The organism is Pedobacter sp. Leaf176, assembly GCF_001424305.1.
GTDB lineage: Bacteria > Bacteroidota > Bacteroidia > Sphingobacteriales > Sphingobacteriaceae > Pedobacter.
The window spans coordinates 346,029-403,699 of the sequence record NZ_LMPD01000006.1 but is presented as its reverse complement, the minus strand read 5'-3'; the positions used below and the strand labels follow the sequence as shown (position 1 = coordinate 403,699).

Annotated in this window: 42 protein-coding genes (2 of these 42 cut by a window edge); 19 read left to right on the top strand and 23 right to left on the bottom strand. The window is 39.2% G+C overall.

The annotated features are described in order from the left end of the window. The 3 genes from ASF92_RS17745 to ASF92_RS17735 form a co-directional block, all read right to left on the bottom strand. Positions 1-169: the 5' end (the start) of an MlaD family protein gene (locus tag ASF92_RS17745; protein WP_056096385.1), read on the bottom strand. It extends 785 nt beyond the left edge of the window; 169 of the gene's 954 nt are visible here — the first part of the coding sequence; its start codon is at positions 167-169; its stop codon lies beyond the left edge, outside the window. Positions 170-324: 155 nt separating this feature from the next. Then, the gene (locus ASF92_RS17740) at positions 325-1,098 is read right to left on the bottom strand and encodes an N-acetylmuramoyl-L-alanine amidase (RefSeq protein ID WP_056096382.1); all 774 of its coding nucleotides are present in this window, start codon (positions 1,096-1,098) and stop codon (positions 325-327) included. Positions 1,099-1,107: 9 nt separating this feature from the next. Continuing rightward, positions 1,108-2,016 carry an N-acetylmuramoyl-L-alanine amidase gene (locus ASF92_RS17735; protein WP_231729858.1) on the bottom strand — a complete coding sequence of 303 codons (909 nt, stop codon included), beginning with the start codon at positions 2,014-2,016 and terminating at the stop codon, positions 1,108-1,110. Positions 2,017-2,045: 29 nt separating this feature from the next. On the opposite strand from ASF92_RS17735, the gene ASF92_RS17730 reads away from it, so the two are divergent. From ASF92_RS17730 to trxA, 5 genes are all read left to right on the top strand, one after another. Then, positions 2,046-4,703, top strand: coding sequence for a putative LPS assembly protein LptD (locus ASF92_RS17730; protein ID WP_056096380.1), 2,658 nt, complete (start codon positions 2,046-2,048; stop codon positions 4,701-4,703). A gap of 1 nt (position 4,704) precedes the next feature. Further along, positions 4,705-5,958, top strand: a complete 1,254-nt coding sequence (locus ASF92_RS17725) for a competence/damage-inducible protein A (RefSeq protein WP_056096377.1) — start codon at positions 4,705-4,707, stop codon at positions 5,956-5,958. A gap of 46 nt (positions 5,959-6,004) precedes the next feature. Then, a complete protein-coding gene (locus tag ASF92_RS17720; RefSeq protein WP_056096375.1) occupies positions 6,005-7,357 on the top strand; it encodes a dihydrolipoamide acetyltransferase family protein in 1,353 nt (450 codons plus the stop codon). 59 nt (positions 7,358-7,416) lie between these two features. Then, a complete protein-coding gene (locus ASF92_RS17715; RefSeq protein ID WP_056096372.1) occupies positions 7,417-8,043 on the top strand; it encodes a hypothetical protein in 627 nt (208 codons plus the stop codon). Between the two features lie 69 nt (positions 8,044-8,112). Beyond that, a complete protein-coding gene (gene trxA, locus ASF92_RS17710) occupies positions 8,113-8,409 on the top strand; it encodes a thioredoxin (protein WP_056096367.1) in 297 nt (98 codons plus the stop codon). On the opposite strand, the gene pdeM is transcribed toward trxA, so the two are convergent. The 4 genes from pdeM to ASF92_RS17690 form a co-directional block, all read right to left on the bottom strand. Continuing rightward, positions 8,410-9,048 carry a ligase-associated DNA damage response endonuclease PdeM gene (pdeM, locus tag ASF92_RS17705; protein ID WP_056096363.1) on the bottom strand — a complete coding sequence of 213 codons (639 nt, stop codon included), beginning with the start codon at positions 9,046-9,048 and terminating at the stop codon, positions 8,410-8,412. It lies immediately after the preceding gene. An 82-nt stretch (positions 9,049-9,130) separates the two neighbouring features. Continuing rightward, complete coding sequence (locus tag ASF92_RS17700; RefSeq protein WP_056096360.1) at positions 9,131-11,608, bottom strand: ligase-associated DNA damage response DEXH box helicase; 2,478 nt, start codon at positions 11,606-11,608, stop codon at positions 9,131-9,133. Positions 11,609-11,680: 72 nt separating this feature from the next. Then, positions 11,681-13,279 (bottom strand): ATP-dependent DNA ligase, encoded by a 1,599-nt coding sequence (locus ASF92_RS17695; protein ID WP_056096357.1) that lies wholly within the window; start codon positions 13,277-13,279, stop codon positions 11,681-11,683. Next, entirely contained in the window at positions 13,276-14,331 is a 1,056-nt protein-coding gene (locus ASF92_RS17690) for a ligase-associated DNA damage response exonuclease (protein WP_056096354.1), read from the bottom strand. Before ASF92_RS17690 ends, ASF92_RS17695 begins: the two co-directional genes overlap by 4 nt. A gap of 154 nt (positions 14,332-14,485) precedes the next feature. Between ASF92_RS17690 and ASF92_RS17685 the strand changes: the two genes are divergently transcribed. Both ASF92_RS17685 and ASF92_RS17680 read left to right on the top strand, forming a co-directional pair. Further along, positions 14,486-15,097, top strand: a complete 612-nt coding sequence (locus tag ASF92_RS17685; protein WP_056096351.1) for a SatD family protein — start codon at positions 14,486-14,488, stop codon at positions 15,095-15,097. Further along, on the top strand, positions 15,097-15,807 hold the full coding sequence (locus ASF92_RS17680; RefSeq protein ID WP_056096348.1) for a DUF3307 domain-containing protein: 711 nt from the start codon (positions 15,097-15,099) through the stop codon (positions 15,805-15,807). Before ASF92_RS17685 ends, ASF92_RS17680 begins: the two co-directional genes overlap by 1 nt. Positions 15,808-16,041: 234 nt before the next feature. Here ASF92_RS17680 and ASF92_RS17675 read toward each other — a convergent pair whose 3' ends face one another. From ASF92_RS17675 to ASF92_RS17640, 8 genes are all read right to left on the bottom strand, one after another. Beyond that, positions 16,042-18,213, bottom strand: coding sequence for a S9 family peptidase (locus tag ASF92_RS17675; protein ID WP_056096345.1), 2,172 nt, complete (start codon positions 18,211-18,213; stop codon positions 16,042-16,044). A 94-nt stretch (positions 18,214-18,307) separates the two neighbouring features. Beyond that, entirely contained in the window at positions 18,308-18,964 is a 657-nt protein-coding gene (locus ASF92_RS17670) for a hypothetical protein (RefSeq protein WP_056096342.1), read from the bottom strand. A gap of 22 nt (positions 18,965-18,986) precedes the next feature. Continuing rightward, a complete protein-coding gene (locus tag ASF92_RS17665) occupies positions 18,987-19,763 on the bottom strand; it encodes an enoyl-CoA hydratase/isomerase family protein (protein WP_056096338.1) in 777 nt (258 codons plus the stop codon). A gap of 1 nt (position 19,764) precedes the next feature. Further along, complete coding sequence (locus tag ASF92_RS17660; protein WP_082489609.1) at positions 19,765-21,852, bottom strand: ComEC/Rec2 family competence protein; 2,088 nt, start codon at positions 21,850-21,852, stop codon at positions 19,765-19,767. A gap of 79 nt (positions 21,853-21,931) precedes the next feature. Next, positions 21,932-23,929: a helix-hairpin-helix domain-containing protein gene (locus ASF92_RS17655; protein ID WP_231729857.1), complete on the bottom strand. Its 1,998-nt coding sequence runs from the start codon at positions 23,927-23,929 to the stop codon at positions 21,932-21,934. A gap of 22 nt (positions 23,930-23,951) precedes the next feature. Further along, positions 23,952-24,752 carry a hypothetical protein gene (locus tag ASF92_RS17650; RefSeq protein ID WP_056096326.1) on the bottom strand — a complete coding sequence of 267 codons (801 nt, stop codon included), beginning with the start codon at positions 24,750-24,752 and terminating at the stop codon, positions 23,952-23,954. Positions 24,753-24,865: 113 nt separating this feature from the next. Further along, positions 24,866-26,959, bottom strand: coding sequence for a DPP IV N-terminal domain-containing protein (locus ASF92_RS17645; RefSeq protein ID WP_056096323.1), 2,094 nt, complete (start codon positions 26,957-26,959; stop codon positions 24,866-24,868). A gap of 111 nt (positions 26,960-27,070) precedes the next feature. Then, a complete protein-coding gene (locus ASF92_RS17640) occupies positions 27,071-27,406 on the bottom strand; it encodes a MerR family transcriptional regulator (RefSeq protein ID WP_056096320.1) in 336 nt (111 codons plus the stop codon). A 115-nt stretch (positions 27,407-27,521) separates the two neighbouring features. Here ASF92_RS17640 and alaS point away from each other — a divergent pair, with 115 nt between their 5' ends. Next, positions 27,522-30,137, top strand: a complete 2,616-nt coding sequence (gene alaS / locus ASF92_RS17635) for an alanine--tRNA ligase (RefSeq protein ID WP_056096317.1) — start codon at positions 27,522-27,524, stop codon at positions 30,135-30,137. A 214-nt stretch (positions 30,138-30,351) separates the two neighbouring features. On the opposite strand, the gene pbpC is transcribed toward alaS, so the two are convergent. The 4 genes from pbpC to ASF92_RS17615 all read right to left on the bottom strand — a co-directional run bounded on the left by pbpC (position 30,352) and on the right by ASF92_RS17615 (position 41,269). Next, positions 30,352-32,730: a penicillin-binding protein 1C gene (gene pbpC, locus ASF92_RS17630; protein ID WP_056096314.1), complete on the bottom strand. Its 2,379-nt coding sequence runs from the start codon at positions 32,728-32,730 to the stop codon at positions 30,352-30,354. 399 nt (positions 32,731-33,129) lie between these two features. Then, complete coding sequence (locus ASF92_RS17625; RefSeq protein WP_056096311.1) at positions 33,130-33,681, bottom strand: transposase; 552 nt, start codon at positions 33,679-33,681, stop codon at positions 33,130-33,132. A gap of 519 nt (positions 33,682-34,200) precedes the next feature. Further along, the gene (locus tag ASF92_RS17620; protein WP_056096308.1) at positions 34,201-39,798 is read right to left on the bottom strand and encodes an alpha-2-macroglobulin; all 5,598 of its coding nucleotides are present in this window, start codon (positions 39,796-39,798) and stop codon (positions 34,201-34,203) included. Positions 39,799-40,069: 271 nt separating this feature from the next. After that, positions 40,070-41,269 (bottom strand): redoxin domain-containing protein, encoded by a 1,200-nt coding sequence (locus ASF92_RS17615; RefSeq protein WP_056096304.1) that lies wholly within the window; start codon positions 41,267-41,269, stop codon positions 40,070-40,072. 120 nt (positions 41,270-41,389) lie between these two features. Between ASF92_RS17615 and ASF92_RS17610 the strand changes: the two genes are divergently transcribed. Next, entirely contained in the window at positions 41,390-42,892 is a 1,503-nt protein-coding gene (locus ASF92_RS17610; RefSeq protein ID WP_056096301.1) for a cell wall metabolism sensor histidine kinase WalK, read from the top strand. Further along, entirely contained in the window at positions 42,889-43,575 is a 687-nt protein-coding gene (locus tag ASF92_RS17605) for a response regulator transcription factor (protein ID WP_056096300.1), read from the top strand. The genes ASF92_RS17610 and ASF92_RS17605 overlap by 4 nt, the downstream gene beginning before the upstream one ends. Before the next feature lie 1,390 nt (positions 43,576-44,965). On the opposite strand, the gene ASF92_RS17600 is transcribed toward ASF92_RS17605, so the two are convergent. Further along, positions 44,966-45,241 (bottom strand): hypothetical protein, encoded by a 276-nt coding sequence (locus ASF92_RS17600; protein WP_157263960.1) that lies wholly within the window; start codon positions 45,239-45,241, stop codon positions 44,966-44,968. 175 nt (positions 45,242-45,416) lie between these two features. On the opposite strand from ASF92_RS17600, the gene ASF92_RS17595 reads away from it, so the two are divergent. Next, complete coding sequence (locus ASF92_RS17595; RefSeq protein ID WP_082489608.1) at positions 45,417-45,668, top strand: DUF3072 domain-containing protein; 252 nt, start codon at positions 45,417-45,419, stop codon at positions 45,666-45,668. A 577-nt stretch (positions 45,669-46,245) separates the two neighbouring features. Here the strand turns inward: ASF92_RS17595 and ASF92_RS17590 are convergent. The 3 genes from ASF92_RS17590 to ASF92_RS17580 are packed head-to-tail and all read right to left on the bottom strand — an operon-like array spanning position 46,246 to position 48,498. Continuing rightward, the gene (locus ASF92_RS17590) at positions 46,246-47,565 is read right to left on the bottom strand and encodes a serine hydrolase (protein WP_056096295.1); all 1,320 of its coding nucleotides are present in this window, start codon (positions 47,563-47,565) and stop codon (positions 46,246-46,248) included. 4 nt (positions 47,566-47,569) lie between these two features. After that, positions 47,570-48,166, bottom strand: a complete 597-nt coding sequence (locus ASF92_RS17585) for a hypothetical protein (protein ID WP_056096292.1) — start codon at positions 48,164-48,166, stop codon at positions 47,570-47,572. After that, a complete protein-coding gene (locus ASF92_RS17580) occupies positions 48,163-48,498 on the bottom strand; it encodes a PadR family transcriptional regulator (protein ID WP_056096289.1) in 336 nt (111 codons plus the stop codon). Before ASF92_RS17580 ends, ASF92_RS17585 begins: the two co-directional genes overlap by 4 nt. 555 nt (positions 48,499-49,053) lie before the next feature. On the opposite strand from ASF92_RS17580, the gene ASF92_RS17570 reads away from it, so the two are divergent. The 8 genes from ASF92_RS17570 to ASF92_RS17535 form a co-directional block, all read left to right on the top strand. Continuing rightward, positions 49,054-49,713 (top strand): class I SAM-dependent methyltransferase, encoded by a 660-nt coding sequence (locus ASF92_RS17570; protein WP_231729856.1) that lies wholly within the window; start codon positions 49,054-49,056, stop codon positions 49,711-49,713. Positions 49,714-50,023: 310 nt separating this feature from the next. Next, a complete protein-coding gene (locus ASF92_RS17565; protein ID WP_056096280.1) occupies positions 50,024-50,287 on the top strand; it encodes a hypothetical protein in 264 nt (87 codons plus the stop codon). A gap of 177 nt (positions 50,288-50,464) precedes the next feature. Next, positions 50,465-52,873 (top strand): TonB-dependent receptor, encoded by a 2,409-nt coding sequence (locus tag ASF92_RS17560; protein ID WP_056096277.1) that lies wholly within the window; start codon positions 50,465-50,467, stop codon positions 52,871-52,873. 26 nt (positions 52,874-52,899) lie between these two features. Beyond that, complete coding sequence (locus ASF92_RS17555) at positions 52,900-53,805, top strand: DUF4625 domain-containing protein (RefSeq protein WP_056096273.1); 906 nt, start codon at positions 52,900-52,902, stop codon at positions 53,803-53,805. 49 nt (positions 53,806-53,854) lie between these two features. Beyond that, positions 53,855-54,331 carry a DUF4625 domain-containing protein gene (locus tag ASF92_RS17550; RefSeq protein WP_056096270.1) on the top strand — a complete coding sequence of 159 codons (477 nt, stop codon included), beginning with the start codon at positions 53,855-53,857 and terminating at the stop codon, positions 54,329-54,331. A gap of 72 nt (positions 54,332-54,403) precedes the next feature. Further along, positions 54,404-55,642, top strand: coding sequence for a hypothetical protein (locus ASF92_RS17545; protein WP_082489607.1), 1,239 nt, complete (start codon positions 54,404-54,406; stop codon positions 55,640-55,642). Between the two features lie 558 nt (positions 55,643-56,200). After that, on the top strand, positions 56,201-56,923 hold the full coding sequence (locus tag ASF92_RS17540) for an SRPBCC family protein (RefSeq protein WP_056096264.1): 723 nt from the start codon (positions 56,201-56,203) through the stop codon (positions 56,921-56,923). A 27-nt stretch (positions 56,924-56,950) separates the two neighbouring features. Further along, positions 56,951-57,671: the 5' portion of a zinc-dependent alcohol dehydrogenase gene (locus ASF92_RS17535; protein ID WP_056096261.1), read on the top strand. It continues 455 nt past the right edge of the window; only the first 721 of its 1,176 coding nucleotides appear in the window; it begins with the start codon at positions 56,951-56,953; the stop codon falls past the right edge of the window.

Below are 57,671 nucleotides of genomic sequence, written 5' to 3'. Positions count from 1 at the left end.
TTAAAATGGGTTTAGATACCGTTAAACCGTCAACCCGTGTATACCTGGCAAATAACTTTGTTTCGCTTGAAAAAATAGAGTTACCTTTTAAAAAGTTATAACCAATAATCAACAAAGCAATGGCAAATGCAGCTAAAATGCCAACTTTGGTTTCGTTCTTAATCTTCATGAGTGTTTTCTTTAATGGCTACAGGCGCTAAATTAATCATTATTACCTGCTTGAGCGCTATTGTTGTTCGTCGGTGTTAAATATGTGAATGTGATAACAAATTTAATTATTCATTCTTTAATTTTATTTTAATCGTAAATCATTTATAATGCCAGTTATCTAACTTCTACATTTTTTTTGTATATTTTGATGGCTGCCAAAATAGAACCTGCGATTTCATTCTGTCCTTTCTCGGAGTTTATATATTTTTCTTCCTCCTTATTTGATATAAACCCCACTTCAGTTAAAACAGCAGGCATTCCACATCTTTGTAATACAAGTACACCTTGTTCCTTAACACCTCTGCTTAGGCGAGTATCTCGGCTGGTGTAACTGTTTTGAATTAGTTTTGCAAACTTAATGCTTTTATCGCGAAAGGCATTTTTTAATAGTGACAAAAGTATAAATGAAGTAGGATCATTGGGATCATAGCCTTCATATTTCTTCTTGTAGTTCTTCTCCAGTTTAATATCTGCGTTCTCACGAATAGCAGCATCCTGCTCTTTAAGCCGATGGGAACCTGCAACTAACGTTTCTACACCTTTGATATGCCTACTACCGGGAGGCATGGAATTGCAATGGACAGATATAAATAAATCTGCGTTCGCCTCGTTAGCAATTTCAGCTCTTCTGTATAAATCTACATCGACATCTTTTGTACGGGTGTAAATTACTTTAATGTCCGGAAGCTCTTCCTTCAATTTCGCACCTAGTTTTAAGGCTACTTTCAGGGAAATATCTTTTTCTGTAGAAAAACTACCTGAAGCACCGGGTTTTCTACCACCATGTCCGGCATCAATAACTATTGTTTTTATTTTATAACCTTGAGCTATAGCGACTTGACAAGATATAAGGCTTAAAAGAATTGCAGTTAAGATATTGTTACTCATCAGGACTAGTTAGAAAGATGTTTCTGCTAAACGTTTGTAATTCTTAATTGCTCTGATAATGCCGGTAACAATTTCATTCTGTCCTTCTTGCGAATTCATGTAATCTTCTTCTTCGGGGTTGCTCACAAACCCGATTTCGGTAAGTACGGCAGGCATGGAAGCTCTGGCTAACACCGCCAGGCTCTTTTCTTGTACACCTCTGTTAATTCTGCCAGCGTTGATGTATTCCTGCTGAAGCATAGAGGCAAATTTTAAACTTCTATCTCTATTGGTTTGCTTCATTATCGAAACCATAATATCATTTTCAGGCGTGTTGGCTATAAAACCTTCATAATTTTTCTGATAGTTATCCTCTAAAAACATTGATGCATTCTCACGTTTGATCACCTCATCCTGTTCATCCATTCTGCCCATACCTGATACAAAGGTTTCGGTTCCCCTGGTTGACGTACTTTTGGAAGCAATTGTTCTATAAACAGGAACTTTTCTGCCTTTGACTTTTTTGTAATAATCTACAACACGCGATACGCGAACCGGCATGTCGTTCAGGTGAATCGATATAAATAAGTCTGCTTTTGCATTATTGGCAATGTTGATCCGCTCATATAATGGGATAAAAACATCAGTTTGTCTGGTGTAAATTATTTTAATGTCTTTAATACTATCCTGTAATGCTTTTCCAAGATTTAATGCTGTTTTTAATGCAACGTCCTTTTCTTTGGAATAAACCCCATGCGTAGCACCATCTTTACCACCGTGACCGGCATCTATAACAATTGTTTTAATTTTATATTCTTGCGCATGTAGCTGATAATCAACTATATTTAGGAGTATTGTACAAATAATAAAGGGCAAAAGGTTTTTAAGATACATCAATGGTATATTTTTCACTAATTTTGAACGTTTTTGATTAAACATTTGTGCAAAAATAACATTCAAATACGAATTTGAAACTTCTAAGCAATTCTATTTTACTATTTTCTGTCATTTTATTAACACTAAACGTTAATAAAGCTAACGCATTTTCTGCATTTTCATTGCAGCAAGTAATACAACAAGACACTACAAAGAAGGATACTTCTAAAGTAAATAAAAATAATAACAGCAGCCTTGACCAAAAAGTGGAATACAAAGCAAGGGATTCCATTAGAATGAATAAAGCTGGAAATATTATCTACATGTATGGAAATGCACGGGTAACCTACGGCGATTTTGAATTAGATGCAGATTACATCAGGTATGACCAGAAGAATAATATAATTTTTGCGAGCGGCCGAACGGATCCGAAAACCAAAAGGTATGTAGGCAAGCCAATCTTTAAATCAGGTACTGAAGGTACTGCTATGGCGGATTCTCTTTATTATAATTCTGCTACTACAAGGGCGAAAGTTTTCGGTGTATTTTCAGAACAGGAGGGTGGGTTTTTCTCTGGTGGGCAGAGTAAAAAACAAGCAGACGATGAGGTACATATAAAAAATATGATGTACAGCACCTGTAACTTGCCACATCCGCATTTTGGTTTAATGATAAGCAAAGGGATTGCCACAGAAAAAACCATTATCACCGGACCTGTTTACATGAAGATTGAAGATGTTTCGACGCCTTTTGCCTTGCCATTTGCATTTTTTCCAAAACAAAACAAACGAACATCTGGTATCATGTTGCCTACACCCGGTGAAGATGCATCACGTGGTTTTTTCCTTCAGAATTTTGGATATTATCTGGGTCTAAATGACTATTGGGACGCTAAGTTTCTGGGAACGATTTATACAAATGGTTCTTATGAAACTTCTTTGCAAAGTAATTACACTAAAAGATATAAGTTTAATGGCGGGATAAATATCAATTATGCAAGTACCAGAAATGGTCTTCAGGGTCTGGAAGACGTCGGTAAAAACTTTAGAATAGGCTGGAACCACAGTCAAAATCCAAATGCAAGTCCTGGATCTACATTTACAGCAAGTGTTAATTTAAGTTCTGCTTCCTATTACAAAGCAACCGCTGCCAATTCTACTTATGATCAGCGCGCAATTGCCCAAAACAGTTCAAATAGTAGCATTGCCTACTCAAAAGTATTAGGCGGCGGCTTATTCAATTTTAGCACAGCATTGAGCGCGACTCAGGATTTTGGCTTGGGTACAATTGCTTTGCAGTTACCTACCATGAATCTAAATATGTCTACCATTAGTCCTTTCGATTCTAAAAACCGAACCGGCGAACAAAAATGGTATCAAAGAATTACCGTCGGTTATAGTTTGCAAGGTAACAATAACATCAATACAGCCGATAACATATTATTTAAACCTGAAGGGTTAAGGAAATTACAAACCGGCTTTAGTCATACGATTCCGATTGGAATGAATTTTACCCTACTAAAATATTTAACCTTCAGCATGGGCGGAACCTATAATGAAGTTTGGAATTTTCAAACCATCAATAAGCGGTTCACCACGTTTACTGATGGATCATATACTTCCAGAATGGATACCTTAAGTGGTTTTAAACGTGGTGGAAGTTATAATCTTTCGACAAGTATGTCAACCAAGGTTTATGGAAAAACGAAGGAATTTAAAAATCTGGGCAACATCAAGCAGTTGCGTCATGTGATGACGCCTAGTGTAAGTTTTACCTATTCGCCTGATTTTACGGATCCTTCGAGAGGGATATATAAAGAGGCTATAGATCAAAATGGAAGAAAGATAACAAACACAGGTACTGGTTTACCCTTAACCTATTCAATTTTTGAGGGTACCGCTTTTCCAGGTTCATTTTCAGGCAGGCAGGCCGCAATCGGCTTTACTTTAGATAATACGACAGAATTAAAAGTTAAGTCTAGCAAAGATACAACTGGAACCGGAGAGAGAAAGATTCCTATTATCCAAGGTTTAAGTTTTAGTGGGTCATATAATTTTTTAGCTACAAGAAGAAAGTTGTCTGATATAAGTTTTAGCGGACGTTCTCAATTTACGGATAAATTAGGGATATCATATAACGGGACATTTAATCCATATGTATTGCGCGATTCAATTAATAATGGTGTTTTCGTTCAAAAGTTGGAAGACACGAGGTATTTCTGGCAGGGTGGTCAATTTTTCCCAAGATTGCAAAACATTGGTTTCTCTTTTGATTATAATTTCAATGCAGATGCTTTAAAAAAGAAAAATGAAGCTTACGATAAAACGAAAGATCAAATTGAACAACAGGGAATGACACCATTGCAGTCGGAACAGCTAAATGCTATAAACCGGGATCCCAATGCATTTGTTGATTTTAATATTCCCTGGAACTTTGCTTTCTCTTACCGGTTTGATTATTCAAACATCTTAGGCGTGCAAACAGTTACCAATACTTTAAACTTTAACGGTGATTTTAACCTGACGCCAAAATGGAAATTTACCTTTAACTCCGGTTATGATTTTAAAAATCAAGGCTTGACTCCAATGACACTTGCAATTTATCGCGATTTGCATTGTTGGGATATGAGCGTAAACTGGATACCGTACGGTGCTTACAAGAGTTATTCAGTAACTATCAAAGTTAAAGCGTCAATTCTACAGGATTTAAAATTAAGTAAAAGACAGGGCTTTTACAGTACAGGATATTAATATGTTAGCCGAAATCATAACTATTGGCGATGAAATCCTCATTGGCCAAATCGTTGACACCAATTCAGCATGGATGGCACGTCAATTAAATTTAACTGGAATTTCAGTTAAACAGATTACCTCAGTTTCTGATGATGAAAATCACATTCTCCAAAGTTTGGCTGATGCAGAACAACGTGCTGATGTAATTTTAATTACAGGTGGTTTAGGCCCTACAAAAGATGATATAACCAAAAAAACATTGGCAAAGTATTTCAACATGAGCTTTCGCAGAGATGCAGGATCATTAGAAATGGTCAGGCAAATTTTCGAGAAATACAAGCGCCCACTATTGGATATTAATATGCAGCAAGCAGATGTACCGGACGGCTGCGAAGTCATTGTAAATAAAAATGGGACAGCTCCTTGTATGTGGTTTGAGCAAAATAATAAGATTTTTGTATCAATGCCCGGTGTGCCTTACGAGATGATGTATTTAATGGACGATGAAGTGTTGCCAAGAATTAAATCGCGGTTCAAATTACCATCGATCGTTCATAAGACCATTCTAACAGCAAATATTGGTGAATCGTTTTTAGCGAAGGAAATAGAAGAAATTGAAGATGGCTTGCCATCTCATATAAAACTTGCTTATTTACCTAAACTGGGTCAGGTGCGTTTACGTTTATCTGCCAGCGGTGAAAATGAAATGGCCGTGAATAAGGAAGTTGAGGCTTATGCACAACAAATTATAGCAAGGATTAAAAAGCATGTTGTAATTGATGAAGATATTCCGCTGGAGCAAGCCATTCTGAATATCATGAAAGCCAAAGGACTAACTTTATCTACTGCAGAGAGTTGTACGGGTGGCTATATCGCACATTTAATTACCCAGCATCCTGGTTGTTCTTCAGTTTATTGGGGCGGAGCAGTAGCTTACGCATATGAATTGAAAGAATCTATATTAGGTGTTAAGGAAAGTACTTTAACCAGGTTTGGAGCAGTAAGTGAAGAAACTGTTACTGAAATGGCTGAAGGCGCCATCAAGCATTTCAAGACAGATTATTCAATTGCAGTAAGTGGCATTGCCGGACCAGATGGAGGTACAGATGATAAACCAGTTGGCACGGTGTGGATAGCAATTTCATCTAAAAATAAAACGGTAGCTAAAGTGTTTGATTTCAGTAATAAACGCTTTCAAAATATAGAACGTTCCGCGGCATCAGCTTTGATGATGTTATTAAATCTACTTAGAGAAGACCTACACGACGAATAAAAACTGTATTTTTGTCGCGATACCAATATATAATACTGTAATTTATATGGCTCAATACGATCTATTGTTACCAAAAATGGGTGAGAGTGTTGCTGAAGCAACCGTAATAAAATGGGTAAAGCAAATTGGCGATTCCATTGAATTAGATGATACAATTTTAGAAATCGCAACTGATAAGGTTGATTCTGAAGTTCCTTCACCTGTCGCTGGAAAATTGGTGAAGCAATTATTCAAAGAAGATGAAGTTGCCCAGGTTGGAGATGTAATTGCCATCATCGAAACCGAAGGTGGAACCGATCCCCGAGAGATTACTCCATCTGCGCCGGTTGTTGAAGAAAAACCAGAAACCATTCCTGGTATAGAACAACTTCCGGAAGAAAAATCAGCTGCCGTTCAAACAGATTTTACATCATCAGAACGTTTCTATTCGCCATTGGTAAAAAGTATTGCTGCTCAGGAAAATATTTCTTTGGCCGAACTGGATTCAATTAAAGGTTCCGGAGCCGATGGTCGTTTAAATAAAGATGATTTATTAAATTACATTTCCGGCAAGGGCGGACAACAGGCAATTAAAACTCAAACTGTCGAGTTAATTCCTCCCGCTCCGCCAGCATACGAAGCTATAGCGAACAATCCAGTTGCAGCTACTCAAACTACAATAAATAAAACATCAACAACCAGCATTAGTGGGGGTGATGAAATTATTGAAATGGATAGAATGCGCAAGCTTATTGCCGATCATATGGTGATGAGTAAAACAACTTCTCCCCATGTAACTTCTTTTGTCGAGGCCGATGTAACCAATATGGTTTTATGGCGTAATAAAGTAAAAAATAGTTTCGAGAAACGTGAAAATGAAAAAATTACTTTTACTCCGATTTTTGTTGAGGCCGTTGCAAAAGCAATTAAAGATTTCCCAATGATTAATGTTTCGGTTAATGGAACTCAAATTATTAAGAAACGCGACATCAATATTGGTATGGCTGCTGCTTTACCAAGTGGAAATTTAATTGTTCCGGTTATAAAAAATGCCGACCAGCTTAATTTAGTTGGTTTAACCAAAGCAGTTAATGATTTAGCCGCCAGAGCAAGGATTTCCAAACTTAAGCCCGATGAAACCCAAGGTGGAACTTTTACACTGACTAATGTAGGCTCCTTCGGAAACGTAATGGGCACACCCATTATCAATCAGCCACAGGTTGCTATTTTAGCAGTAGGCGCTATAAAAAAGAAACCGGCAGTTTTAGAAACTGAACACGGAGATGTGATTGCCATACGCCACATGATGTTCCTTTCATTATCTTATGACCACAGAGTTGTAGATGGTTCCTTAGGAGGGATGTTTGTTCGTAGAGTCGCTGATTATTTAGAGAACTGGGACTTTAACAGAGAAATTTAGTCTTTCAAAATTAATTACATCAATCACCAAGCAGGAATAAAAAGTCTTAATTATATAGAATGTTAGATTCAGTTTTAAATTTAATAGTTAGCGATAATATATTGCATGCCAAATGGTTAAACACATTGTCTTTTATGGAGAATGCAGGTGCAAAGAAGATTTCGGCATCAGAACATAAGACGAATGTAAACCTTATAATTCTGAAACATGCTGCAGAGGAACATCGACATGCTTATTATTTAAAAAAACAAATTTCAAAAGTAAATGATGAATTATGCAAAACTTATACTAATGAAGAATTACTATGTCCTAACCATACAAAATACTATTTACATGCTTTAGATATAGCCGTTTGCAGATATCTAAAGGATAAATTTGACCTTTCCGGTTATGATTTAAAGTTCGCGGCTTACCTTTATGTTACTTATGCTATTGAAGTACGTGCTGATGAGCTTTATCCGGTTTATCAGACTATATTAGACGAGGTTAAAAGTAAGGTTAATGTGAAGTCTATTATTTTGGAGGAAGAAGGGCATTTAGAGGAAATGATTAATCAATTGGTTGGATTTTCCGACGACTGGGAAAGCCATGCGTTAGAAATAATTAAAATAGAAAAGGGTTTATTCGATAATTGGGTAGGTGCTTTGCATGCTGAATTAGAAAATTCCGCAAAACTGATTTTATAACTTGCACATCAATTTATAGAATCAACAAACTAAAATAAGGTTAGCTTGTTTTAAATAAAATTACATACTATGTCCAAGTTTTCAGAATTAATAAATGGAGATAAACCTGTTTTAGTAGATTTTTTTGCAGAATGGTGTGGTCCTTGCAAAATGATGAAACCGATTTTAGAAGAATTAAAATCACAGGTTGGTGATTCCGTTTCAATAGTCAAAGTTGACATAGATAAAAATCAAGGGGCTGCAGCAGCTTATTCCGTTCAAAGCGTACCAACTCTAATGCTATTTAAACAAGGCAAACAAGTATGGCGTCAAAGCGGCGTACTACAAGCCTTGCAGTTAAGGCAAATAATAGATTCTCATTCCTGATTAAACCTCTAGCACACTGTTAGGAGTAACTGCAAATATTTGTTCATTTGTTTTGGGATAAATATTATACAAGCCAGTAAACGTACTGAAAGCTGGCAAAACTGCATAGTCCCTACCAAAATAAAAGCAAGGAAATTTTAACCGTTGCTTTGCTCTCCCCACAATGGTTACACCTGGATGGACGTGACCGCTAATTGGATATAATTCTTCCTCTGTACATTTTGGTGCATCGTGAATGAAGCAAAAAGGACCGAGGCAAAAACTCGGTTCATGGATATCAATTTGCATGGATGCATAATCTGCATATGCTAATCTGTCGTGATTTCCTTTCACCAATAAGAAGTTCAATTCTCTAAATTGTTTTCTCCATCTTGCAAATTCGTCTATATCGGAGTTTAAACCATGATGAAACATGTCGCCGTTAATTAACAAAGTTTGTGGTTTGTATTTTTCAATGAGCAAATTTAATCTATGTAAATCATTTTGGGCAATGGTTGATGGCACCTGAACACCAGCTGAACGAAAATGTGCGGATTTGCCCAAATGCAAGTCGCTGATGGCTAACAGTTGGTGTTGCGGTAAATATAAAGCCCTTTCTTTATCTAAAATCAGTTCTTCTCCGTGGCTTGTAATGGTCATTATTTTCCTGCTGTGTCATCCTTAGTCTGTCGAAGCATTTACTATGTGTTTCGACATTCTCAACATGACAGTTGATTTTATGCTACTTAAATTTCTCTGATTCGGCTTTCATTCTGGCAATTCTTTGTTCCAATTCCTCCGAACTCATATTTTCCCTTAAACTATCAACCTTTATCGGAAATGATAAGGGCGTAAAACTTTTCGGGTTTGTAATTACAACTGCACTATTTTGAATTCGCTCTAAAGCGGCTGCCAGTCTGGGTTCTTCCAACTGCTGATAAAAAACTTCATCGTAAGCCTGGCGCAAAAGTAAATTATGTTTGTCGTAATCGCTAAAAACATTGAAAAATAAACCTGCGGATGACTGGAGATGTTTATTGGCAACATATTTTCCGGGATAGCCTTGAAAAACCAAACCAGAAATACAGGCGATATCACGAAATTTCCTGCGTGCCATTTCTGTTGAATTGATGCTCAAAGTAATGTCTTCAGTCAGGTTTTTTGGGGAGAAAACTTCGTAAGCTATCGATTCATCCATTGGAATTTCGGTTTCACTCAATAATTCAAACCCATAATCGTTCATCGCTATAGAAAAACTAATGGGTAAGAGTTTACTTAAACGATAGGCCACTAATGCTGCTAAGACTTCATGTACCAATCGGCCTTCAAATGGGTAGGCAAAAAGGTGGAAACCCTCCTTATTATTGATGAGTTCGATTAACAATTCATCATTTCGCGGTACCTGCGAACGTTTTTCCTGTAGCAGAAACAATGGATAAACCGAGTCCAGTTCTTCATCCTGATGTGTTTTATCCAGGGCCTCATTGTATTTTTTGCGCAATACCGAACCTAAGTTTGAAGATAGTGGTAATCGTCCTCCATTCCAGCTCGGCGAAATGGCATTATGTTGTTTGCTCACCCGAACGATTACCGTCATGTCTTTAACCTGAATAAATTCTAAAACACGACCGGCCAACCTAAAGTTATCGCCAGCTTTCAGGCGCGTAACGAAATATTCTTCCACCATGCCAATGTAGCCACCAGAAAGGAATTTGACTTTCAACATGGCATCACTCACAATGGTACCAATGTGTAAACGATGCCGCATAGCGAGCTGCCTGCTTTTTACTTTCCACAATCCATCGTCATCTTTTGTAACCTTTTTAAACTCATTGTAAGCACTTAAGCTATCTCCACCTGATGTAATAAATTGCATAACCCAGGTCCACTCTTCTGGTAAAATAAGTTTAAAGGCATGCGTATTTTTTACCTCTTCGTAAATTACCTTATCATCGAATCCATCGCCGATCGCCAACGTAACCAGGTATTGAATCAAGGTGTCGAAAACCATAATAAAAGGCTCACGACGCTCTATGTTGTTTGTTTTAGCAGCTTCTTTAATTGCAGCAGCCTCGACTAATTCTAGTGCATGAGTGGGCAGAAAGTATATTTTTGAAACCTCATGTGGCGAGTGCCCGGACCTGCCGGCACGTTGCAAAAAACGCGCAACACCCTTTGGAGAACCAACTTGCACTACCGTATCAACAGGTTTGAAATCTACACCCAAATCCAACGATGATGTTGCAATAACTGCTTTTAACTGGCCGGTATGCAGGGCATCTTCAATCCAGTTACGCAATTCAAAATCTATTGAGCCATGATGGATTGCAATTCTACCAGCTAAATCAGGTTCAATATTTAGTAAATGCTGGTACCACATTTCCGATTGCCCTCGTGTATTGATGAAGATTAGCGTGGTTTTACTTTTTTCGATGATTGGAAGCAGTTTATAGGCCAGTTTTAAACCCAAATGCCCGGCCCAGGGTAGCGTTTCAATATCATCAGGAAGAATAGATTTTATAATGATTTTTTTCTCTAAATCGGCTTTTATGATAACTCTTTTTGCTTCTTCGTTAGGTTCTAAAACATCAAGTGCCTCTTCAATATTGCCAATGGTTGCAGAAATTCCCCAGACCCTTAAAAATTGATTTTTCTCTGATTTTTGCAGGCCTTTAATTCTGGAAACAGCAAGCTCGACCAACACGCCACGTTTACTTCCTAACAGTTCGTGCCATTCATCAGCAACAATACATTTCAGGTTTTTAAACAAAGTTGATGACCCCTTTTGTGCCAGTAAAAGGTGTAAGCTTTCTGGTGTAATTAGTAAAATTTCCGGAATTGATTTTTTTTGCTGTACCTTTTCAGCCTGTGAAGTATCTCCGTTCCTAACCCCAACATGCCAATCTAATTCGAGTTCGGTTAATGTTTCCCGCATCGCTCTTGCAAGATCTTTTGCAAGGGATCGAAGTGGGGTAATCCAGATCAGTTGTAAACGGTCTTTTGCTTTTTTGTTACGCTCCTCTGAAGCATTTAACGCCTCGATGGCAACGGCCAAGAATAAAGAGAACGTTTTTCCGAAACCTGTTGGCGCATTTACCAATCCGCTGTAACCGTTCAGGTAATTTTGCCAGGCATCTTCCTGAAATTTAAATGGCTTGCGACCGTTGGCTTTAAGCCATTGCTTAATTTTTTTGTAGCCTTTGGTTTTCGTTTGGTCCATGTATAGTTATAATATTTGAGCAGTGGTAAAAACCTGGTATTCCTTTTATTCTAATTAAATGAAATACAGTTTTTAATCATTTATAAATGTTGATGCCAGCAACTGCCTCAAATCTTCAAGTGTATTAATTTCAGCTGCTTTTTTATCCTTTCGCCAGCGTAAAATACGAGGAAAACGGAGCGCCAAGCCTGCTTTGTGCCGCTTACTTTCTGCAATCCCTTCAAATGCAATTTCAAAAACCAATTCAGGCTTAACGGTTCGTACAGGTCCAAATTTTTCGATAGCATTTCTGGTGACGAACGAATTTACTTCTTTTATTTCCTTATCGGTTAAGCCAGAATAAGCTTTTGCTATGGTAACCAGATTTTCACCATCACGAACGGCAAAAGTGTAATCAGTAAAAAAATTTGCCCTGCGGCCACTTCCTTTCTGGGCATAAATCATAACGGCGTCAACCGTATATGGATTTATTTTCCATTTCCACCAATCGCCACGTTTACGGCCGCTGTGGTAATGAGAACTCAATTTCTTGAGCATAATTCCCTCACTATTGATGGAACGAGAAGTTTGCCTCAACTCTGCCAATTCTTCCCAGGTTTTGCATTTTACAACGGGTGATAAAATGACAGCACTTTCATCTAAACCGCCAATTAATTGCTCTAATATTTTTCTTCTTTCACTTAATGGTTGCTCACGGTAGTCATTTGCCTCAAATTCTAAAATATCATAAACAAAGAAACCAATCGGTGCATCTTCTAATTGCTTTTTGCTTATTGTTTTACGATTTAAACGTTGCTGTAAAGTGCTAAAGGATAAAACCTGTTTCTCTTGAACAGCTAGTATTTCGCCATCCAGAACTACACCATCGGGCAAAACATCAATTAAAAAATGAAGTTCGGGAAATTGTTCTGTTACCAGTTCTTCACCTCGCGACCAAATGAATAATTCACCGTTTCGCTTTACAATTTGTCCGCGGATACCATCCCATTTCCATTCGGCCTGCCATTCTGAAATATCACCGAGTTTTTCGGGTTCTTGTTCTAATGCATAAGCGAGGCAAAAAGGATATGGCCAGGAATTATCTGTATTGACATGTGTCCCATTAATTAGTTCTGTAAATGTAATTTCATACGGATTCCATTTGCCCATAATGCTGTGCATAATTTGGGCGCTATCTAAACTACTTTGTTTTGCTAGCGCATTTACGAGCATTTTATTTGAAACGCCGATTCTGAAGTTACCTGAAATGAGTTTGTTAAAAATGAAACGTTCCTGAGTTTCCAGCGTATTCCAAGCATTTAAAATAAAACTCTTTTTGGTCTCATCATCTTTTCCTTCTAAGTCATGTAAATCTTCAATCCATTTATGCAGCTGGAAATCTGATGTGTTTTCGGCAGGCGGCAGGAGCAAGGCGATGGTTTCACTTAAATCACCAACATTAGAGTAACTTTCAGAAAATAACCAATCAGGTGTTTGCGTAATTTCTATTGCCCAGTATTTTAATAAGGCTGATTTGATTGGTCTCCGGGGTTTTTTACCTGTAAATAAAGCGATCACCCAGATTTTATCCTTATCATCAGCATAGTTGAAATAATCAACCAGGGCTGCAATTTTATCGTTTGTTTTATTGCTTAATTCAAGCTGTTGAATAAGTTTGGCAAATCTTTTCATACTGACGTTTGGTTTTCGGTTTCAGTATTAAGATTTTCTGTATCTATTAAATCTACTTTGTTCTCTTCATCATCTTCCTGCCCGAATTTGGTCATCACTTCTTCCGATTCGATGCCCTCATCATTTAAAAAACGACTAAAAGCTGCTGTAAAGCCATGTGTAACATAAACTTTTTCTGCTCCGGTTGCGGTAATTGCATCCATTAAACCCGTCCAATCGGCATGGTCACTCAAAGCAAAACCAGCATCGGCACTTTGCCAGCGGCGGTGCGCCCGAACCTGCATCCAACCCGAGCAGATACCCGTTACCGGATGTGATAAATTTTTAATCCAACGACTATCACGCATAGCGGGAGGAACAATTACAATTCCCTTTTGTAATTCATCTTTAGTGGTTTCTGGTGTAATTCTGATGGTTTCTGGCAGGTTTACGCCAGCATTGATAATTACTTCATTAAGGTTTGCAATGCTATTGTGAACATAAATTGGAACATCGCCAGCTAAGTTTTTAATCAAACGTTGTGCCTTACCTAAACTATATGCAATGAGCACACTTGTTTTCTGTTGTGGGATATTATCACTCACCCAGCTTTTAATTTTATCAAAAACGATATCTTGTTTCTGCCACTTATAAACAGGCAAACCAAATGTGCTTTCTGAAACAAAGGAATGGCATTTTACAGGTTCAAAAACATCACTGATGCCATCATCTTCTATTTTGTAATCGCCAGATATGACACAGATTTCTCCTTTGTACTCCAATCTAACCTGAGCCGAACCAATAATATGACCTGCAGGATAGAATGAAATATTTACTCCATTGCGAACGGTACTCTCGCCATAATTAAGCGTTTCTACATCCAAATCTTCGCTTATTCTTCGCTTAATTATCGGTTTTGTGAGTGTATGACAAAGGTAATGTTTGTTTCCAAAACGTACATGGTCACTATGGCCATGTGTAGTCACAGCATAATCTACAGGCCACCAAGGGTCTACATAAAAATCGCCTTGCTTACAGTAAATGCCTCTTTTAGTAAATTCAATTAATGCCATATGTACTAAACAATAAATCTAATTTTAAGTTTTATAGCAATATCTGGTAAATAGCAGATAAATTGAAATATCTGGTAAATAGCAGATAAATTGAAATATCTGGTAAATAGCAGATAATTTTATTAAATTTGATTAAATAGTTCAATATTATATTATGATTTGTATTATAACAGGAGATATTGTAGGCTCCCGAAAGATTAAGGATAGCTGGTTGTTAAGTTTAAAAAACGCTTTGAAAGTAGTCTCAGGTCAGAATAATAAATGGGAGATATTTCGGGGTGATAGCTTTCAAGTAGAAATTGAACCAGAAAATGCCATTAAAACTGCAGCTTATATAAAGGCTTGTATAAGAATAAATAAGCCTGCAGATGTAAGAATGGGAATTGGCATTGGTGATGTAAAAAGTAAACGTAAAAAGCTTTCTGAATCGAGTGGAGATGCTTTTGTGAACTCGGGAACTGCTTTTGATAGTTTAAAACAAGCTAAGGTTAATTTGGCAATTAAAACTGACTCAGCTGATTTTGATGAAGAAATAAACGTTTTAATTAGGTTATCTTTAATTGCGATGGATAGTTGGGGAATAGTTGCCGCAGAAATGGTAAAATTGGCTTTAGAGAACGAGAATAGATTGCAAAGTGAGTTGGCCGTTCTTTCAGGGCGAACACAGCCTTTAGTAAGTGGGGCTTTAAAACGGGCCAATTATTCAGAGATAATGGAAATGGATAAACTGTATCGTAAAAAATTAAACCAAATGCTTTTGAAATAATGGAAATATATCTAATTAAACTTATTATCGCTCATTTAGTTGGAGATTTTTTTCTTCAGCCTAGCTCTTGGGTTAAGGATAAAGAAAGAAATAAATTAAAATCGGGAAAGTTATATCTGCATGTTTTGGTTCATGTAGTTCTGATATTTGTTGTTTTTTTAAGTTTTGACTTTTGGAAAATAGCTTTATTGGTTGGACTGCTGCATTTAATAATTGATGCTTTAAAATCGATATTTCAAACAAAGAAGAATGCCAGAATCTTATTTTTTGTTGACCAGGTTTTGCACTTGAGTTCGATTGTGTTGGTTTGGCATATTTTCTATAAAGGTTATTTAGATGTTAGCTTTATCAACGAGCAGAAAACATGGGCTTTGATTATTGGCGCGTTGTTTTTAACAATGCCAACATCGATTATAATGAAAGTAATCATTGCAAAGTGGTTGCCTGAAAGTGATGATGAAAGTCCGAAATCGCTGCAGAATGCAGGGAAGTATATTGGAATTTTAGAACGTGTATTAATTTTCGTTTTTATATTAACCAATCATTTTGAGGCCGTTGGTTTTCTATTGGCAGCCAAATCTATTTTCCGCTTTGGTGATTTAAAAGAATCTCATGATTTAAAATTAACGGAATATGTGTTAATTGGAACTTTGCTAAGTTTCGGAATTGCAATTATTATTTCGTTAATGATTACAGGTTTGGTTAAATAAATTTCCTGGTTATTTTTTTGGTATACGCTAAGCAAGATATGAATAGTGGTACATCACTGCCTTCCAGTCACTAATGAATGGAAATGCTTTTTGTATTTCTGATCAGAAAGATTGCAAAAGTGTTTTTCCTTCTCGCTACGATCAATTTGGGAGTAGGAAAGCAATGAAAAGATTAAATAAAAGCGGGGCTGTCGAAACCGACTCCCCGCTGAAATTGCTTTTAAATATTACATTCTATCTTGCTCCGGGAGGACAATTATCTTTCAAAAATTTGGTGTAAGTAAGCGATAAATGCTCGCTGGTTCCCTCACCCTCAGAAATACTGTGAGTACGGTTAGGATAGCTCATCAGTTGAAAAACCTTTCTGTTTTTAATCAATTCGTTAATTAACATTTCGGCATTTTGATAGTGAACGTTATCATCGCCGGTACCGTGAATATAGAGCAGGTTCCCTTTTAGGTTCTTAGCATGTGTAACCGGAGAACCTTTAATATAAGCCTCCTTGCTTGGAAAAGGAGTGCCCATATAACGCTCCTGATAAACATTATCGTAAGTTAATTGATTACCAACGGCCGCAATTGCAATTCCTGTTTTATATATCTCCGGGTATTGAAACATCAGATTCAAAGTTGAAGAACCACCACCACTCCAGCCCCAAACTGCCACACGGTCTTTATCCATAAATGAATTTGTGGATAATAATTTCTTCGCAGCCATCGCCTGGTCACGGATATTAATTACGCCAATGTTTTTATAAATGCCTTTGCGCCAGGCTGCGCCTTTAGGTACAGGTGCACCCCGATTATCCATAGAAATATAGATGTAACCATCTTTGGCCATATCGCCGGCATATAAACCATTTCTTCCTGCTCCATAAGTATCTGATGCCGTTGGAGAGGCCGGCTCACCATAAACATAAAATACGACCGGATATTTTTTATCAGGATTAAAATTGTCTGGCTTTTTCATCCATCCATCCATTTCAACACCATCTTCAGTAGTTACTTTAAAGAACTCTACTTTATTTTTTTGAGCCTCCTGTTTAGATAATTGTGTGGTAATGCTGCCATCCATGGTAAAAGGATTTCCCGTCGCAAAGTTCATCCATTCTGTAACCGGTCTAACCGTAGAACTGTTGTAAGTATGGCGGGCGAAAGCTGCATTTGGTGAAATATCATAACTGTGGGTGCCAGGAAGTAGGGTAGAAGGGCTAACCTGCTCCAGCTTGCCTTTGCCATCTAACTTGGTTTTATACAGATAACGTTGAGTAGCATTGGTAGGCGATGCAATAAAATATAAATAATTACCCTTATCGTCAATTAATTTTACATCAACCACATCATAATTTCCCTTAGTTACCAAGGTCACTTTTCTACCGTCGCGACTAATCCGGTATAAGTGGTTCCAACCATCTTTATCAGATGTAATTGTAAACTCTTTATTATCATTTAGCCACTTCCATTCATCCTGAGCATCTATCCAGGCTTTAGCTTTTTCAGTGTAAATTGCTTTTGCAGCGCCACTGCTCGCATCACAAATAAAAACAATACTTTCATTTTGCTCGCGGTTTAATTGCTGTAAAATGATTTCATTGCTGTTTGGTACCCACTGCATACGAGGAATGTAGTGTTGAATATTATCGCCAGGAACATTCAGCCAATTGGTTTTAGCTGTTGCTATGTCAACCACACCAACTTTGCAAGCTGAAGGGTTTTCGCCAACTTTTGGATATTCAACCGGAATGGTATAAGGATAAATGGAATCGGTATTATTTATCATCAGGAAATTTTTGATTTTTGTTGCATCAATTTGCCAGTAAGCAATTGATTTTCCATCCGGACTCCATCTGAAACCATCTCTGCAATCGAACTCTTCCTCGTAAACCCAATCGAAGGTCCCGTTAATCATTCGGTCGGTTCCATCAGTTGTTAAAGCCTTGGCGCCTGTTCCATCGATATTTTCAACATATAAATTGTGTTTACTTACATAAGCTACCTTAGTTCCATCTGGAGACAATTTAGCAAACATCAGTGACGACGCAGGTTTGTCTTTACCAATCTGGATTATCTTACTTGTATTTAAATCGGCTAACCAATAATCTCCACGGGTATCGTAACGCCAAACTTTTTTACTGTTGGTGTAAATCAGCGCTTTTGTACCATCAGCGGATAGCTGAAAACTACGAACAGCAATGGGCGCATTTTTCCCTGCAGGCGTCAACAAAGCTCTTGAAATAACAGTTTTACGTTCGCTTTTTGGCAGCGTTACAGAAACAATTTCACCGCCTGCAATCTGGTAATAAGCGTTGCCATCCTTTGCCCAGTTAATACTTTGCGCTTTTGCATCAACTAAGGAGCAAATGGCGATGCAGGTAATTGATAATTTGAGTAATAAATTTTTTATCATAGAAGTTTAGTCATAAAAAAGCTTTTTAACTTTCGGGCTAATTTAAATAAAAAGCCGGCAGTTAAAAAGCCTTTAATTAACAGATATCGGTTAATTATTCACCGCCACCCTGTTGTTGCAATGCCTTCATTTCAGCATAAGAAATCTCATCATATCCTGCAGGAACTTTAGTTACAGAAAGTTCACCAACTTTTCCTTCAGTAATGGACTTTAAGGTTACTGTTGCCATGGACGTTTCAACTAAAACAACAAATGCTTTAACTTCTTTGAAATCTGCTGTAGCAATTGTAACAGGAACATCTACATCTGTTGTTGCCCATAACTCGCCTGTACCACCTTTATCATCTTTGAATGTATATTTTTCTGCGTTATAACCTCCAACAGCTTTCTTTTCGCCAGTCGCTTTAAAGTCAGAATATTTTGGTTTTGCAGCATTAGATTCTTCCATGTCTGCTTTAGTCATTTTCGAAGCCAATTGCTTTTGAGCTACGGGAATATCAACTAAAAGCAGCCCGGTTCCCAATTTGCTATCCATGAAAACACCAATGGATGCCGGTCCAAAATTCATTTCCAGCTTGGAAACATCTCCATTAAATTTAACTTTTTGTTCTTCAGGTGCGTTAGGAATTTCAACTTTATATTTCACTCCATAAACCAAAGTTCCTTCAGTTATCTTTTTTTGTGCATGAGCAATAATGGCCGTACTTACCAGGATTAAAGCTACAACGCTTGTTTTGATTGATTTTAGCATGTTTATTTTTAGTTATATGTTTTTACCAGTTAATTTTTTCTTTGTTCAAAAACGATTCAATGCCTTTTTTAAAGTCATTGCTTTCCCTAACAAGGGCATTTATTTGAACTGCAATTTCTAAGCTTTTCTCTAATGTAGGATTGGTTGTTTGTGTAATTAATTGTTTGGTGATCATCAGAGAATTTCCAGAACACTCTTTACACAAACTTAAGGCAAATTCCTTAACTTTTTGATGAATTTCTGATGATTTTGTTACAAAATTTATTAGATTGTAATGAAGCGCCGTTTCAGCAGAAAATATATCGCCCTTAAGCAACAATTCTTTAGCAATGGTTTCATTAACTTTTTGTTTTAAGAAACATGAAACAATAGCTGGCACGAAACCTATTTTAACTTCTGTGTAGCCAAAATTACTTTCAGGGGTTGCAAAAACAAAATCACATATTGTAGCTAAACCACAGCCGCCTGCAATGGCATGGCCTTCAACCTGTGCAATAACTACCTTGGGCAAATAATAAACTGTCGTAAAAAGTTTCTTTAAATTATTGGAATCGGCTACATTTTCTTCAAACGTATTGAGTCGTAGCTGCTGAAGATATTCCAAATCTGCACCTGCACTGAAACTATTTCCATTAGCTTTTAATATAATCACTTTTACCGCGTCATCCTCCGAAGCAAGGAGGAAAGTTTCTGTTAATTCTGAAATTAATTGGGGGTTTAAAGCATTACGTTTCTCCGGTCTGTTGATGGTTATGGATGCAATTCTATCTTCTACGCTGTATAAAACCAGTTTGTTCATATCATTGGTTTAGGTTGACCAAATATGCAGGATTTTTCTTTAATACGTAATAACCAATTTTGTTATTTTTAGCAAAGCTTTTAAAAGCTGCAGTTTTGTAATCTCTGTTTGTACCGTCAATCAGTATGGTTTTATAATCCATTTCTTCAGAAAGATCCTCCGGTTTAAAACGAGTGCTTTCAGTTATCCAGAGGCTGGAAAATTTCCCATTGCTTATTAATTTCTTATAATTCAATTTGCTATCTACAATTAAAATATTATAACCGTTAAAAACAATTTGATTGCCTTTTTTAAGAAAAGTCGATATTTGGGTATCTTGTTTTAGACTGATTAAATTTATTTTCGATATTAGAGATTGATCCAGGCCTGGTTTTATCGAGAACTGGTAGTTTCTATTCTGTGTATCAAGGTCAGTTATCAAAACAGCCTGCACACCATCTATGAAAGCAACAGCATAATTTTTCCTTAATGAGTAGAAAATAATTTTTTTCTGACGGATAGCTTGCCTGTTGTCGTAAAATATGGTAAAAGAATAAATTACGTACACCATTAAGGATATCATCAGAATTTTCTTTTTGTACACTGCCATCGCGTAGACAAATAGTCCCAAAGCAAAACATAATAGGATTAACTCAGGGAAATTTAACCATACCGATGACAATGTTGAATAAGGTAAATTTGCTATCCATTTTAACACTGAATTTGTAAAAACAATAATCCATTCAAAAACAGGAGAAAGACTGCTGACAAATGGAATTAAAACGCCAATTCCTAAAATCATAATTACAATCAGCGGGATGGAGATAAATAGATTTCCTATTAAAAAATAAACCGGAAATTGATGGAAATAATAAATACACAACGGAAAGGTGACCAATTGTGCCGCTAATGAAAGTGCAATTAACTCCCAGATTTTATTTAACCACTTATTTTTTACGTAAACCCATTTATAAATTTTCGGTTGAAGATATATAAGTCCGAAGACTGAAATATAAGATAGCTGGAAACCGACATCCCAGATTGAAAAGGGGTTATAGATTAACTGACAGAAAGCAGCGAAAGCCAGTGTATTATAGCCATTTTTATTTTTCGCAAAGGTTTTAGCTGTAATAAAAATAGTTATCATAATTGCCGCCCGTACAACTGATGGCGATAGTCCGGTTATTAATGAATAAATCCATATAAAGCTGCAAATCAACACAAACCTGACGATTTTTAAGTACCATTTCTTATTGAACCAAAACAGAAGAAAATCGAGCAGAAAAAAGATAATGGCCACATGGCTACCTGAAACAGAAAGTGCGTGAATAGTTCCTGTTTTAGAGTATGCTGCTAAAGTTTCTTTACTTAAATCTGCGCGATAGCCCAAAATTAAGGTTGAGGCAACTGCAAAAGCTTCGTCATTTTTGATAAGTCGCCGATATTTTGCGATTTGTTGTTCTCTTAAATCCAGCGCAAATTTTATAACCACTATGCCATTATTGCGATCTGTTTTAATAATATGAGCCTGATCGGTGAAAATTTGCTGATAAACGTTTTGACTGGCGAGCCAATGTTTAAAATTGAATTCGGCAGGATTATAAGGCGGTTCAACTTCGTCATATTTAGCATACACAATTAATTCGTCGCCATATTTTAAACGAATCGGACGAAGGCTATCTGCTTTGAGTGCAATCAATAATTGGCCGCTTAGTTTGATCTGTTTTGAATCCTCATAGCCCGAAACAACACGTGCTTTAAATCTTAAAATCCCCTTGGTTTGCTCTGGTTCTTCATTTATCCAGATTTTTAAACAGGTATATTCTTTATTCGCGAAATAATCAGGTCTAAGTTTTTCACTTTTCAACAGGCAAAGCAGGCCTCCAAAGCAAAAAAAGAAAACGAAAATTAATATGCCGGTAAACCCTTTAAATTTATAAGCATTTAGCCTTTTATAACGAATATTGATGATAAAAAAAGATAAAAATGTTATAGCTGATAATATTAAAAACATTAAAACCGCACACTTATTTTGAAAAAAGTAAAGCATGCAAATTCCGGTTATAAATGGGCAAAGAATCCTTACGAAAATATATTCTGCTTTAAACATTAAGCTTTGTTTAAATATTTGCTGATTGTATTTCTAATTCTATGAGCATGCGAAATATGACAATTGAGTTCACATGACTTTAAAACTGGTATCGTAACTGAACTTTTATTTCCGATTTTTTATTTCCCTGTATCTCGTCAAGATAGGACCCGACACTCTCTACATTTTTGTAAATAAACAGGGCATACCTGGCCCAAATATTTAATTTCTTAAACAAATTATACTTTAAATTTAAATAAGTCCTTACACCCTTTCCACTATACATTCCAAATGCGAAGCTATATAGAACGTCGTCTTCATAAGCATAAATCCTGCTGTTATAGCCCGATGTGTTAAAATAGGCTACCCTTAAGTTTCCGGTGATTTTAGAAAACATGGGTGAATAATCTACATCCTGAGCAAGCAAATAACCTGATTCCGGATTGACATCGCCTTTTTGATATTGCCCAACCTCAAGCCGGTTTTGGAAAGTCCATTTTTTGTTCAGCTGCCAGTTTATTTCCACACGATAGCTCGATTTCTTAACATCATCCAGAAAATTGATTGGTGGATCAAAATCTGTGTTTTGTTGTTTGTTTTCCATTTTAAATCGCGCTAAAACTTTGAAAGTTTTATTTGGTGTATAAACCGCCTGACTTAAAATCTCGTAACCTTTCGATGGTGCATCGACGCGAAATTTTAACCATGGAAACTGAAAATAATCTCCATAAAAGGAAAATGACCAATGCTTGTCGGGGATGATGTTTAAACCAGTGTATAATCCTTTTTCATTAACCGCCTCAGTTGCTTCGGCAAAAGCCTGGTTGAAGAAATTATGATAATTCTTCGGATAGGATCGATATGTAATTGCTGCCGAAACCATGCTGGATAGACTAATTAAAGCACCGTTTAAATAAGCTAAACCTGCATGTAAACTTTTTCCGGTTTCGCCAAAGAAATAAATATTTTTATAAGTGTAATTGTAATACGCACCAACATTGGTTAATGATCTGCCAGTGAAACCGAATTTATCGTAAATAGGTTTTTGTGTGACGAAACCATTGCTGAATTTAGTATGATATGTTATAAGACCAATTACGAGTTCATTTTTATTGTATTGGGCATTGGCTCCATAAACCAATTGGCTTAAAGAATTTCTATTTTCTATTTCCGCAGGTGTGCGGTGATAACCGGTTTGATTTATGGTCGACTGAACAAGCGTGCCATCCAAACCTGTATCCTGACTAGCATCCAGATTCCGGTAGGAAACAAATGGTGTTATGTTTATTTGTTCGTTGATCGCGATTGTTGCAGATACACCACGTAAAAAAGCATATTCATTCGACGAAGCGTAAGGCCGTAAGCCTAAATCTTTTTTTGCTACACTGGTAACATCCGGACCCTTTCCAAAAGCAAAACCCGACCACATGGTAAGTCCCTGACCGAATTGCAAACTATAATCACCAACTACTAATTTCCTGATCCGATTTAATTTGGAAAGCGAAATATGTCCGGAAATAAAATCAAAGGGTTTTCCTATAAATTTTTCTCCTGCATCTTTTTCTAATACTATCGCTGCAGAAGCGATTGTTCCATAATTATAACGGTAACGCATCTGAAACCGCTCTGGTGAGCCTAGATATCGGTTTCCTGCCAAATCAGTAAAACCATTTTGTTTTTGCACTATTTGCGTAAAACGCATCAACAAATCATTTTCGCCATGATGGAAAATATTTCTTAAAGTGAATTTTTCATATTCCGTTGCCGGATTTAAGGTAATAAATGGGCGTAAATTTTGAATGGTTTGAGTGGTAAAGCCATCGATACTCTGTAGTTCTAATACATCAATAAGGTTTCCGTTTTCTTTAAGGTAAGCAAAGAAATTGCTGATTTGCAGTGGGGAAATGAAAACAAAAGTCTTTAATTCATCAGGTGTAGTTTTATTTAGATTAACCGGGTGTTTCCGGTACCGATTCAATACTTCAATCAGTTCCGTCAAATCATAATCTTCAGGAAGGTTCTCTGCGACACTTTCCAGTATATCCCGAACGTTAACCTCCTGTTCCGCTATTTGCGCTCTTGTAATGAATCCTATCATTAAAAGCAATATTGTCATTAACTTAAAATGCATAACCAATTCCAATTTGAGGCGCGTAACCAAGATTGGCATCGTAAGTAGTTGCCATATCCAATAGAAATTTCCTGTAGTTCAAACCAAAACCGGCATATTGTTTAAATGGCTTTACACTTAAACCGCCACGCAAACTGAGTAAATCAATGATTTTGTAATCGATTCCTAGACTGACATCAATGGCATGATTGATGATTTTGCTGACAGTAGTTGCGATTATGAGCTTGTCTGATGCAGAGAAACTAGTTCCGATATTATATGAAGGTGGTATCTCTGTTAAAATTTCAACGTTACTGAATTTTTGCTTAAAGGGATTACTGACAAAAGCGCCTACAGCAAAATGATTTAAAAATTGGAAAAATGCACCAACGTCCACCGAAAAACCTGTTGATGAACCATAATTTTCAATTTTTAATTGATGGTAATTTATGTTTAAACCAAATGAAAGATTTTTTCCAAACTTCTTTGCATAGGCAAAACTGATTTTATTTTCCTGGTATTCAGGAAGTCCATACCGTTGAAAACCAGCACCAAAAGAGTTGTTTTTAAATGGAACGACAGCGGCTAGTGCTTGAGTGCTGACTTCATCACTAAAAAGGTGTTTGATGTAGCTAATGGAGATAGCGGGCGTTTTAAAATCACAAATCGCTGAAGGGTTAGACTGAATGGCCCATACATCGGTTACTGCTGCGCCATTGTTCCCCATAGCGGTAAGCCTGGGGCCCAAATTGTTTTGAGCAAATAAATAAACGGGGCTGAGGGAGATTAACAATACATTCCATATTTTCATAAAAAGGGTTTAACCAGTTAAAAAAAATAGGGTGATTGTTACTTTATCTAATGTAGGAAAATTATTTACATTTTTTAAATGCTTAAGAAGAAAAATCGTTTAAATTTCTGAAATTAAGATTTAGGTATTGTGACACCTGGTTTCCAATTCCACTCTGGTGGATCGACACCTAATAAATGCTTTACAAAGAAGTCCCTGCGTTTGTGTTCGCCGTAATCGCCGCCTAATGAATGTTTCATCCCGGGTACAAAAAGAAAATCAAAATTTTTATTGTGCTTTATTAATTGGTTGATTACCTGATAGGTTGAAGATGGGTCGACATTATCATCAAGTTCGCCTAAAATTAAAAGTAATTTGCCTTGCAATCGCCAGGCATTATCCACATTGCTATTTTCCGCATAATGAGGGCCTAATATGCCCATAAACTGCTCATTCCATGATATTTTATCCATCCTGTTATCATGGCAACCAGAAGAGGAAACTGCAACCTTATAAAATTCGGGGTGAAATAGTAAGGCTGCCAAAGAATTTTGACCGCCTGCCGAGTTTCCAAAAATTCCAACCCTGGTTATGTCCAGGTAATTGTATTTTTTTGCCAATGCTTTTATCCATAAAATCCTGTCAGTAAAACCACCGTCTTTCAGATTTTTATAGCTCACGTCCTGAAATGCTTTCGAACGGTTGGAAGTGCCCATACCATCACATTGCACGACAATAAAGCCTAATTCTGCAAGCTCGTGTAATGCTGGTCTGATGTCATTCACAAAGTTTTTAGGTACAAAACTATCATGTGGGCCTGCGTAAATGTATTCTATAACCGGGTATTTTTTAGCCGGATCGAAATTGCTCGGGCGTATAACCATCCCCCAGATATCGGTTTTGCCATCACGCGCCTTCGCGGTAAAAACCTCGGGTAATTTCCAGCCGGTTTTTAATAATTCATCAGCATTGCTTTTCTCGATTTCCTTCAGGATTTTGCCTGTTTTCGCATCACGTAGCACGGTAACCGATGTTTTATCTATGCGCGAATAGGTATCAATGAATGTACTATAATCATCATTAAAAACAGCACTATGATTGCCATTTTCAGTCGTTAATTTTACCAAACCTTTGCCGTCTAAACCGATTTTATAATATTGAACTAAATAGGGGTCCTGGCCACGCTCCATTCCGTTGCCTTCAAAAATGATCGTTTTAGCTTTCTCATCAACATAAATTACTTTTTTGACCACCCAATCGCCTTTTGTTATCTGGTTTTTCATTTTGCCATTAGAATCGTATAAATACAAATGATTCCAGCCATCGCGTTCACTCATCCAGATTGTTGCTTCGCCGTCGTTTACATCAAAGCGGTACTTTTTGGCGTAATACATAAAATACGTGTTGCTGTGGTCTCCAGCGATTTCCTTGATATTACCTTTTCTATCAACCTCCATAACTGCGTAAACCTGGTGTCCACGTTGATTGTATTCAAAGGTATAGGCACGGCTGTCTTTACGCCAAACGATATTGGTTACGTAATACTGGTTTTGGGTTTTGTTTAAATCAATGGGAATTTGCTTTTTGTTTCCGATGTCAAAAAGTGCAGGTTGCCGCTGCTCCAATACATCGCCTGGCTTAGGGTAATTCCTGGTTTGCAGGATAGGCTGTACCTGTGTAGCTGGCGAGCTTTCAATTAAATATAAAGTACGTTCAACGCCTGGCGTAATTTTAAAAGTAGCCAGATTTTTAGAGTCCGGTGCCCACTTCAGGTCGTCGGCATAAGCATTGCCTTTCGTACCATCAAAGCTGAGTTGTATACCTATATTTTTATCGGCTGATTTAATAAAAACATTATATTCTTTGATGTAAGCAATCCATTTGCCATCAGGAGAGGTAATTTCCTTTTGTTCATTACGCAGCCAATCGCGTCTATTTCCATTAGATATTTGAGTGATATTTTTTAGCTGGTCAATGGTAATAACTTCCAGCGTATTAGGGTTAACAGACTTATATTTAATCCCTTTTGGTGTTATTATTGAATAAGTAAAAGTCTTGTCCTCCTTATTGAAAGAAATATCCTTAGGCGTATAATAAATCTTATTTTGAAATTCGCCGTTGAATTTTTCTGCACGCTGGTAATCGGCCAAAGTGCCTTGTGCGAAAGTCAATGAAGTGAGAGAAATCAGTAGAACTGATGTATAAATCGCTTTATAACAAAAAATCATCTTAGTTGAATTTGATTGACCAAGGTAATTTTTTTGCGATTGCAATAAAAGATGAAATTTAACTTTGTTAAGCCGATATTTAGCCGGAAACGATATTAGATTAAATTGTGTTTATAACTCTTGTGCCAAATTGACTAAAAACCCTTTTAGTTTTTCCAGCGAATCAATGATTTTTTGGTTCTCCTTAACATCGCCTTTATTATTTTTCAGATAATCTTTCGCACCTTTTAAAGTAAAACCTTTTTCATCAACCAGGTTGAAGATTATCTTTAAATTTTCGATGTCTTCGGGAGTGAATAGGCGGTTGCCTTTTTTGTTTTTCTTAGGTTGAAGTATGTCGAATTCCTTTTCGTAAAAACGGATTTGGGATGCGTTTACATTAAACATTTCAGTCACTTCGCCCATGGTATAGTACATTTTGTTGATGTCTCTTTCTTTATACGGCATAAGTTGTGATTGATTATTAGGGTTTTACAACGGTTAACTAAAGTATTCAAATGTAGCGGGTTTTTTCCTGATTAACGTAATAAAATTTTAATTTTGTTCCTCCAATACTAAAATAATGACAGCTAAAGAAATAAGACAAGCGTTCCTTAATTTTTTCGAACAGAAACAACATCATATTGTTCCGTCGGCGCCGATTGTTGTAAAAAACGATCCGACGCTTATGTTCACCAATGCAGGAATGAACCAGTTTAAAGATTTGTTTCTGGGGGAGGCCGCCATTAAATATGCGCGTGTTACGGATACCCAACGCTGCTTGCGCGTATCCGGAAAACACAATGATTTGGAAGAAGTGGGTATCGATACCTACCACCATACGATGTTCGAAATGTTAGGCAACTGGAGTTTTGGTGATTATTTTAAGAAAGAAGCCATTGCCTGGAGCTGGGAATTACTGACGGAGGTTTATAAAATACCGAAGGATAAATTATATGTTACCTACTTTGAAGGTGATGAGAAAGAAGGGCTGGAGAAAGACCAGGAAGCTTATGATCTCTGGAAACAATATATTGACGAAAGCCATATCTTACCTGGGAATAAAAAAGACAACTTCTGGGAAATGGGTGATACTGGTCCTTGTGGCCCATGCTCTGAAATCCATGTAGATTGCCGCACTGATGAAGAAAAGGCCCTGATTGAGGGCGCCACTTTGGTGAATGCAGACCATCCGCAGGTTATCGAAATATGGAATAACGTATTTATGCAGTTTAACCGTTTGAAAGATGGGTCGCTGCAAAGTCTACCGGCAAAACATGTGGATACCGGAATGGGATTCGAACGTCTGGTGAGGGTTTTGCAAGAGCATACTTCTAATTATGATACGGATGTTTTTCAGCCAATGATTCAGTTCATTGCAGAAAAATCAGGAATCAAATATGGTGCTGATGAGAAAACCGACATCGCAATGCGTGTTATGGCCGATCACATCCGGGCGATTTCCTTTGTAATTGCAGATGGACAACTGCCATCAAACAACAAGGCGGGTTATGTTATCCGCAGGATTTTACGCCGCGCCGTACGTTACGCCTACACTTTCTTAAATTTTAAAGAGCCGTTTTTAAACCAGTTGGTTCCCTTATTGGCCGAACAGTTTAAAGGTGTTTTCGATGAATTGATTTCACAGCAGGATTTTGTTCAAAAAGTTGTTTTAGAAGAGGAGGTTTCGTTTTTACGGACTTTGTCTACTGGTATTCAACGTTTCGAAAAATATCAGGCGACCAATAACCTGGTGGAGGGCAGTTTCGCTTTCGAATTATCAGATACATTTGGTTTTCCAATCGATTTGACTGAATTGATGGCCAGGGAAAAGGGTTGGAGTGTTGATATAGCTGGGTATGAGCAAGCCCTTAAGAAACAGAAAGATGATAGCCGCGCCGCTACAGCCATTGATACGGGCGATTGGATCATCGTAAATGCCGATGAGCAAAGTGAATTTGTAGGTTATGATGATCTGGAAGTTGAAACCGAGATATTAAAATACCGTAGAGTTAAAGCAAAAGGAAAAGAGCAATATCAAATCGTTTTGCGTCAAACCCCTTTTTATGCAGAAAGTGGTGGTCAGGTTGGCGATACCGGCCGTTTAGAAGACCATAGCCGCCAGTTTTGGGTAGATGTTACCGATACAAAAAAAGAAAATGGCCTGACCGTTCACTTTGCAGATATCCTTCCTGATAATCTGGAAGGAAAATTCTGGGCGGTGGTTGATGAAGATAAAAGGGTTTTAACGGAAGATAACCATTCAGCGACACACTTATTACATGCGGCATTAAAACAAGTTTTAGGCAAACATGTAAACCAAAAAGGTTCTTTGGTAAATGCAGATTATTTACGTTTTGATTTTTCTCACTTCGCGAAAGTAACCGACGAGGAACTGGCTCAGATTGAGGTGATAGTGAATCAGAAAATCAGGCAAAACATTAAGTTGAAGGAACAGCGTAATGTGCCTTACCAGGATGCGATTGAAAGCGGCGTAACTGCGCTGTTCGGCGAAAAATATGGTGATTTCGTGCGTATGATTACGTTTGATGATCATTTCTCTAAAGAACTTTGCGGTGGCACACACGTTAAAGCAACCGGGCAAATAGGTTCTTTCAAAATTGTATCTGAAAGTGCTGTTGCTGCCGGTGTTCGTAGAATCGAGGCCATTACAGCCGATAAGGCGGAGCAGTATTTCCTGGACCAGCGTAAAGAACTCGGCCATTTGAAAACACTATTAAACGGTTCCAAGGATTTATCAGCAGCGGTTCAGGCCTTGCTTGATGAAAATGCAAAACTGAAGAAAGAGATTGAGAAATCCACTTTAGAGCGCGTAACTATATTAAAACATGAAATTGTGCACCACGTCCGCGGGATAAATGGTGTAAACCTTATTGCAAAACATATTGATTTGCAGAGTGCTGATGCGATTAAAAATCTTGCTTTTTCTCTGAAAGATATGATTGATAACCTGTTCCTAGTTTTTACAACAGAAATTGATGGTAAACCTGGGATTACCGTTATGCTTTCTGATGATTTGGTGAAAAAAGGGATGAATGCGTCGAATATTGTCCGTGAATTGGGTAAAGAAATTCAAGGCGGTGGCGGTGGACAACCATTTTATGCCACTGCAGGCGGTAAGAATCCTGCAGGTTTAAAAGCTGTGTTAGAGAAGGCTTCAGATTTTATAGTCCAGTAATCCCTCTATCAGGGAAATCGCTTTTAACTTTTCTCTGGTAATTCTTACTCTTTCTGCGCATGCCTAAGCATTATGTTTGCCACGGAAGCACGAAAACCACGGAAAATTTTAACCTCCTCCGTGATTTCTGTGCTTCCGTGATTAATTAATGTTTACAAATGTTTTAAAAGCAATTTCCCTGAGTTCTAAGGATAGAATAGCTAATCATTAATAACTATTTTTTGTTTTTTTCTTTATCCAGAACGCTAAAAAACTGAACCAGCCTTTCACCGTTTTCGTCAACCAGTGTTAGGGTATGTTTTCCCGGTGCCGGACTAACGGCCAGCTGATGGAAATTTGTGGTTGTGGCGATATATTCGTTATCGATGTGCCAGTAAATTTTAGCGTTTTGATTTCTATGTGCTGCATTTAAAACAATTTTCCCACGTGTTCCGTCGAGTTCCAATGGAATATACACAACAGCACCGTTTTTAGGGTAAATTAATTCCATTACGCTGTTTCCTCCGGCGTTTTCACATCCGGGCATAAAAGGAGGGAGGCTTTTGTAATCACTGTTTTTTATTTTATAATAATATTCCATCGCAGGAGGCAATATAAACCAGCTTTTGTGTTGCATACTGGTTACGTTCTCACATTGGTCAGTTACCCGGTACGTACCGGTTCTGTCCAGATGTACCAACTTGTGAAAAGGACATGCTACAGTTTTTTCTCCAGCGGAGGGAACCAACTCATCTATAATTTCCAGACAATTTTCTCCCGCTTTATAGCCGCTTTGCTTACAAACCTTGATTTTTCTCAATTTTGTCGTCGGCGTTTCAAACCATTTTCCATTGGGTAATAATCTGAAAATATCAAATAAAACCGGCGCTGCAGCCTCAATACCAACCAATCCAGGCCTGCCTTCACCATCGGCATTGCCAACCCAAACACATACAACATAATCTGGTGTTAATCCGACGGCCCAGGCATCGCGAAAACCGAAACTGGTACCCGTTTTCCAGGCAACCCTTTGTGAGGATGAAAATTGCTCCCATAAGCCTTCATCGCCTGGCCGCATAACCTCTTCCATCGCATTGAACGTTGCCCAGATCGCACCATGATCTAAAAATGAATTGCGTTGATAATCTTTATTCTCATTTTTATCCCGCTCAAAATAGGTAGCTTGTTTGTAATCTTCCAGGTTGTATAAACCTTTGTAGGTATTGAAGTGATTCAGGGTTCGAACCATACCCATATAAGTGTTTGCCAAATCCCACATGGTTACTTCACTTCCGCCCAAAATGAGCGACAAGCCATAATGGTCGGCAGGTTGATTCAGCGTGCCGATTCCGAGCTTTTTAAGCTTATCGTAAAATCTTTCGTATTTGTATTGCTGCAACATTTTTACCGCAGGTATATTCAACGACCGACTTAAAGCTTTATCGGCAGAAATGGCGCCATCGTATCCCAGGTCGTAATTTTGTGGTGAATAGCCAGCGATCTGAGTAGGTATGTCCGGAACCAGGGTATGCGGTAAAAGGAAGCCGTCATTTAACATACTCGCATATAGCAATGGTTTAAGCGTACTTCCCGGACTTCTCGATGCCTTAATCATATCCACATGGCTTTCTAAAGCGGCGTTTTCAGGTTGATAAATATTACCCGCATAGCTTACAACCTGTCCGGTTTTTGCATCTAAAATTAAAGCTGAAATGTTATTAATATCATTTGCCCTATACCGGTTATTGTACCGTTTCAATATCGAATTTACTTTTAGCTGAATGGCTTCATTCAGCGTTGACCGTATTCGGGTAGACTTAATTTCGAGATCTGTTCTTTCCAGTTTAAAACGGTTTAACAAATGTGGCGCATTTTGTGGCAGAGGCATAGGTTTACCGGGAACAGGTTCTAGTTTTGAAAGGTTCGCTGTCGATTGGTCGATATAATCTAGCTTTGCCAATTTATCTAGTAAATCGTTTCGCTTTTTAATTAAACGTGCTGAATTTTTTCCAGGATGCACCAACGAAGGACTATTCGGAAGGACCGCTAAAGTTGCCATTTCCCCCCAGGATAACGTGTTGGCATCGCGGCCATAATAGCGCCAGCTTGCTGCCTCTAAACCGACAACATTACTTCCGAAAGGTGCATTAGCCGCATATAAACCAATAATTTCTCCTTTTGAATATTTAAGTTCCATTCTCAAAGCTAAAATCACTTCTAATAATTTTTGCCAAATGTTTCTGTCCTGCTTTCTTGATAAGCGAATAACCTGCATGGTTAAGGTACTTCCACCACTAACCACACTTCTGGCTTTAAAATTTTGCCGCATGGCCCGGCTCATGGCCAGAAAATCAATTCCGAAATGATTGTAGAAGCGTTTATCTTCAAAAGCAATGATGCAGTTTTTAAACTTAACGGGTACAGAATCTGCAACGGGGAATCGCCATTGTCCATCGCTCGCGATTGCGGCGCTCAATAAATTTCCATTGCTGGCCTCTATTACGTAAGAGGTAGGAGATTTGAAAAGTTTTGTGGGTAACGAGAACATAAAAACCAGAAGCAGGGGAAGGCAAATGATGTCGGTAATCAGAAATGCTTTTGGAGTTTTGTTCATTGTTTTAATTTTCGTGCTAACTCTAGTCGTAGCGTCTCGCTACGACTTAAAATGTAACTTTACTAACTCTGGTGGTAGCGTCTCGCTACGACTCTATAATCCTACTAATCAGAAGTCATGGTTCGTAATCCCGGTCACAGTCGTAGCGAGACGCTACAACTAGTCTCGGATTATAAAAATGCTCTATTAAATCGTTCTACTATACTCTAGTCGTAGCGTCTCGCTACGACTTCAATATTATTCGTTGATAATAATTTTAATTGCTCTCACACTATAAGCCATCCCATGGTTCCTTATCACAGTCGTAGCGAGACGCTACAACTAGTCTCGGATTATAAAAATACTCTATTAAATCGTTCTACTATACTCTAGTCGTAGCGTCTCGCTACGACTAAAAAATTATTCAATAATAATAATTTCGACCGCTCCTTTTCTAATTCCATAATAATCCCCGGCACTGCTATTAATCCAATCTTCCTCTTTTTCAACAAATCCAGCTTTAACCGGATTTTGATGAATGTAATTTAAACGTTGGTCCAACAGTTCATTTGTATTTAACTCTATCGGGTGATTGTGTTGTTGCCAAAATTGGAAGTCTTTATTTCTTTCATTATCTGAACCCAGTTTTTTCATAATTTTAATTATCCATTCTTTTCTGCTTTCATACGAGTTGTTTTCAATTGCTTTCCTAACGTGCCTGGAGGTAAAACTTTTGAAATCTCTTACAATGTCAGGTAACGAATCGGCTTCAGTTCCGATAATTAAATGGATATGATTCGTCATAATGCAATAGGCATAAAGTTCTAAACCTTTTTCTTGCTGACAAAATCTTAAGCTGTTGTAAATAATTTCTGTGTATTCTATCCTTGTAAATACATCGATCCAATCCACAACTGTAAAGATGACGAAGTAGAGTTTGGTATTATCATGAAATTTATACTTTCTACCCATTGTAATTTATCGACTAGTGAGGTCGTAGCGAGACGCTACGACCAGTGTCCAATTAATCTTTTAAACAAACTCCTAGTCGTAGCGTCTATAATATCAATTCAATAATATTAATTTCAACTGCTCTACTGATCTTGTTCCATGGTTCCTGTTCTTGATCAAAGGTCGTAGCGAGACGCTACAACCAATGTCGTTTTTTTAACTCTGCAATCTAAAATCTAGTCGTAGCGTCTCGCTACGACTATAATATCAATTCAATAATATTAATTTCAACTGCTCCACTGATCTTATTCCATGGTTCCTGTCCTTGATCATAGGTCGTAGCGAGACGCTACAACCAGTGTCGTTTTTTTAACTCTGCAATCTAAAACCTAGTCGTAGCGTCTCGCTACGACTATAATATAATTCAATAATATTAATTTCAACTGCTATAACTCTACTGATCTCATTCCATGGCTCTTCCTTAATTATAGGTTGTAGCGAGACGCTACAACCAGTAATTTTTAAAGCATTTTTAAACACCTACTTCACCACCTGAACCCACTTACCGTCCTGCGTTGCCGAAATATCATTGTTATACATTGCCTCACATTGAACGGCTGATAAATAATATTTACCCAAATAAGATGCATTTAATAACACTTTATAAACCAGGCTTTCATTTTCTCTGATATTGAAATAAGTGAAAACCCGGTCATCCCTGATGTCCTGATAAGTAAATGGAGACGAAGCCAGAATACTTTGGTTATCATTAACACGTGTATTAATAATTTCCCATCCCGATGGAAAGATTTGAGTTAAAGCCATTTGTTCATAATAACCCATTCTTCCAGGATTCTTAACGGTAACTTCTGCGTAGAAATCGGTTCCCTGTTTTAAAGTTGTCGGATCTAAAAGCTTTCCGTTTAAACGTTTGTAAACCACGTTCATATCCAACACATCAGGCCGGTTTGGCAAGAAATTATTCTGACCAGCCACCGGTTGTCCTTCCAGAACCAAACGAACAAACAACACGCTATTGCCTTTGTTCGTGATTGATGCGGTATTGCCTTTAAAGTTAACTGCAGTGCTGTTGATATATTGAGCAGAATTTACAGTTGCGGCTTTTCCATCTAATGCATATTGATACTGCAATTTATTTGAAGACTGGTTGGCACCACAGAATTTTGCGATGGCCAGTAAACTGTAAGCAGTTGTTTGCGTGCTGTACCAGGTGTTTTCGCCTAATTTTGCCGCTAAGGGTTGCAGTAAACTGGCCGCCTTGGTTTTCTGACCAAGTAAGGTCATGGTTTCTAAAATCATTGCCTCATCACGTATATCTGAACCGTAGGTTCCGCCCAGTTGTTTATAAGGTTGGATTGATGTATTCAATCCGCTGATCATATTTTGAGCAACATTAGCTTGTCCGGCCAGTTTGTAAGCTGCAGCCAAACGCCATTTCGCTGCAACAGATAGGTATTCGAATGCTTTTAACCTGTTCATCGCGGCCATCTCTGGTTTTTTCGCCAATGCAAGCATGTATAAACGGTAGGCCTGGGTTAAATCGCCACCGTAAAAATTATTGCTATTTGGTGCCCAGTTTACTGCTTTTGTTTTTTGATAACGTAATAATTCATCCAGCAATCCCACGGGTAGAGTATAACCGGCGTTTTGCGCCTCTACTAAAAAGTGACCGCCATAATTACTACCCCATTCGTCAGAACTGCCTTCACCAGGCCAGTAAGACAAGCCGCCATCAGGGGTTTGAAACCCTTTAATCCTCGTAATTCCAGCTTTAATATTTTTTTCCGTCATGGCTTTTTGCTGTTCAGTCAGCGGACTTAACCTGTCTAAATACAACTGAGGGAAAATACCTGATGTAGTTTGCTCTATACATCCGTGAGGGTATTGAATCAGGTAACTTAAACGTTTTTTTAGGTTTATTGCCGGAATAGATGAAACTTCCAATGTTCCAGAATTTGTTCCGCCCATCCCGATGGGGGCGTAACCTGAGGTCCATTTCTGACCAGGTTGAACGGTTGCTGAAACCACATTGGTTATGTATGGATTTGGATTTCGAATATCCATTTCCACGTCGTAAACTGTTTTTTCAGCACCACTTTGTGCTATGATCTTAACCTTAGCAATGCCGACCGTATTAGGTGCTTTCACTTCAAAATAAGTCATTTGCTCGCCCGTTTTTTTATAGTACAGCTGTTGTTTATTATTGCCCTGAACAATTAAGTTACTGGTTTGCAGCTGAACGGAAACATTTTTCAAATTATTTTCTGTGGCGAAAACAGTTACCGGCAGGGTAAAACTTTCGCCAGGACCGATAACCCTTGGTAAAGTTGCCAGAACCATTAATGGCTTTTTAACTTGCACTGATTTTTCTGCAAAACCATAAGCAGCATCCTGACCCGCAACCACCATCGCCCGCACTGCTCCAATGTATTGTGGTAACTTGAATTTATGAGTTTTGCTTTCACCTTTACCGATGGTATATGGCCCCATAAATTTAACGACAGCATTAAAACGGTTGGCTTTTGCAGGGTTTAAATTTTTATTAACGCTGCCATCACCTCCTATACTTAAAATGCGTTCTAAATTTCCACCCCATGCACCTAAAACATAATCAAATAAATCCCAGGTTTTAACGCCCAATCCTTCACGGGCATAGAATACGCTATGCGGGTCTGGTGTTTTGAAACGGGTTAAATCCAACAATCCCTCATCAACCAAGGCAATAGTATAGGTCATCGCTTTACCGTTTTGCTCGCCAACTGTAATGGTGTTTTCTATTTCAGGTTTAATTTTATCCAACATTTTTATGGTTGGTTTCAGAATGGTTTGCGGGTCTTCAACAGCAATTGGAATTGCACCATACATTCTTATTGGTAAATCGTTAACGGTTTGCGCATGGGGCTGTAGCAGTGTAACATTCGCAAAAACGTTTGGCGCCATTTCTTTCTCCGCTTTGAATTTATATTGTGTTTGGCCGGCTTCTGTATCAATCCAGAAGGTTTTTAAAACACGGCTTCCATTTTCAATTGAAACTAAAGCCCTGCCATTTTTCGCTGTTGGAATGGTTAAGGTAATGTCTTCGCCAACCGTAAACTTTTCTTTATTTGCGGTAAATGATAACATAGATGCTTCAGTAGGGTTTGCGCTTTGCTCACGCTGTGCCCAGCCTGGCCAGTCTATATAGACTGATTTTCCTGTTACATGACCGCCATTTAAATCGCGAACCAGAATCAGGTAGCGTCCCCATTCGGGTTCATCAATACGTAAATTCCAGCTTCCTTTACCATTTGATAGCGTAACCTGACTGGTTTCTATCAATTTGTTATACTGGTTTTGAGTGAAGTTTGCGTAAGTATATTGGTTATCCTGTTCCCACCACCATCTCCACTGGGTTTTGTACAATTCAACCTGAACGGTCTTACGGCCCGAAAGCAGTTTACCATCAGTACTTACATTTACAATTTCAATTTTATGATCTTTACCGGTAACCAGCATGCCGCTTAATTTATTGCCTTTTTCCGGGCGAATGCCTAAATAGTTGCTGTAAACATGGTATGGAATACTAAAATTATCGATACTGAAATTGCCGCCTGGTTCGAAAACCTTGGTCGTAAAGTTTGCCCTTAACACACCGGGAGCGGTATTGTTTTCGTTCAGATTGGTATTTACTTGTGCTGTTCCGGCGCCGTTCAAGGTACCCTCGAAAATCGTCTTCACCTGCGATTCGAAGTTTACGGTCGGATTATCAAAACTAAAGCCGTCGAAACCTTTAAATTTGGTTTCTGTGGTATTTAAATTAACGTCGACTTTAGCTTTTAAATTCTGCGCCGGTGATCCAAACAGCCATTTAGCGGATAGGGTAGCCGCACCGGTACCAGCAGTTAAATAAGTTTTGTTGCCGACATTGAAGTCGATTTTTAAGCGGTTGGGCATAACCGTTTCAATCTTCAAAGTTTTTGTAAAAGTGGCGCCTCCGGCTTTCACCTTCGCCATCCAGTTGCCGGTAGGGGCCGTATTTTCAGTTGCCGTTTTAAAACTATAAAATCCATTTACAGGCTTGCCGTTTATTAGTCGTTTATACAACTGGCCTTTTGGGTTATAAAATTCCATTGTTACCGGATAATTGGCAGGCAGTTTTTTCAGCTTATCTTCTAAAATAAACGAAATAAACAAACTATCACCCGGACGCCAGACGCCGCGCTCTCCATAAATAAAGCCTTTTAATCCGCTCTGCACCACATCTCCACCAACATCGAAGCGACTTAATGGTAAGGAACTTCCGTCATCTAATTTTAAATAACCTCGTTCAGAACCATTTTTTGCAATCAACAGGAACGGCTGACGTTTTAAATCGAATCTGGCAAAACCATCGCCATCTGTTTTAGTAGTAAAAATAATTTGCTTCTGGTAATCCATCAGCTCCAGGTTTACGCCACTCAAAGGTTTTGCAGTGAGTAAATCCGTAGCTACAATAAGCATACTGTTGTCGTTCCCACGTTTGGCAACCAAGCCGATGTTCGAAGCAAATAAATTCCGGCTTGCCCAGCGTTCATTGGTATAGAATGATGGTGTACAAGGGTTGTCTCTATCGTTCCATCTGTAATTTTTCGGGTAGTTGTTATTATAGCGGTGCCAGAAATCATCATCCTCGTCGATTTTTTCACCATAGCCATCATACTCACCATATTCGTTATATTCTCCCTCATCATCATCATTGTCGTTGTCCGATGCCGACTTACAGTTATAAACATTATATTCTTGCCTGAAAGCAATGGTAACCCGATACATTGCTCCGGGCTCCGTGCGAATCATCTTATCCAAATCTAAAGTAAAGCGGTTCTTTTTATGCAAGTTCAATGCTTTATCCTCATCCAAACGAATGGTTTTTTGAAGAATGGGTTTAGCTACACGGCGTAATTCATTGCCGTCTTTATAGCTGTTCGTCTGAAAAAACTGGGGAATATTATTTTCATAAACCTTAACTACTGTAACATCAACAGCTTTTAAATTGACGGCTTCAAAAGGAAGCACCAGTTTACCCGAATTCGGTAAAATGGTTCCGCCGCCTGCAATCGTTACCGACGGGATTTTATCTTCGAAAACCAGGTTAGCCGTCTTTCCTGTGGCCAGAGTTTTACCATTAATGTTCTCAACGCCGTTATTTACATTTAAAGTGTAATTGCCTTTTAGTTCTTCAGCAGCATAAACTTTAACCTGGCTCGCATCAATCGTATAACGTAAATCGCTAAGGTTGCCCAGCGAGATCATGCCTGTTAAGTCCTGACCAACACCTATGGGCTCCGAAAATTGAACCAGCGCATAATCTTCTTCGCCCTGAATGGCTTTCATATCCAATATTTCGAACTTATTCAAAGCCGGAATCCTGATTTCCTCTTCGCCTTTCTGGTCGGCATCTATTGCATCACCATCCCAGGCAAGTTTTAGTGTCTGATCTGTGTTTTTCTTTTTAATGCTGTCTACTGTGAATTTAGAACTGTTTTTAGCAGGATCATGTTGCCATTTTATCTTCAGCTTCTGGTCAAAATCCAGTTCTACAATTTTCTCAATTTTCGAAGTTTCTTCCGCATCTGCTGTAGACACTTCCCCGGTTAATTTCATGTAATCGAGGGAGGTATTGTTTTGAGAAATTAAACCATTTTGCGAAAGCATTACACCTGGTTTAATTATCCTGAATTCGAAGTCGAAATCTTCCAAGCCTTTTTCTGTAGCCGAAACTTCAGACAGCCTAAAACTGGCCTCATATTCTTTTCCCGGCTTCAAATTTTCATCAGGACGAAATTCTATAGTTTGTGGATCAATCCAGTACGTTTTACCGGAAATGGAAGGTGAAAAGTCGAATAAATCACGCGAATCAGCCTTGCCCAGGTCTTGCATGCCTGTGGCTGCATTTGCAAGATGTATTCGAATAAAACTCTTTTTAGAAATGGTTCCTGAAGTATAGGCTTCGATGTATTTTGCATAGGCCTGGTTATCTTCATTCGTTTTTTTCTTTCGGTTAAAATAAATGAATGCGATTGCAGCAATTGAAACTGCAAGCACACCGATAAAAATAAATTTCTTTCTGGAGGAAGACTGGTAGGTAGATGGTTGGTCCATTTGGAATTTTAATTAGATATGCTTCAAATTAAACTAAAATTCCCGTTATAATTAATTATGTTGAAAAGTAAGAACTTGTTAGTATGCGCCGTAATGTATATTTAATTTATGTTTTAGCAAATTAACAAAATTATAATCGGCGTTGAGTTTGATTCACATTATAATCGGTTATTACAAACGGCTATATTCAGCAAATACTGCTGTTTTCCTCCATTTCCTTAAATCTTTGGTAAATGCAGCCGCGCCAAACCGCCCCGAATAGTTTATAAGGTTACTTGTATAATATCAAAACCTTCATCTTTTTTTCCTTTTTCACTAAATCCAGGCCGATATTTTGTATTGATTTTATAATGCCATCGCGATTACGCAATTCGACAACGGTTTTTATGTCATATTTCTTGTTAAGGCCTGTTTCATCTATTACCGGAAGATCCATTTCGTTACTCAGATAATTATCTGCAAAGTCAGAAAGGGTAACAGCTTCGCCCTCATAACCTTGGCCGCTAAAGCCGTAACCGGATGCATTTTTTGTAGATTCGGGAAGGGTAAATTGTTTATTTATTAAAGCATATACGGGCATATCCCGATACTCAATCCTGGCTTGGATAGGCAAAACCTGATTTAATCTTTTCTGCAAAATTACCAGAAGGCTGTCCTTTTCCGCTGGTTTAACCAGCAAATCAAGGCAGTAGAGCGTCTGCTTATTGTCAAAGTCGCAAACTTCTTTCTCTTTTACTTCATAAACGACTTGTTTTTCAGATTTTATCCCATAGGCTTCCTTAAACATATACGTCATACAACCATTGATGAAAGTTATCCTGCGGTCTTTGTAAGCATTATGTTGAAGATACTTTTTAGCCATACCCGGCTGTCCAATCATGTAACTTCTTACGGTGAAGCTTTCACTTAATGTGCTATCCACCGCAAAAATATCCGCATTATTATTCACCTTCGGTTGGTTAATTTCAGCGGAAGAGTTTACCGTTTGATGCCTCACTAATTTATTTATCATCACCTGGTTAATGGAGTCTGTTCCCACTAAAGCGACAATTTTGCCACGGTCGATAATGGCACTTTGTCCCACATAAGAAAAAGCAAATACTTTATACAAAAAGAATGTTGGGTCGCTGGCAAGCCAAAGCTTAGACGGCTTCTTTTTCAGGTAGCTTTGTAATCGGGAAGGTACTTCATCTGAAATCCCAATAATTCGGATGGAATTGGGATTTGCATCCTGGAGTTTTGCCAGGTTATCCATTTCCGGTAAACAGGGGCTGCACCAGGTGCCCCAGAAATTGAGTATGTAAATTTTGTTATCTCCCGGCTGGTGAAGCGTCACTGATTTAACGGGGGCGTTAAGCAAATTTTGTACGGGTGCGTTCGGAAAATCATCTCCTTTTTTCAGCTGAATGCCCTGGGCGTGGCTTGATAGAAATGATAGCATCAGACTTAAAATTAAGTATATCTTTTTCATATTTTTTTGTTTGGTGCAAATTGGATAATCAAAAATTGAAACCCGTTAACGCGGAAGTTAATTTAGGTTATAGTATGTTAACAGGCTTATGGTAAGGTCAACTTTTAACTACATTTGTTTGTGAAAAAAAACGTTCGCTTCCTTATTGTAATCTGCTTATTGGCCATGTTATCCTTATTAGCTTTACAAGCGTATTGGATTGTAAAATACTATCAGGTTACGCGTTTCAATTTTGAAAAGGAGGTAAACATGGCATTCGAAGATGCCGTGAAAAAGGAATTTAGTGTCCGATGTGATACGGTGCAACAACTAATTGAAAATAAACTGATGGACACAACTCAGTTTATATTCAGTTCCAATCTGGATAAAGAAGGCACGCGCATATATAACATCCTTGCAAAAGGCAAGAGCAAAAACAAAATGCTTTCTTCTTTCAGTTTTAATGAACTTCCAGACAGCATCGGGCCAGGAAATGAGCAAATGAAACGGAAAGTTGCGCAACATTTTGCAGAACAACTCCGGTCTGAGGATCTGGAAAACCATGTTGTTTATTATCGCACACATGAACTCGGTGCATTTATGATTGATAAAGCCAACAAATATCAATTTGATACCACCCGTTTAAGACCTATATTAAACCATTACCTTGAGGCCCGGAACATCGAGATTCCATATCAATTTTTGACACTTAAACATGACAGCACAACCAATTCAAGCCATTTTAGCCAAAAATTAACACGTAATTTTCCAGTTATCAGTAAATCATTTCCAACCTACCGGTATACTGATAATCAACGCTATGTGCGCGCCATGTTCCGCAATCCTGCTTCCTACATTATATCTAACATGGGTTTGATTCTTGTTTCGTCAATACTGTTGGTTCTTTTGATTGCTGCTTGCTTATCTTTCATGCTGAAAAGCCTGTTCCGGGAAAAGAAACTCGCTTTGATTAAGGATGATTTTATCAGCAACATCACGCATGAGTTCAAAACACCTATCGCAACAGTTTCCGTTGCTATCGAAGCACTTGAGGAGTACGATGTACGTCATGATGAACATAAAACGTCGCGCTACCTTGATCATGCAAAAAATGAGATACAACGGCTTAATCAACTCGTTGATAAAATAATGAACCTATCCTTGTATGAGGGTGAGCAAACGGGATTTCATAAGGAATCCATACCTGTAGATGAGGTTATGCAGGAAATCATACAGATTTACGAGGTATCAAGCGATAAAAAACCGGACATCCATTATGAGAACAAGAGCGGGGTGCTGCAATTTGGGGTCGATAAACTTAAATTCAGGCATGCAATAAGCAACATATTGGATAATTCGATTAAATATTCAAAAATCAATCCGGCTATTAATATCGACCTGTTCAAAGAAAACGGCCATCTCGTATTTCGTTTCCAGGATAATGGTATCGGAATTCCAGAGAAAGATCTTTCCTTTGTTTTTGATAAGTTTTACCGTGTGAATAAGGGCAATCGCCATTTGGTTAAGGGCTATGGATTAGGCCTAAATTATGTGAAACAAATTTTGCAGCAGCACAAAGGCTGGTATAGAATTGAAAGTGAATTGGGAATTGGAACTACAATTATGTTAGGCTGGCCGATATGAATAAAATTCTTTTTGTCGATGATGAACCTGCGCTGGCAGAAATTGTAAAGGAAACCCTCGAATTAAAAGGCTTTGAAGTGCGGCATGCAGTAAGCGCCAGCCAAACCATGCTATTGTATCATCAAAATAAGCCCGACATTATATTGTTGGATGTGATGCTGCCCGATGGCGATGGATTTTCCATAGCCAGCCAAATCAGACAAATGGACGTACAAACGCCGATTATTTTTCTGACCTCTAAATCTCTACCGGCCGATGTGGTATTGGGTTTCGAAAGTGGGGGTAACGATTATTTAAAAAAACCATTCAGCATGCAGGAGCTAGTGGTGCGGATTAAAGCCCTCCTGAGCCATAACAGGTTACTTTATACACCGGAGAAAAAGAACAAAGCGGACGTTTGTATAGGGAATTATTCTTTTCAATACGCCGAAGGCCTGTTAACCTTATCAGGAACGCAGCGCTTACTCACCAGGCGGGAATCTGAAATTTTGCAATTGCTTTTGCTGAATAAGAACGGCATGCTCGACCGCAGCGTTATTTTGAATGCCCTGTGGGGCAACAATGATTATTTTTCAGGCCGAAGTCTGGATGTTTTCATCACTAAACTGAGGAAGTACCTGAAGGATGATCCGTCAGTTGTGATCATTAACATCAGGGGGCAGGGTTATAAGCTGGTTTATTAGGTTTCCCGCTGATCACGCTGAATCCGCAGATACATATCGTAGGAAAAAACAATTAAGGTATTAAGAAATGGTTAATTTAAATTTAAAGACTATATACCATTAAGAAAATTAAGCGATTTCCATTAATCCTAATAACTTTATTTTAATAACCTTGATTTCTTAATGGTTAATTTAAATTTAAAGATTATATACCATTAAGGCATTAAGAAAATTAAGCGGTTTCCATTTAGCTTAATAACCTTAAATCTAATTTGTTAATTTAAGATTTAAGAGCAAACACCATTAAGGCATTAAGAAAATTAAGTGCTTTTCATTAATCCTAATGATCTTAAATCTTAATGGTTAATTTAAGGTTAAAGAGCGAATACCATTAAGGCATTAAGAAACTTAAGCGATTTCCATTTAGCTTAATAACCTGAAATCTTAATGGTTAATTTAAGTTTAAAGAGCAAATACCATTAAGGCATTAAGAAAATGAAGTGATTTCCATTTATCTTAATAACCTTAAATCTAAACGGTTAATTTAAATTTAAAGACTATATACCATTAAGGCATTAAGAAAATTAAGCGATTTCCATTAATCCTAATAACTTTATCTTAATAACCTTAATTTCTTAATGGTTAATTTAAATTTAAAGACTTAAGAAAATGAAGTGATTTCCATTTATCTTAATAACCTTAAATCTTAACGGTTAATTTAAGTTTAAAGTCTATATACCATTAAGGCATTAAGAAAATTAAGCGCTTTCCTTTAATCATAACAATCTAAAATCTTAATGCTTAGTTTAAGGTTAAAGAGCAAATACCATTAAGGCATTAAGAAAATGAAGTGATTTCCATTTATCTTAATAACCTTAAATCTTAACGGTTAATTTAAGTTTAAAGGCTATATACCATTAAGGCATTAAGAAAATTAAGCGCTTTCCTTTAATCCTAACAACCTAAAATCCTAATGGTTAATTTAAGGTTAAAGAGCAAATACCATTAAGGCATTAAGAAAATTAAGCGGTTTCCGTTTAGCTTAATAACCCTAAATCTAATTTGTTAATTTAAGTATAAAGACTAAATACCATTAAGGCATTAAGAAAATTAAGCGGTTTCCATTAATCTTAATATCTTTATCTTAATAACCTTAATTTCTTAATGGTTAATTTAAATTTAAAGACTATACCATTAAGGCACTAAGAAGATTAGGCGATAAATACGCAAATACAATACGCATTTTTAATAATTATTTTAGATAGAAACCTGCGACGGTTTTTAATCTGCGGGAGCAGAATTGCTTTCAAGTAAGATATAGATTTTTGTAATCAAACGGCTTTTTGCCTTAATGTTTAATATGGTTCTCATCGGGCCGTGACCATTAGCCATCAGCCGGTGCTACCCGCTGTTAATTCATATCATATCGAGACTTGGTTGAACCAGTCAGAATGTAAGGACGGTCTATAACCTGCTTTTTGTGAAATGCATTTACAACTTCTTTATTGTGGTCGATTTCGCCTTTCATCATTAAGAACAGTAAATCGACTACCGATTTTCTGCGTATATAAACGGCAACCTTATCCCCGATAAAAAGAACAGGCAAAATTAAGTGCCGCCTTCTCAAAAATGGCTCGAAAACGTATAAGTAGGCAGCCGAACTTAATACTATACAATAGTTTATCATTTCTAATGGCGTTAATTTATCATTCTATTAGCGTTTTAATCCTAACGCAATAAAGGATATAAAGTTTCAGTTATTTAACATAAATAATCGAATTTGATTTTTGTTAATCTATTTAGGAATGTAAAAAACATGAAGGCCTTTAATTTGTTGTCTATTGGCATAAAACCTAAAGAAAATGACTAACGAAGAAAATCAAGAGCCCATATCGGGTAATCAAAACAATTTAAAAGGTGATAACACAGTTAAAAATCCTGATGATTGGACAACGGGCGACGAACCGATGACGGGCGCACAAAGTTCCTACCTTAAAACGTTATCTGATGAAGCTGGTGAAGAATTTGATGAAAGCCTGTCTAAAGCTGCTGCATCAAAAAGGATCGACGAACTGCAACATAAAACTGGCAGAGGATTAGACACCAGCAAGTAAAAATAATGCGCTGGTGTTCATTCTTCAGCGCATATTTCCAATTTATTCATGTAGCTGGTTTGATAGGTCATTGTTTTGATTAATCAACTTTCTCAGGCCAAAAAAAGAAACCAGCCCAATGGTTACGCCAACGATAATAAGTGCTTTGAATGTCATAATGGATTAACAATGGAGTTAAATGATTGTTTGAAACTCAGAATATCCCAATGAAAATTAAATTCAGGTATCTTTTAGAAAGCGTCAGAAGTGGTACGCTTGCAACAGATTAGAGGGCTTTTTGGGTGGTGAACTAATATACAAAGCGGATTACAATTTAATATCCACAAGAGCACAATGTCCGGATTTGTCCGGAAATGTCCGGTAAAATGCATGGTTGTTCGGGAGTTGTTGCAGAAACAGTGCTTTAAAGGCCGTTTTTCCGAAGGAGACTCGAAGGAGAGTCGAACAAAACGATGAGGATTATTCACCTGTATCCGTAAAGTTAAGCGACAAACCCCATAATTACGAGGTACGAAGCAATCTTTTTATAATAGATTGCTTCGGATCGCTCCATTCCGGCCTCGCAAAGACGAGTTGATTATTCCTTCGTAAACAGGAATTCTTTCCCCCCTTGCTTAAGTGTCATCTCTTTTTTTGCTGCATTGAATTCAAGTACAATTCCAGCCTGTTCGAACTTAAATGTGGTTGGTGATGCGGTTTCGAGCGGAAAAGCAGACTGACCGGTTGCCTGCGCAAACAGTTTGTCGCCGGTTTTAGTAATTGAAATTTTCGGTGGAATTTGGGCACTGGAATACTGACCTGCATAGGAATCCAGCATTTCAGAACTGATTTTCACTGCTTCAAAAGTAGGTACCTCAAAAGGTTTCCCAAACCAGGCACTCAGTGCAGCAATTAGAACGTTGTTGAGTGGGTACTGTGTTCCATTCGACGAAATGGCCACGGATAATTTTTCCTCCGGATTATAAATTAGAATCGACTTGAATCCGTCGATTGCACCATCGTGTCCGTAATTTATTTTGTCATAATAGGGAAACTGAAATAGCCCCAGTCCGAATTTCTGGTTCATTGTTTTCATCAGGTCCAGGGATTTCACGGTGATCAGTTTTCCAGCAAAAAGCGCACTGATGAAGGTGCTCAAATCCTGTGGATTCGAAACGATGCCACCGGCGCCCATGGGAATTGACAAATCCGTTTCTTTTTCCTTCGTCCACTTACCATCTTTAAACTGATAGGAATAGGTTTCGTTATTTTGCAGATTCGTTTTACTACCGAAGTAAGTATTTTTCAATTTTAAGGGTTTAATGATCTGCTTATCGAGGATGTCGGCATATTTGCTTTTATAGATGTCTTCTGCGATGTAACTCAACAACACATAATTGGAATTGCTGTAAGCAGCTTTACTATTCGGTTCGAAGTCGCTCTTTCCATCGGCAATAATTTTCAGCATAGCCTCTTTGGATTTGTATTGGTCCAGGTAAGCTAAATAGCCGGCATCACTGGTGAAGCTGTGAATGCCACTTCGGTGGTTCAGTAAGTTTTCTATTGTAATTTTCTTTGCGTTCTCAATTTCTGGAAAATATCGGTCAAGGGTTTGATTGAGCGTAATCTTATTCTTTTCCGCAGCCATGAGAATCAGGGTCGCCGTGAACATTTTAGATATCGAACCGATACGGTACTTTGATAATGTGTTTACGCTTTGGCGGCTGTCGATGTCGGCATATCCGATGGCTTTTGAATAGAGCAACTTTCCATTCTGGGTCACGGAGATGCTGCCCATAAACTGCTCTTTTTTATCCATTACCTGGAATAAACTATCGAGGCGGGCGGTATTCAGGTTTTGACTTTTGCAATTAAAAGCCGAAACGATCAGCAGGCAAATCAGGAGGTGTTTTTTCATAAGATTATTTTTTGTTGATGGATTTTTTAAGTTTAAGAAGCAGCGTAAGAATGAAGTAGCATAGCACTATGGAAAGTACCATAACTGGTATAAAAAAGTTACCAAGTAACTCGTTCATGCCCTGGTTATTTAAGTTTCTCGATATGCCCAGCACCATGAAAGTGTCTTTTTTATAAAAAAGACCTACTTCTGAAGGGTTCAGAATCTTGGCTAAGATAAGAAAGACAAAAGCAAACAAAAAGAGGTAGAGAAAGAAGAATATGAAATAGCTTATCCCATTGGTAAAGTTGAGGATCAATGCTTTGAATACATGAACCGGGTTAAAGGTTGTTGTCGCTTCAGTCAGCTTTTTATCAGCAATGAGTGGTTTAAGCACTTCTTCGGGCGTACCCAGTTTTTCGAGGACATTAAGCAAGGCATCAATTTCAGCGACATCGTTTCTATGTTGAATGGCTTCAAAAATATGGCTGTTAAATTCCATATAGACATCGTCCTGGTCTTGTTGCGATAGGGAAGCGGTCGTTGTCCTAACACGCTTCATGTAATCCTTATACACCCTTCCGGAAGCTTCCTGGCTAAATTTTATAGGTTCTATTTTCATTGGATTATTTTTTGGATGGCGGTTTCTAAATTTTTCCAGTAGCTGTTCATCTGCAAAAGCGTTTTGATGCCGGTATTGGTCAGCCGGTAATATTTCCTGGGGATGCCGGTTTCCTGCTCAATCCATTCGGAATCAACTAAGTTTTCTGTCTTAAGCCGGTTCAACAGGGGGTACAGGGTGCCCTCGGCAATTTCTATTTCGGTAAATTTCCTGATCTGCTCAATCAGCTCATAGCCATAATATTTCTTGTCCTTCAGTACGTTCAGGATAATGAAAGTCAATGTGCCTTTCTTTACCTGTGATTTCCAATTCGTTAAGAAAACTTCGTTCATGCGGTAAATGTATAACAAAATACATAGTATAGCAATGTATTTTGAAAATAAATAGTTTAGGTGGTTTTATGACCGTTAAAAGGGGTAATTTCCTCGACTGTCAGTAGAGTTAGGCGCAGCGTCTCTACGGATGCAGAATAGATTTGAGTTTGCTAACTCAAATAAAAGCGAGTCACAAACTCTTTTCTATACCTAATCCTTCGAGCCCTCTGGAAACTACGGACAGACATGTAATTTATTCTTTTGTCATACACCACTGTCTTGTCTCGGCTCGCCGCCGCCGAAGGGCTCTTTCTTTTTAGCATCAAAAAGAAACAAAAAATGCCGGCTGAAAATTTTTCTTCTGAAGCCAGTTGTGCGGCCGGATCAGTGCAGCCCGAAAAATTTGTTAGGCCGGATTTACGTAGAACGGGGAAACTGTGCTATGGCCTAGCTGGATGGAAATACCAATTAGTGAAACGTTCTTGCTGTTCGGGATTTAGCCTAGCAAATCCTAACTATTGATAAACAGGATTTCCAATTCTGTAATCATTCAGTCGATAGCATCTTTAAGCTTTGGTACGTTTTATTGTTATCAGCCCTTATCTTTGCCCTGTTATGAAAAACCAGCAACTTCAGGAGACCTTCGGAAACATCGATATCTATTTGTTTGATCAAATTCTCAAAGGCACTTACGACGATTGCCGCGTTATCCTGGATGCAGGTTGCGGAACGGGCAGAAATCTTACTTATTTCCTGCAAAGCGGAGTGCAGGTTTTTGGCGTCGATCAGAATCCGGAGGCGATTTCGCAACTGAGCAGCTATGCCGGGACATTCGGCCAGGCGATTCCGGAAGAAAATTTCCGGGTGGCTGCAGTGGAAGAACTGCCGTTTGAAAAGGAAACTTTCGACCTGGTGATCAGCAGTGCGGTTTTACATTTCGCAGAAAATCAAAAACATTTTGAGGCCATGCTGAATTCGATGTGGGCGGTGCTTAATCCCGGTGGCTATTTTTTCTGCCGGCTGGCTTCTGATATCGGCATCGAGTCTTTAGTTAGTTCTATTGGAAATGGCAGGTACCTGCTTCCAGATGGTTCGGAGCGCTTCCTGGTGAATCAGGAGTTGCTGCTCCGGCTAAGCAATGAACTGAGTGGGGAACTTTATGAACCGATCAAGACGACCAATGTACAGAATCTCAGAAGTATGACAACCTGGTGCTTGCGTAAATCGAACTGATCAACTAATTCTTGATTTAGTCAGGCAAGCTTCTCAAAAAAATCATAAAAACAAACTCCGTCATTGCGAGGCACGAAGCAATCTTTTTATAATAGATTGCTTTACCGAAATCGGTACATGCTGGCTCGCTCAGTTCCGGCCTCGCAATGACGAGTTGATCTCTAGCCCATATATTAAATTATTTCACAATCGATTATGGATTATTAAATTTTAAATGCAACTTTGTCGCGTATTGAAAGTTAAAAAGAACAATATCCAAAAAAAGTGCTGTCAGGTCGTCTCCTTCCTGATGGTCGTTCTTTTTATTTCTATGACTGTGGTTCAGGTATTTCACATGCACGACAGGGGCGTAACTACAGAGCAATCGGGTGAGGATGATTTGACCTATGCGGTTGAGAAGTGTAAGGTCTGTGATTTTTACTTTCATAAACAAAGCGAGACGATACACGCGGCCTATCCGCCGGCACTCGTAACGCCTTTACCAACGCTGATTACGCACAACACCCGCCATTACATCGGCAACTATAAATTTACCCTTCAGGGCTTTACCAACAAAGGCCCTCCTCAAAGCTGAGCAAAGCAGGTCAACTATTTTTAATGGTTTACACAACTGCCGCTGCATGTAAGCGGTGGTTACGCTGCTGATTCTAACATTCCCATTTATTCATTAATTGTCGCGTTGCTGCGCATGCAACCTCTATAGGTGTGCTTACGCATTCCCGGCTTCATTTTCCTACAAGCTTCATTCGTCATGAAGAAAATTTTATTGGTGCATTTGTTACTGTTTTCCTGCATTTGGGTATCCGGTCAGGGTTTACGGTTGTCCGGAAAAATTACCGATGGGTACCGGCACGATTTATCCGGGGTCCGGATTTCAATCCATCCGGTTGCAGCGGTGGTTTTTACCGACACGACCGGGCATTTTGCTTTTACAGGCCTTCCTAAAGGTGAATATGTGCTCAAAGCGGAACAGGAAGGTTACCGGTCTCAAAGCAGGACGATAAAATTATTGGCCGACCAACAGGTAGAGCTGGTTTTACAGGAAATGCATTACCAACTGAAGGAAGTTTACGTAAGCAACAACCACATCAAAGAACGCAAGCAAAGCGAATCAATGAATATAGAGGTTGTTAATCAGGACTTCATACAGCGTAACCTTGGGGGCAGCCTGATGAGCACTTTGTCGCGCATACCTGGCATTAAAACCATCGGCATCGGCTCCGGTCAATCCAAACCGCTCATCCGTGGGCTAGGGTTCAATCGTGTGGTGGTGGTTGATAAAGGCGTGAAACATGAAGGCCAGCAATGGGGTGCAGACCATGGGTTGGAACTTGATCAGTTTGCTGCCGGCGAAGTCGAATTAATTAAAGGCGCCGCCTCGTTTCTTTACGGCTCGGATGCCATAGGCGGCATCATTAACGTAAAACCTGCCGCGGTACCACGGCCCCATAGCATTGCCGGATCGGTTGACCTGATCGGAAAGATCAATAACAATCTTTTTGGTACTTCGGTCAATCTTCTGGGCCGGAGTACGCATTGGTTTGCCGATGGCCGGTTTACCTATCAGAACTACGGCGACTACCGTGTGCCGGCAGATTACGTTCAGGTATACAACTACCAGGTTAATTTATTCAAAAATCACATACGTAATACGGCAGGTAATGAAACCGGCCTGCACCTGAATACCGGTTTTGTGGGTGAACGTTTCCGTAGCCTATTTTACTTAAGCAACCTTTACAGTAAAAGCGGCTTTTTTGCAAACGCCCATGGGCTGGAGCCGCGTAACGTACCAGCAGAAATATACGACGCTTCATCACGCGATGTTCTGAAACCCAGCCAGCAGGTAAACCACTTTAAGCTGATCAACCGCAGTGCGTACCGGTTTGGCAGGCATCAGTTGGAAATGGAACTGGGCTACCAGCGGAATTTCCGCCAGGAGTTCAGCCAGTATGTGAACCATGGCTACATGCCACCAGTTTATCCGGATACCATGCGCATTCCGGTCGACCTGGAGCGTGAATTCAACAAGCAAGTGTACGATTTAAACCTCCGTGATGAAATCAAACTGGGGAAACACAGGCTCACTATAGGTTTCAATGGGGCGCATCAGGATAATGCGATCAATGGCTGGACCTTCCTCGTGCCTGCATTTAAGCAAACTACGGCCGGAGCTTTCGCCTACGACAAATTCCAATTGAATGAAAGGGTACTGTTCCATGGTGCCATTCGCTATGATTATGGGCAGATCAGAATGTTCAAATATACGGACTGGTTTGAATCCCAAATCGTTGAGGATCGTGACACCACCTCTCAGAAACTCGTCCGGGCCGATAATCTCAACCGCCGCTTTAACAGCCTGGTATGGTCGGCAGGATTGAACTACAATGCCGGCAAGTTTAACCTAAAGGCAAACCTTGGGAAAAGTTTCCGGATGCCAATCGCCAAGGAACTGAGTGCCAATGGTGTCAACTACCACTACTTTAGCTATGAGCGCGGCGATCCTTCTTTAGCGCCCGAACAATCTTACCAGGCAGACCTGGGTCTCGGCTGGACGGAAGAAAAATGGTCCGTGCAGGTCAGTCCTTTTTACAATTATTTTCCCAACTACATCTATCTTAATCCTACTGCCCAACATGACTATTATTATGGGGCCGGTAACCAGGTGTTTCAGTATGCACAAAGCCGGGTGGTGCGCTACGGCGGAGAAATTCAGTTAAAGTATCACATTCTGAAAAGCTTGAGCGCGGAATTCCTGGGCGAATATGTATATGCAAAACAGTTATCGGGGGATAAAAAAGGTTATACGCTGCCTTTCTCACCGCCAGCCTCGGCCTTACTTAACCTGACCTGGTCTCCCGAACTCAGTGAAAAGCTTCAAAATACCTACATCTCTGTTGATTATCGCCTTACAGCGGCACAAAACAACATTGTCCCTCCCGAAAAGGTATCCCCGGGGTACAGTGTGATTAACATTCAGGCGGGAACTAAGGTAAGCCTGGGTAGCCAGTCTTTAATGATTAGCCTTCAGGCGCAAAATGTACTGAATACCCGGTACCTCAATCATACCAGTTTTTACCGGCTCATTGAACTCCCGGAAGCTGGCAGGAACCTTATTCTATCGCTCAAAGTGCCTTTCGCAATTAAAAAAGCAAACAATTAAACACGATAAAAACAAGAAAAACGATTATGAAAAAAACAAAAATTCTAGTGGCATTTTTAATGCTTGCCGGCACCTTTAGTGCCTGTAAAAAAGAACAGGAGGAGCCTGAAGCTGTTAAACCGACCGCAGACCACATTGAGATTGGCTACGCAAACAACAAGCAAGCCATCAGGGGCCGCGATTTCCATTTTAACGCAGACGTTACGGCGGCCCTCCGGATCTCCGCAGTGTCGGTTAAGATCCTGCAAAAAGCGGGACAAACTTATTCAGCAAGCTGGAAAATGGAATTGGACTGGGCAGAATTTAAGGGTGTGAAAAACACGACCGTGCATAAGCATTTCACGATTCCCGCCGAAGCGCCGGAGGGTACCTACGAATTTATTTTCACTGTTAATGATGAAAACGGAACCAAACTCGAACTAAAAGAAGACCTGGCGATCATAGACGCGGCCAATATGCCTGTCGATCCAATGGTTGACCGGGATATTTTTTCGAGGAACGACGACATGGTTTACTACATGAACACTTATGTAGAAAATCCGCTCCTGTTCAAAAAAGGCGATAAATTTACTGCACGCGCCCAGGTTAAGCAAATCCAGGGTGACGGTATCTTGTATACCGCATTAATCAAGCGCAAGCTAAACTACTTTCCGGAAACGGTAGCGCAGCTGGATATGGCCAAAGCGACCATCATCTCTAAAACAGAACATACAGGCCTTGGTCCGGCATCGAAAGTGAATACCCAGAAGCAGATCAATGGCGTATGGGGCGGCGATGATATCGTGATCGGTGCAGAGAAGGATGTGCTCGGTAACGCGATAACCGGTAATAAAGCATGGGAATCCGGTCAATATAACCTGGTTATCCTGTATTTTAATTCCACTTATAAGGTGAGTACGCACAAGACGATCCCGGTAACGATTAATTACTAAGCCAACAAAGACAGCAATTATAAACTACCCCTTAACAAGAACATTTAATATGAAAAAGCAGCTAACAGGCCTTTGCCTGATCCTAATGGTGGGTATCAGCGCCTGTAAAAAAGACAACCAGGAAGCCATTGATACGGAATACCCGGTCATTAATGTAACCGGAACGACCGCTTTCCCAAAACAGTGCAGCACCGTTAAACGTGGTGAAAAATTCTTATTCCAGGCTCAGCTTAGCGATAATTCGCAACTGGGTTCTGTGAGTGTGGACATTCATCACAACTTCGACCACCATACGCACAGTACCGAAGTAGAAAGCTGTGCCATGGACGCCATAAAAACGCCCGTAAAGCCTTTCCTTTTCATTCAAAGCTATTCAATACCAGCAGAATCAAAATCCTATGAAGTAAAGCAGGAGATCACGGTGCCTTCAGACATTGATGCCGGTGATTACCATTTTATGATCCGGCTTACCGACAAGGAAGGCTGGCAAACCATAAAAGGCTTAAGCATTAAAATAGCAAGTTAAGACAATCGCTTAATAATTTCTTTCACACTAAAAATGCTGTTATCAGCAGTTATCATCCAATAAATCAAAATCATGAAAAAAAATCACTTAAAAAAATTAGCCTGTTTGCTGACAATCACACTTGCATTTGCCGCTTGTAAAAAAGACAATGCTGGGCCGGATCCGGAGCAACCGGGTGAAGCAAACAAGGAACAGAAATTCGTCCGGGTATTGGTAAGCGATGAGCAAAGTACACAGTTAAGTTTCATCGATCCATTTAATGCAAAAGTAACCGCGATAGCTGCAAAGTATCCGTTGGCCAACCTTTATGGAACGGCGTCCGGACGTTATGCTGCTGTCTTGTATCAAAACCAAAACCTGGTGGAGGTATTCGACAGCGGCCTTGCATCTCATGTCGACCATGTAGATGAGGTGGGTAATGCTAAATGGGCTGCAATTACTGCAACCGGGTTGAAACCAACGCATTTTAAAAGCAAGGGTACAGAATCCTTAATTTTTAATGATGCCGACGGTACACTCAGTGTCGGTTATGATGCCGACTTCAATACAGCGGGTGCCAGATTCAGGATTATCAATGCAGGGCTGTTGCCGCACCATGGTGCGATGGCGCAGTTCAGTAATGGCAATTATGCGGTAACGGTAGCGCCAGTCAGCGGTGCGTCTCCTAACAGGGTTCAGATCATCAATAAATCCGGCACTGTCGTTCATGCTTCAACTCTGGAGATTGGCGCCATACATGGCAATGCGAGCGATGGAAATGTTGCCGTATTTGGTGGATTCACCAGTGCCGGGGCAACTGCGGGTGGTGTGCTGGTGGTGAGTGCATCTGGTGAACAAAAGCTGATTCCCAATCCTGACGGCTTTGGCGCATTCAGGTTAGCAAACGTTTATTATGCCGAATCAGCTAGAAAATTCATCGGTTTTGTCGCCACTAAAGGCGCTTATCTAATCGACGTTACAGGAAGCAAAATTACACCGATCTATAGCGGTGCTGATGCTTTCCAGTGCAAGGTGGACTATTCAGGCAAAAACCTGCTTGTTTTGACCCTCGATGGCAAACTAAGGATATATGACCTGCAAAGCGGTGCATTGAAAAAAGAAGGCAGTGTAATTTCTGCAGTTGCTTCTGCTGATACCTACAAGCCGGTACTGGAGGCCACAACAAAATTTGCTTACATCGCTGTCCCTTCCTCGGGCGAGGTTTACCAGGTCGATCTTGCTGACTTTAGTAAAGTAACCAGGCACAAAGTAAGCTCGAAACCGGTAAGACTGACGCTTTTCGGTTTTGAGAGCAGCGCCGGACATATGTAATTAGAACGCAGGAAGGGCACAGATTTATCGGTGCCCTTCCTGTTGTTTTAACGGTACTGGAACATACCCGAAACCCATCATTTTCAAAGCCAAACCCACTTTGTTGAATATTAAGGCCTATATATTGCCAGGATTGTTCCTGTTTCAAGATAATTCCATCATTAAAACTCCATTTAGCCCCATCTAGCGCAAGCGTCCCGCTTGTGCTTTAATGGGCTTTTATAATTAACTATTTCGTTTTTTGGATTAGTCACAAGCGGGGGTTATATCTTTAATATCCCCATCTAGCGCAAGCGTCCCGCTTGTGCTTTACCGGCTTTTATAATTAACTATTTCATTTTTTGTATTAGTCACAAGCGGGACGCTTGCGCCAGAGTACTTGATACGCTCGCGCCGGACTAATCCTACCGAACGTGATTTATAAACTTATGTACAAGCCGGAGTAATTTACACCCTTAAAAAACCCGTACTCTGCACGAAGCTATCAGGTATTTATTACACGAACCCTTTAGTTTTTAGTTGGTTATATCTTTAATATCCATCATTTATTGAAAGATCATGGAAACGAAACATAAAACTAATGTAACTACAACCGGCAGGGTAATATCCGTTCTGGGCGGGGCCGCCCTGGCATATTATGGTTGGAACAGAAAAGCATCACCTTTAAGTAAAAGCTTAACCACTTTTGGCGCTTACCTGATTTTCAGGGGTGCTTCCGGTTATTGCGCCTTTAACGATGCCCTGCATATCGATAAGGGGCATTCTGATAACAAAGGCTTTGAAGTCAAATCCAGTGTTACGATACTCAAACCACGTGAAGAGGTGTATCAATTCTGGCGGCAGCTCGAAAACCTGCCGAAGTTTATGGATTACCTCGAAGAGGTGCGGGAGGCCGATGGCAAGCGATCGCATTGGGTGGCAAAAATTCCTAAGAATATAATAAATAAAGAAGCCCTTAGTACGGTGGAATGGGACGCTGAAATTATACATCAGGAAGAGAACAGCCGCATCGCCTGGCGTTCCCTGCCTGCATCTGAAATTGAAAATTCAGGTGAAGTCCGCTTTACTGATGCCCCCGCTAACCGGGGCACCGTGGTACAGGCGACGATTTCTTACCATCCACCATTAGGGCTCGCCGGCGAACTGGCGGCAGGCCTGTTGAATCCGGCGTTTAGGGAGTTGGTTAAACAGGATCTGCGCCGTTTTAAGCGGTTGCTCGAAGCGGGCGAAATCCCAACCATTATTGGTCAGCCTTCCGGGCGCAAAAATGGAAAATACTGAATCTTGTTTTAAATTAAATGTTAAGTTATGAAAGCAATCTGCTGGGAAGGGATCAATAAAGTAAGTACCGAACGCGTACCCGATCCGACCATCTTGAATCCACGGGATGCCATTGTGCGTGTTTTATTGTCGTCGGTATGTGGCTCCGATTTGCACTTGTTGGGTGGCTATATACCCGCCATGCGGGAAGGCGACATCATCGGTCATGAGTTTATGGGCGAAATTATAGAAGTGGGTCCGGAAGTAAAAAAACTAAAGAAAGGCGACCGCGTGGTGGTGTGTTCTGTATTATCCTGCGGCGGCTGTGAATTCTGCCAGCGCGAGGAATATTCCTTATGCGATAATTCCAATGCGGAACCAGAATGGACCGAAAAAGCTTATGGTTACCCCGTGGCCGGGATTTTTGGTTATTCACACGCTTTAGGCGGCTATGCCGGAAGCCATGCGGAGTACACCCGCATTCCATTTGCCGAAAATACCTGTTTCAAAATACCGGAGGGTGTAAGTAATGAATCTGCATTATTTACTTCCGATGCTTTTCCGACCGGATACATGGCGGCCGATTTCGCCGGTATCCAACCGGGCGACACCGTGGTGGTATGGGGTTGTGGCGGCGTCGGACTCATGGCCATGCATAGTGCCTGGCTGCTGGGCGCAGGCCGGGTCATTGCCATTGACCAGTATCCCTATCGCCTGGAACAAGCCCGAACCAGGGCAAATGCCGAAGTGCTCAATTTCAGGGAAGTGG

Coding starts and splice junctions, on each gene's coding strand:
- ASF92_RS17665 (WP_056096338.1), bottom strand. CDS start 19,763: ATGAACAAACTGGTTTTATACAGCGTAGAAGATAGAATTGCATCCATA.
- ASF92_RS17615 (WP_056096304.1), bottom strand. CDS start 41,269: ATGAAAAAGATATACTTAATTTTAAGTCTGATGCTATCATTTCTATCA.
- ASF92_RS17625 (WP_056096311.1), bottom strand. CDS start 33,681: ATGGGTAGAAAGTATAAATTTCATGATAATACCAAACTCTACTTCGTC.
- alaS (WP_056096317.1), top strand. CDS start 27,522: ATGACAGCTAAAGAAATAAGACAAGCGTTCCTTAATTTTTTCGAACAG.
- ASF92_RS17590 (WP_056096295.1), bottom strand. CDS start 47,565: ATGAAAAAACACCTCCTGATTTGCCTGCTGATCGTTTCGGCTTTTAAT.
- ASF92_RS17680 (WP_056096348.1), top strand. CDS start 15,097: ATGGAAATATATCTAATTAAACTTATTATCGCTCATTTAGTTGGAGAT.
- ASF92_RS17580 (WP_056096289.1), bottom strand. CDS start 48,498: ATGAACGAAGTTTTCTTAACGAATTGGAAATCACAGGTAAAGAAAGGC.
- ASF92_RS17655 (WP_231729857.1), bottom strand. CDS start 23,929: ATGATAGGATTCATTACAAGAGCGCAAATAGCGGAACAGGAGGTTAAC.
- ASF92_RS17540 (WP_056096264.1), top strand. CDS start 56,201: ATGGAAACGAAACATAAAACTAATGTAACTACAACCGGCAGGGTAATA.
- ASF92_RS17670 (WP_056096342.1), bottom strand. CDS start 18,964: ATGCTAAAATCAATCAAAACAAGCGTTGTAGCTTTAATCCTGGTAAGT.
- ASF92_RS17550 (WP_056096270.1), top strand. CDS start 53,855: ATGAAAAAGCAGCTAACAGGCCTTTGCCTGATCCTAATGGTGGGTATC.
- ASF92_RS17740 (WP_056096382.1), bottom strand. CDS start 1,098: ATGAGTAACAATATCTTAACTGCAATTCTTTTAAGCCTTATATCTTGT.
- trxA (WP_056096367.1), top strand. CDS start 8,113: ATGTCCAAGTTTTCAGAATTAATAAATGGAGATAAACCTGTTTTAGTA.
- ASF92_RS17650 (WP_056096326.1), bottom strand. CDS start 24,752: ATGAAAATATGGAATGTATTGTTAATCTCCCTCAGCCCCGTTTATTTA.
- pdeM (WP_056096363.1), bottom strand. CDS start 9,048: ATGACCATTACAAGCCACGGAGAAGAACTGATTTTAGATAAAGAAAGG.
- ASF92_RS17695 (WP_056096357.1), bottom strand. CDS start 13,279: ATGAAAAGATTTGCCAAACTTATTCAACAGCTTGAATTAAGCAATAAA.
- ASF92_RS17675 (WP_056096345.1), bottom strand. CDS start 18,213: ATGATAAAAAATTTATTACTCAAATTATCAATTACCTGCATCGCCATT.
- ASF92_RS17565 (WP_056096280.1), top strand. CDS start 50,024: ATGACTGTGGTTCAGGTATTTCACATGCACGACAGGGGCGTAACTACA.
- ASF92_RS17735 (WP_231729858.1), bottom strand. CDS start 2,016: ATGTTTAATCAAAAACGTTCAAAATTAGTGAAAAATATACCATTGATG.
- pbpC (WP_056096314.1), bottom strand. CDS start 32,730: ATGAACAAAACTCCAAAAGCATTTCTGATTACCGACATCATTTGCCTT.
- ASF92_RS17690 (WP_056096354.1), bottom strand. CDS start 14,331: ATGGCATTAATTGAATTTACTAAAAGAGGCATTTACTGTAAGCAAGGC.
- ASF92_RS17600 (WP_157263960.1), bottom strand. CDS start 45,241: ATGATAAACTATTGTATAGTATTAAGTTCGGCTGCCTACTTATACGTT.
- ASF92_RS17545 (WP_082489607.1), top strand. CDS start 54,404: ATGAAAAAAAATCACTTAAAAAAATTAGCCTGTTTGCTGACAATCACA.
- ASF92_RS17685 (WP_056096351.1), top strand. CDS start 14,486: ATGATTTGTATTATAACAGGAGATATTGTAGGCTCCCGAAAGATTAAG.
- ASF92_RS17725 (WP_056096377.1), top strand. CDS start 4,705: ATGTTAGCCGAAATCATAACTATTGGCGATGAAATCCTCATTGGCCAA.
- ASF92_RS17700 (WP_056096360.1), bottom strand. CDS start 11,608: ATGGACCAAACGAAAACCAAAGGCTACAAAAAAATTAAGCAATGGCTT.
- ASF92_RS17620 (WP_056096308.1), bottom strand. CDS start 39,798: ATGGACCAACCATCTACCTACCAGTCTTCCTCCAGAAAGAAATTTATT.
- ASF92_RS17555 (WP_056096273.1), top strand. CDS start 52,900: ATGAAAAAAACAAAAATTCTAGTGGCATTTTTAATGCTTGCCGGCACC.
- ASF92_RS17595 (WP_082489608.1), top strand. CDS start 45,417: ATGACTAACGAAGAAAATCAAGAGCCCATATCGGGTAATCAAAACAAT.
- ASF92_RS17640 (WP_056096320.1), bottom strand. CDS start 27,406: ATGCCGTATAAAGAAAGAGACATCAACAAAATGTACTATACCATGGGC.
- ASF92_RS17585 (WP_056096292.1), bottom strand. CDS start 48,166: ATGAAAATAGAACCTATAAAATTTAGCCAGGAAGCTTCCGGAAGGGTG.
- ASF92_RS17560 (WP_056096277.1), top strand. CDS start 50,465: ATGAAGAAAATTTTATTGGTGCATTTGTTACTGTTTTCCTGCATTTGG.
- ASF92_RS17660 (WP_082489609.1), bottom strand. CDS start 21,852: ATGTTTAAAGCAGAATATATTTTCGTAAGGATTCTTTGCCCATTTATA.
- ASF92_RS17645 (WP_056096323.1), bottom strand. CDS start 26,959: ATGATTTTTTGTTATAAAGCGATTTATACATCAGTTCTACTGATTTCT.
- ASF92_RS17720 (WP_056096375.1), top strand. CDS start 6,005: ATGGCTCAATACGATCTATTGTTACCAAAAATGGGTGAGAGTGTTGCT.
- ASF92_RS17715 (WP_056096372.1), top strand. CDS start 7,417: ATGTTAGATTCAGTTTTAAATTTAATAGTTAGCGATAATATATTGCAT.
- ASF92_RS17605 (WP_056096300.1), top strand. CDS start 42,889: ATGAATAAAATTCTTTTTGTCGATGATGAACCTGCGCTGGCAGAAATT.